The organism is Neorhizobium fuzhouense (assembly GCF_042611105.1).
GTDB lineage: Bacteria > Pseudomonadota > Alphaproteobacteria > Rhizobiales > Rhizobiaceae > Neorhizobium > Neorhizobium galegae_A.
The window spans coordinates 1-56,133 of sequence record NZ_JBHFFP010000009.1; the positions used below are offsets into that span (position 1 = coordinate 1).

56 protein-coding genes (1 of these 56 only partly in view) are annotated in these 56,133 nt (G+C 62.8%); 26 read left to right on the forward strand and 30 right to left on the reverse strand.

Annotation, left to right across the window (positions count from 1 at the left end; translation table 11 throughout):
- The 10 genes from ACEXP3_RS16115 to murA all read right to left on the reverse strand — a co-directional run.
- Nucleotides 1–93 (reverse strand): helix-turn-helix domain-containing protein (locus ACEXP3_RS16115; RefSeq protein WP_377298371.1); only part of this gene is annotated, 93 nt, incomplete at its 3' end.
- Nucleotides 94–213: 120 nt separating this feature from the next.
- Entirely contained in the window at nt 214–1,329 is a 1,116-nt protein-coding gene (locus ACEXP3_RS16120; protein WP_377298194.1) for an anhydro-N-acetylmuramic acid kinase, read from the reverse strand.
- A gap of 12 nt (nt 1,330–1,341) precedes the next feature.
- The gene (locus tag ACEXP3_RS16125) at nt 1,342–2,373 is read right to left on the reverse strand and encodes a serine hydrolase domain-containing protein (protein ID WP_377298195.1); all 1,032 of its coding nucleotides are present in this window, start codon (nt 2,371–2,373) and stop codon (nt 1,342–1,344) included.
- Entirely contained in the window at nt 2,351–4,135 is a 1,785-nt protein-coding gene (locus ACEXP3_RS16130; protein WP_377298196.1) for an ABC transporter ATP-binding protein, read from the reverse strand. Before ACEXP3_RS16130 ends, ACEXP3_RS16125 begins: the two co-directional genes overlap by 23 nt.
- Entirely contained in the window at nt 4,132–4,974 is an 843-nt protein-coding gene (locus ACEXP3_RS16135; RefSeq protein WP_377298197.1) for an ABC transporter permease, read from the reverse strand. The genes ACEXP3_RS16130 and ACEXP3_RS16135 overlap by 4 nt, the downstream gene beginning before the upstream one ends.
- Nucleotides 4,971–5,933 (reverse strand): ABC transporter permease, encoded by a 963-nt coding sequence (locus ACEXP3_RS16140; protein ID WP_377298198.1) that lies wholly within the window; start codon nt 5,931–5,933, stop codon nt 4,971–4,973. Before ACEXP3_RS16140 ends, ACEXP3_RS16135 begins: the two co-directional genes overlap by 4 nt.
- 22 nt (nt 5,934–5,955) lie before the next feature.
- Nucleotides 5,956–7,473 carry an ABC transporter substrate-binding protein gene (locus tag ACEXP3_RS16145; RefSeq protein ID WP_377298199.1) on the reverse strand — a complete coding sequence of 506 codons (1,518 nt, stop codon included), beginning with the start codon at nt 7,471–7,473 and terminating at the stop codon, nt 5,956–5,958.
- 74 nt (nt 7,474–7,547) lie between these two features.
- Nucleotides 7,548–8,480: an N-acetylmuramic acid 6-phosphate etherase gene (gene murQ, locus ACEXP3_RS16150; RefSeq protein WP_377298200.1), complete on the reverse strand. Its 933-nt coding sequence runs from the start codon at nt 8,478–8,480 to the stop codon at nt 7,548–7,550.
- A 123-nt stretch (nt 8,481–8,603) separates the two neighbouring features.
- The gene (locus tag ACEXP3_RS16155) at nt 8,604–9,482 is read right to left on the reverse strand and encodes a glucosamine kinase nucleotide-binding domain-containing protein (protein ID WP_377298201.1); all 879 of its coding nucleotides are present in this window, start codon (nt 9,480–9,482) and stop codon (nt 8,604–8,606) included.
- Entirely contained in the window at nt 9,479–10,735 is a 1,257-nt protein-coding gene (murA, locus tag ACEXP3_RS16160; RefSeq protein WP_377298202.1) for a UDP-N-acetylglucosamine 1-carboxyvinyltransferase, read from the reverse strand. Before murA ends, ACEXP3_RS16155 begins: the two co-directional genes overlap by 4 nt.
- Before the next feature lie 141 nt (nt 10,736–10,876).
- On the opposite strand from murA, the gene ACEXP3_RS16165 reads away from it, so the two are divergent.
- Nucleotides 10,877–11,728: a MurR/RpiR family transcriptional regulator gene (locus ACEXP3_RS16165; protein ID WP_210106490.1), complete on the forward strand. Its 852-nt coding sequence runs from the start codon at nt 10,877–10,879 to the stop codon at nt 11,726–11,728.
- An 8-nt stretch (nt 11,729–11,736) separates the two neighbouring features.
- Here the strand turns inward: ACEXP3_RS16165 and ACEXP3_RS16170 are convergent, their stop codons facing one another.
- From ACEXP3_RS16170 to ACEXP3_RS16195, 6 genes are all read right to left on the reverse strand, one after another.
- Complete coding sequence (locus ACEXP3_RS16170) at nt 11,737–12,585, reverse strand: carbohydrate ABC transporter permease (protein ID WP_377298203.1); 849 nt, start codon at nt 12,583–12,585, stop codon at nt 11,737–11,739.
- On the reverse strand, nt 12,582–13,502 hold the full coding sequence (locus tag ACEXP3_RS16175) for a carbohydrate ABC transporter permease (protein WP_377298204.1): 921 nt from the start codon (nt 13,500–13,502) through the stop codon (nt 12,582–12,584). Before ACEXP3_RS16175 ends, ACEXP3_RS16170 begins: the two co-directional genes overlap by 4 nt.
- Before the next feature lie 69 nt (nt 13,503–13,571).
- A complete protein-coding gene (locus tag ACEXP3_RS16180) occupies nt 13,572–14,813 on the reverse strand; it encodes an extracellular solute-binding protein (protein WP_377298205.1) in 1,242 nt (413 codons plus the stop codon).
- A gap of 44 nt (nt 14,814–14,857) precedes the next feature.
- Nucleotides 14,858–15,928, reverse strand: coding sequence for an ABC transporter ATP-binding protein (locus ACEXP3_RS16185; protein ID WP_377298206.1), 1,071 nt, complete (start codon nt 15,926–15,928; stop codon nt 14,858–14,860).
- Nucleotides 15,929–15,975: 47 nt separating this feature from the next.
- Nucleotides 15,976–16,608: an HAD family hydrolase gene (locus ACEXP3_RS16190; RefSeq protein WP_377298207.1), complete on the reverse strand. Its 633-nt coding sequence runs from the start codon at nt 16,606–16,608 to the stop codon at nt 15,976–15,978.
- 230 nt (nt 16,609–16,838) lie between these two features.
- A complete protein-coding gene (locus ACEXP3_RS16195; protein ID WP_210106485.1) occupies nt 16,839–17,537 on the reverse strand; it encodes a FadR/GntR family transcriptional regulator in 699 nt (232 codons plus the stop codon).
- Between the two features lie 155 nt (nt 17,538–17,692).
- On the opposite strand from ACEXP3_RS16195, the gene ACEXP3_RS16200 reads away from it, so the two are divergent.
- From ACEXP3_RS16200 to hydA, 5 genes are all read left to right on the forward strand, one after another.
- Entirely contained in the window at nt 17,693–18,490 is a 798-nt protein-coding gene (locus ACEXP3_RS16200; protein WP_210106484.1) for an ABC transporter substrate-binding protein, read from the forward strand.
- Between the two features lie 62 nt (nt 18,491–18,552).
- Complete coding sequence (locus ACEXP3_RS16205; RefSeq protein WP_377298208.1) at nt 18,553–19,224, forward strand: amino acid ABC transporter permease; 672 nt, start codon at nt 18,553–18,555, stop codon at nt 19,222–19,224.
- On the forward strand, nt 19,224–19,973 hold the full coding sequence (locus ACEXP3_RS16210; RefSeq protein WP_377298209.1) for an amino acid ABC transporter ATP-binding protein: 750 nt from the start codon (nt 19,224–19,226) through the stop codon (nt 19,971–19,973). The genes ACEXP3_RS16205 and ACEXP3_RS16210 overlap by 1 nt, the downstream gene beginning before the upstream one ends.
- 29 nt (nt 19,974–20,002) lie before the next feature.
- Complete coding sequence (locus ACEXP3_RS16215) at nt 20,003–21,268, forward strand: cysteine desulfurase-like protein (RefSeq protein WP_377298210.1); 1,266 nt, start codon at nt 20,003–20,005, stop codon at nt 21,266–21,268.
- A gap of 20 nt (nt 21,269–21,288) precedes the next feature.
- Entirely contained in the window at nt 21,289–22,695 is a 1,407-nt protein-coding gene (hydA, locus tag ACEXP3_RS16220; protein ID WP_377298211.1) for a dihydropyrimidinase, read from the forward strand.
- Between the two features lie 55 nt (nt 22,696–22,750).
- On the opposite strand, the gene ACEXP3_RS16225 is transcribed toward hydA, so the two are convergent.
- Genes ACEXP3_RS16225 through ACEXP3_RS16240 form a run of 4 tightly spaced genes read right to left on the reverse strand, consistent with a single transcriptional unit; the run spans nt 22,751 to nt 26,952 of the window.
- Nucleotides 22,751–23,917, reverse strand: coding sequence for a MalY/PatB family protein (locus ACEXP3_RS16225; protein ID WP_377298212.1), 1,167 nt, complete (start codon nt 23,915–23,917; stop codon nt 22,751–22,753).
- Between the two features lie 52 nt (nt 23,918–23,969).
- Nucleotides 23,970–24,896: a dihydrodipicolinate synthase family protein gene (locus tag ACEXP3_RS16230; protein ID WP_210106478.1), complete on the reverse strand. Its 927-nt coding sequence runs from the start codon at nt 24,894–24,896 to the stop codon at nt 23,970–23,972.
- 35 nt (nt 24,897–24,931) lie between these two features.
- The gene (locus ACEXP3_RS16235; RefSeq protein ID WP_377298213.1) at nt 24,932–26,293 is read right to left on the reverse strand and encodes a dihydroorotase; all 1,362 of its coding nucleotides are present in this window, start codon (nt 26,291–26,293) and stop codon (nt 24,932–24,934) included.
- Entirely contained in the window at nt 26,290–26,952 is a 663-nt protein-coding gene (locus tag ACEXP3_RS16240; protein ID WP_210106476.1) for an aspartate/glutamate racemase family protein, read from the reverse strand. Before ACEXP3_RS16240 ends, ACEXP3_RS16235 begins: the two co-directional genes overlap by 4 nt.
- Nucleotides 26,953–27,120: 168 nt before the next feature.
- Between ACEXP3_RS16240 and ACEXP3_RS16245 the strand changes: the two genes are divergently transcribed.
- The 9 genes from ACEXP3_RS16245 to ACEXP3_RS16285 all read left to right on the forward strand — a co-directional run bounded on the left by ACEXP3_RS16245 (nt 27,121) and on the right by ACEXP3_RS16285 (nt 37,235).
- Complete coding sequence (locus ACEXP3_RS16245; RefSeq protein ID WP_377298214.1) at nt 27,121–27,837, forward strand: GntR family transcriptional regulator; 717 nt, start codon at nt 27,121–27,123, stop codon at nt 27,835–27,837.
- Between the two features lie 34 nt (nt 27,838–27,871).
- Nucleotides 27,872–28,729: a sulfurtransferase gene (locus ACEXP3_RS16250; protein ID WP_377298215.1), complete on the forward strand. Its 858-nt coding sequence runs from the start codon at nt 27,872–27,874 to the stop codon at nt 28,727–28,729.
- 228 nt (nt 28,730–28,957) lie between these two features.
- Entirely contained in the window at nt 28,958–30,520 is a 1,563-nt protein-coding gene (locus tag ACEXP3_RS16255; RefSeq protein ID WP_377298216.1) for an ABC transporter substrate-binding protein, read from the forward strand.
- Nucleotides 30,521–30,589: 69 nt separating this feature from the next.
- Nucleotides 30,590–31,600: an ABC transporter permease gene (locus ACEXP3_RS16260; RefSeq protein WP_377298217.1), complete on the forward strand. Its 1,011-nt coding sequence runs from the start codon at nt 30,590–30,592 to the stop codon at nt 31,598–31,600.
- Nucleotides 31,601–31,602: 2 nt separating this feature from the next.
- Nucleotides 31,603–32,442: an ABC transporter permease gene (locus tag ACEXP3_RS16265; protein WP_377298218.1), complete on the forward strand. Its 840-nt coding sequence runs from the start codon at nt 31,603–31,605 to the stop codon at nt 32,440–32,442.
- Nucleotides 32,443–32,449: 7 nt separating this feature from the next.
- Nucleotides 32,450–33,844, forward strand: a complete 1,395-nt coding sequence (locus tag ACEXP3_RS16270; RefSeq protein ID WP_377298219.1) for an ABC transporter substrate-binding protein — start codon at nt 32,450–32,452, stop codon at nt 33,842–33,844.
- 15 nt (nt 33,845–33,859) lie between these two features.
- The gene (locus ACEXP3_RS16275; RefSeq protein ID WP_377298220.1) at nt 33,860–34,255 is read left to right on the forward strand and encodes a VOC family protein; all 396 of its coding nucleotides are present in this window, start codon (nt 33,860–33,862) and stop codon (nt 34,253–34,255) included.
- Between the two features lie 8 nt (nt 34,256–34,263).
- Entirely contained in the window at nt 34,264–36,339 is a 2,076-nt protein-coding gene (locus ACEXP3_RS16280; RefSeq protein WP_377298221.1) for an SUMF1/EgtB/PvdO family nonheme iron enzyme, read from the forward strand.
- Between the two features lie 107 nt (nt 36,340–36,446).
- The gene (locus tag ACEXP3_RS16285; protein WP_210106468.1) at nt 36,447–37,235 is read left to right on the forward strand and encodes a DeoR/GlpR family DNA-binding transcription regulator; all 789 of its coding nucleotides are present in this window, start codon (nt 36,447–36,449) and stop codon (nt 37,233–37,235) included.
- Nucleotides 37,236–37,379: 144 nt separating this feature from the next.
- On the opposite strand, the gene ACEXP3_RS16290 is transcribed toward ACEXP3_RS16285, so the two are convergent.
- From ACEXP3_RS16290 to ACEXP3_RS16305, 4 genes are read right to left on the reverse strand one after another with little or no spacing between them, the layout of a single operon-like run.
- A complete protein-coding gene (locus ACEXP3_RS16290) occupies nt 37,380–38,645 on the reverse strand; it encodes an ABC transporter substrate-binding protein (RefSeq protein ID WP_377298222.1) in 1,266 nt (421 codons plus the stop codon).
- A gap of 1 nt (nt 38,646) precedes the next feature.
- A complete protein-coding gene (locus ACEXP3_RS16295; RefSeq protein WP_377298223.1) occupies nt 38,647–39,693 on the reverse strand; it encodes an aldo/keto reductase in 1,047 nt (348 codons plus the stop codon).
- A gap of 4 nt (nt 39,694–39,697) precedes the next feature.
- Complete coding sequence (locus ACEXP3_RS16300; protein WP_142880562.1) at nt 39,698–40,042, reverse strand: TIGR04076 family protein; 345 nt, start codon at nt 40,040–40,042, stop codon at nt 39,698–39,700.
- On the reverse strand, nt 40,039–40,752 hold the full coding sequence (locus tag ACEXP3_RS16305; RefSeq protein ID WP_377298224.1) for a GntR family transcriptional regulator: 714 nt from the start codon (nt 40,750–40,752) through the stop codon (nt 40,039–40,041). The genes ACEXP3_RS16300 and ACEXP3_RS16305 overlap by 4 nt, the downstream gene beginning before the upstream one ends.
- A 100-nt stretch (nt 40,753–40,852) precedes the next feature.
- Here ACEXP3_RS16305 and ACEXP3_RS16310 point away from each other — a divergent pair, with 100 nt between their 5' ends.
- The 7 genes from ACEXP3_RS16310 to ACEXP3_RS16340 all read left to right on the forward strand — a co-directional run bounded on the left by ACEXP3_RS16310 (nt 40,853) and on the right by ACEXP3_RS16340 (nt 46,593).
- A complete protein-coding gene (locus ACEXP3_RS16310; protein WP_377298372.1) occupies nt 40,853–41,653 on the forward strand; it encodes an ABC transporter ATP-binding protein in 801 nt (266 codons plus the stop codon).
- Nucleotides 41,650–42,393, forward strand: a complete 744-nt coding sequence (locus ACEXP3_RS16315) for an ABC transporter ATP-binding protein (protein ID WP_377298225.1) — start codon at nt 41,650–41,652, stop codon at nt 42,391–42,393. The genes ACEXP3_RS16310 and ACEXP3_RS16315 overlap by 4 nt, the downstream gene beginning before the upstream one ends.
- Nucleotides 42,390–43,301 carry a branched-chain amino acid ABC transporter permease gene (locus tag ACEXP3_RS16320; RefSeq protein WP_142880559.1) on the forward strand — a complete coding sequence of 304 codons (912 nt, stop codon included), beginning with the start codon at nt 42,390–42,392 and terminating at the stop codon, nt 43,299–43,301. The genes ACEXP3_RS16315 and ACEXP3_RS16320 overlap by 4 nt, the downstream gene beginning before the upstream one ends.
- Nucleotides 43,298–44,281, forward strand: a complete 984-nt coding sequence (locus ACEXP3_RS16325; RefSeq protein WP_377298226.1) for a branched-chain amino acid ABC transporter permease — start codon at nt 43,298–43,300, stop codon at nt 44,279–44,281. The genes ACEXP3_RS16320 and ACEXP3_RS16325 overlap by 4 nt, the downstream gene beginning before the upstream one ends.
- A 5-nt stretch (nt 44,282–44,286) precedes the next feature.
- Nucleotides 44,287–45,753 (forward strand): aldo/keto reductase, encoded by a 1,467-nt coding sequence (locus tag ACEXP3_RS16330; RefSeq protein ID WP_377298227.1) that lies wholly within the window; start codon nt 44,287–44,289, stop codon nt 45,751–45,753.
- A gap of 96 nt (nt 45,754–45,849) precedes the next feature.
- Nucleotides 45,850–46,083, forward strand: coding sequence for a BrnA antitoxin family protein (locus ACEXP3_RS16335; RefSeq protein ID WP_377298228.1), 234 nt, complete (start codon nt 45,850–45,852; stop codon nt 46,081–46,083).
- A 96-nt stretch (nt 46,084–46,179) separates the two neighbouring features.
- A complete protein-coding gene (locus ACEXP3_RS16340; protein WP_377298229.1) occupies nt 46,180–46,593 on the forward strand; it encodes a GNAT family N-acetyltransferase in 414 nt (137 codons plus the stop codon).
- A 33-nt stretch (nt 46,594–46,626) separates the two neighbouring features.
- Here the strand turns inward: ACEXP3_RS16340 and ACEXP3_RS16345 are convergent, their stop codons facing one another.
- From ACEXP3_RS16345 to ACEXP3_RS16370, 6 genes are all read right to left on the reverse strand, one after another.
- Nucleotides 46,627–47,976: an alpha-glucosidase/alpha-galactosidase gene (locus tag ACEXP3_RS16345; protein ID WP_377298230.1), complete on the reverse strand. Its 1,350-nt coding sequence runs from the start codon at nt 47,974–47,976 to the stop codon at nt 46,627–46,629.
- Between the two features lie 469 nt (nt 47,977–48,445).
- Complete coding sequence (locus ACEXP3_RS16350; protein ID WP_377298231.1) at nt 48,446–49,393, reverse strand: MYG1 family protein; 948 nt, start codon at nt 49,391–49,393, stop codon at nt 48,446–48,448.
- A 111-nt stretch (nt 49,394–49,504) separates the two neighbouring features.
- Nucleotides 49,505–49,987 (reverse strand): transcription elongation factor GreA, encoded by a 483-nt coding sequence (gene greA, locus ACEXP3_RS16355; protein WP_377298232.1) that lies wholly within the window; start codon nt 49,985–49,987, stop codon nt 49,505–49,507.
- A 129-nt stretch (nt 49,988–50,116) separates the two neighbouring features.
- Nucleotides 50,117–51,229 (reverse strand): D-TA family PLP-dependent enzyme, encoded by a 1,113-nt coding sequence (locus ACEXP3_RS16360; RefSeq protein WP_377298233.1) that lies wholly within the window; start codon nt 51,227–51,229, stop codon nt 50,117–50,119.
- Between the two features lies 1 nt (nt 51,230).
- A complete protein-coding gene (locus tag ACEXP3_RS16365; RefSeq protein ID WP_377298234.1) occupies nt 51,231–52,700 on the reverse strand; it encodes a M81 family metallopeptidase in 1,470 nt (489 codons plus the stop codon).
- Nucleotides 52,701–52,764: 64 nt separating this feature from the next.
- The gene (locus tag ACEXP3_RS16370; RefSeq protein WP_377298235.1) at nt 52,765–53,250 is read right to left on the reverse strand and encodes a hypothetical protein; all 486 of its coding nucleotides are present in this window, start codon (nt 53,248–53,250) and stop codon (nt 52,765–52,767) included.
- A 110-nt stretch (nt 53,251–53,360) separates the two neighbouring features.
- Here ACEXP3_RS16370 and ACEXP3_RS16375 point away from each other — a divergent pair, with 110 nt between their 5' ends.
- The 4 genes in view from ACEXP3_RS16375 to ACEXP3_RS16390 are tightly spaced (at most 35 nt apart) and all read left to right on the forward strand, a layout consistent with a single transcriptional unit that may run on beyond the window.
- Nucleotides 53,361–53,747, forward strand: a complete 387-nt coding sequence (locus ACEXP3_RS16375) for a RidA family protein (protein ID WP_210106452.1) — start codon at nt 53,361–53,363, stop codon at nt 53,745–53,747.
- Nucleotides 53,748–53,768: 21 nt separating this feature from the next.
- Entirely contained in the window at nt 53,769–54,632 is an 864-nt protein-coding gene (locus ACEXP3_RS16380) for a MurR/RpiR family transcriptional regulator (protein ID WP_210106451.1), read from the forward strand.
- 2 nt (nt 54,633–54,634) lie between these two features.
- Nucleotides 54,635–55,411: an SDR family oxidoreductase gene (locus tag ACEXP3_RS16385; RefSeq protein ID WP_377298236.1), complete on the forward strand. Its 777-nt coding sequence runs from the start codon at nt 54,635–54,637 to the stop codon at nt 55,409–55,411.
- Between the two features lie 35 nt (nt 55,412–55,446).
- Nucleotides 55,447–56,133, forward strand: the beginning of a protein-coding gene (locus ACEXP3_RS16390) for a beta-N-acetylhexosaminidase (RefSeq protein WP_377298237.1). It continues 1,233 nt past the right edge of the window; 687 of the gene's 1,920 nt are visible here — the first part of the coding sequence; its start codon is at nt 55,447–55,449; its stop codon lies beyond the right edge, outside the window.

Below are 56,133 nucleotides of genomic sequence, written 5' to 3' on the forward strand. Positions count from 1 at the left end.
GCGCGCGATCTCAGCCTGACTGATCTTCTTCTCATGCATCCGTGCGATGATACGACGTTCATCCAAACTCAACTGCATAAAAGAGCGGGCCATTCCATCCTCCTGAAACCATGGCCATTATTGTCTTCGTTGCATTTGAAAATGGAATCTGCCCCCCCTACAACATCCTGCCCGATAAGACAGCTTATGGAACTACACGAGAGAAACCTGACGTTAGCCGGCCAGCCGGCCGCCGGTCATGGGGTGCGGTGCGCCGGTCGTGCTTGGGAAGCTGATCGGCAGGCCGCGCAGCACGCGAACGGCGAGGAAGGCGAAACATTCCGCCTCCACCGCATCGCCGCGCCAGCCGAGTGTTTCAGCCGGCAGGACGTCCACCCGGGCGCGCGCACCCAGCATTTCCATCAGCACCGGATTGTGCCGGCCGCCACCGCTGACGAACACTTTGGCGGGACGCTGCGGCAAGAGATCGAGCCCCCGGCCGACAGCGCTTGCCGTAAAGGCGGTGAGGGTTGCTGCGCCATCCGCGGCATTGAGGCCGTCGGCCATGGCCGCACCGAAATCGAAGCGGTCGAGTGATTTCGGATAGCCTGCGCGCAGATAAGGGTGTTCCAGGAGACGCTGAAGGCGCGCCTCGTCCACCTGGCCCTGCCGCGCCAGTTTACCGTCGCGGTCCATCTCGCCGAGGCCATGGGATTTGACGAAATCGTTGATCGGCGCATTGGCCGGTCCGGTATCGAAGGCAACCAGCCGGCCCTTGCCATCGCTCCAGGTGATATTGGCGACGCCGCCGAGATTGAGGATGGCGGCCTCCCCCTCCTCCCCCGCCCGCTTCAGCAGGGCGGCATGATAGACGGCGGCGAGCGGTGCGCCCTGCCCGCCGGTTGCCACGTCGGCGCTTCTGAAATCATAGGCCACCTTGACGCCGAGCAGGCTTGCCATCAGTGCGCCGTCACCCAGCTGGCGCGTGGCGCCGATGCGGCCGGGCTGTGGCGCCCGGTGCAGAACCGTCTGGCCGTGAAAACCGACGACACCGATCTCGTCCCTCGAAAGGCCGGCCTCTTCCACCAGCGACCGCACGGCATCCGACTGCGCCCGGGTCAGCGCCTCTTCGGCGGTCGCAAAAATTTCGGGCTCCGGCCCCTCGAAATTCCAGCGGCGGGCTTCCTTTAGCGTTTCCTCCAGGAGATCGCGCACCGCACGGTCGTAGGGGGCGAGCGTATAGAGCCCGAACTGCTCGATCGTCTCGCCGTCTGTCTTGAGGAGGGCGACGTCGATATTGCCGTCCAGCACGGTTCCCGTCATCAAGCCCACGGCCCAGATCGGCTGCATGTCTCTTCTCCCTCAGTCTATTGTGTTGACTGCATCGCCCACGTCGGCGCGCAAGGCAAAAATGCCGCTGTCGGCATGGCGGCTCGGATGAACACGGTTCGTCAACAGCGTCCAGGCGCGGCCGCGGTCGAAATCGATCCAGAGGCCGGTGCCGGTAAAGCCGGTATGCCCGATGACGGAGCTGTTGCAAAGGCTCCCGCCCGACCAGCCCTCATAGGGCCGTTCCCAGCCATGGGTGCGTTTATCCGATAGCGGCGTGCGCATGAGGCGCACATCCGGGTCGCCCGCCGCATCCTTTTCCAGAAGGTGCGCGGCAAAATCCAGGACCGCATCCACCGTCCCGAACAGGCCGGCATGGCCGGAGCCCTGCAGGGCCGCACAGTTTTCATCATGCACCTCGCCGCAGAGAACCCGTCCGCGCCACATGCAATGCTCGGTGGCGGCAGCCTTTTCGGGAGGGGCAGAAAAGGCAAAACCGGGGCCGGCCTCCATGGCACGGATGGTTTTTCCCTCGATCCGCTCCAGCGCGATGCCCAGCAGGATATAGTTGATGTCGGAATAGACCGGTGGACCCTTGCGCCATTCCCGCTGCAGCACGAAGGCGCGCAGGCGCTCGGGGTCGTCGCCGTAGGTGTAGATGGGCTCGACGGCGGGAAACGGCGTCTGGTGCCCGAGGCACTGGCGAAAGGTGACGGCACGCTCCCAGCAGTCCGGCGCATATTGGCGAAAATCCGGAATAACCGAAGTGACCGGCGCATCGAGATCGAGACGCCCCTCAGATGCAAGGGCCAGAATGCGGGGCACGGTGAAGGCGACTTTCGAGATGGACGCAAGATCGAACCAGGTGTCGACGGTCATGATCCGCCCGCCGCCAACCTTCTGGGCAAGGCCTGTGGAACGCGTCATGCGGCCATGCTGCAGGTCATGGATACCAAGCACGCCGCCTGGAATGCGTCCGCTCCCGATCGACTGGTCGAGAAGAGCAAACGCTGCCTCGAACGGCTGCTCGAGCGCTTCGGTCCTACCGGCGGGCTTCTGCGACATGGTTCTGGTCCTTATACGGGTCGCCTTCGATGCGCACCTGATGATCCTCGCCGCAGACCCGCCAATGGTCCTTCGGCGGCTCGTAGCCCGGTGGCCGAAGAAGCGTCGGAATGGTGGCGGTGTCCAGCTCAAAAATCTCGCGCCGGCGCTCCATGGTGGGAACGGCCGCAATCAGGCGGCGGGTATAGGCATGCTGCGGCGAGGACAGAACGGCCTGAGCGGCGCCGATTTCCACGATCCGGCCGGCGTAAAGCACGGCCACCCGGTGCGCGATGCGTTCCACCACCGCCATGTCGTGCGAGACGAAGAGATAGGCGAGCTTCATCTCGTTCTGCAGGTCGATCAGCAGATCGAGAACTTTTGCCTGTACGGAGACATCCAGCGCCGAAACCGCCTCATCCAGCACCAGAACGGCGGGATTGACCATCATCGCGCGGGCAATGCACAGGCGCTGCCGCTGGCCGCCGGAAAATTCGTGCGCATAGCGCCGGATGCTGTTGGCAGGTAATCCGACCCGTTCGAGAAGGGCGGCCATGCGGGCGCGCACGGCGGCATCCACCCGCTCGCCCGAGGCAAGCACCGGCTCGGCCAGCAGGCTTTCCACGTCAAGCCGCGGGTTGAGCGAGGCATAGGGGTTCTGGAACACCATCTGCACGGGTTTGCGCCGGTTGGCGGGGCGCTCGTCCAGCACCGAAAACGTGCCGCGGCTTGGCTTGACGAGGCCGAGAAGCGCCCGTGCCGTGGTGGATTTGCCCGATCCGCTTTCGCCGACGATGGCAAGCGTCTCGCCCGGCATGACGTCGAAATCGACGCTTTCCACCGCATGGATGGCGCCGATGGACCGGCGCAGCAGGCCGGCGGTGGCGGGAAAGCGCACCGTCATGCCTTCCACCTTGAGCGTCGGTGTCGTTTCCCCTTCGGGCGCGCGGCGGTGGTCGCGGCGCACATGGCGGCCGCCTGAAAAATGCGGCACGGCCTTCAAGAGATGCTGCGTATACGGATGGTCCGGATGGTCGAGAATGCGGTCGAGCGGCCCCTGCTCCACCACCTGTCCCTCCTTCATCACCATCACACGGTCGGCGATGCCGGCGACCAGACCCATGTCGTGGGTGATGAAGATCAGGCCCGTGCCGGTCTCGCGGCGCAGTTCGGCGAGAAGCGCCATGATCTGCGCCTGGACACTCACATCGAGCGCCGTGGTCGGCTCGTCGGCAATCAGCAGGCGCGGATTGGTGGCAAGCGCCATGGCGATCATCACACGCTGCAGCATGCCGCCGGAGAGCTGGTGGGGATAGTATTTGAGACGCCGTGCCGCATCAGGAATGCGCACGCGCTCGAGCGCTTCAAGTGTTGCAGCACGGGCCGCCGATCCAGAAAGACCGCGCTGCAGCTTGAAGGCTTCGGCAATCTGCTCGCCAATCGTCAGCACCGGGTTAAGCGACGTCATCGGCTCCTGGAAGATCATGCCGATCTCGCCGCCGCGGATCTTTTCCATACGCCGGTCGCTGGCCGTGGCGAGATCGATCACCGCGCCGCCGGCGGTCAAAAAGTCCATCCGTCCGCCGAGGATGCGCCCGCCGCCATAATCCACCAGCCGGTTGATCGAGAGCGCCGTCACCGATTTGCCCGAGCCGCTTTCGCCGACGATGGCGAGCGTTTCGCCGGCGGCCAGATCGAAATCCACCCCATGCACGACCGGGCGCAGCGCATCACCGCGGCCGAAGCCGACCTTGAGGCCCGAGACGGAGAGAAGCTTGCTCATGCCACAACCCTTCGCATGCGCGGATCGAGAATATCGCGCAGCGCATCGCCCAGAAGATTGAAACCGAGAATGCCGAGCATCACGGCAAGCGCCGGGAAGATCAGCAGCCAGGGCGCCATTTCCATGAGATTGACGCTGTCGGCCAGCATCAGGCCGAGCGAGGAGTTGGGCGGCTGGGTGCCAAGCCCGAGGAAGCTCAAGCCCGATTCCGTCAGCAGCGACCAGGCAAGCGCCAGCGTCACCTGGACGGTGAGCGGTGCGACGAGGTTCAGCATCAGATGGCGGGTGAGGATGTAAGAGGTGGAACTGCCGAAACTGCGTGCCGCATCGACGAAATCGCGCGTCTTGATGGAAAGCGCCGGACCGCGCACGACGCGGGTGAAGATGGGCGTGTAAACGAAGGCGATGGCGAGAATGCTCGTAAACGTGCCGGGGCCGACGACGGCAATGAACAGCAGCGCCAGAAGTATGGCCGGGAAGGCCAGAAGCACATCCATGAGACGCATCACCAGTCCATCCCAGAGATGGCCGAACCAGGCGGCGGTGAGGCCAAGCAGCGTGCCGATCACGGCTGCCAGCCCGACGGAGGAAAAGGCAACGAGAAAGGATTGGCCGATGCCGATCATCAGACGGCTCAGCACGTCGCGGCCGAACATGTCGGTGCCCATCCAGTGGGCAAGCGTCGGGCCCTGCAGGCGTTCGATGCGGAATTGTTTCAGCGGATCGTAAGGGGTTAATCCCGCCTGCGAGAGAAACGCCACGATGATATAGAGGAGCACGATGGCTGCGCCGATGCGCCCGCTCGGATGGCGCAGCAGGCTTTGAAAGAAGGCCTTCATGCGCGTCCTCCGAGCCGGATGCGCGGATCGAGCATCACATAGGTCAGATCGACCAGCAGGTTGACGATCATGAAATTCAGCGCCACGAACAGCACGCTTCCCTGCACCAGCGCATAATCGCGCTGGAGGATGGCATCGAGCACCAGCCGGCCAAGACCGGGCAGCGCAAAGATCTGCTCGACCAGCACGGCGCCACCCAGAAGATAGCCGAATTCGACCCCGCTCAGCGTCACGACCGGGATCAGCGCATTTGGAAGCGCATGGCGCCAGATCACCCGGGCCTTCGGGGCGCCTTTGGCTCGGGCGGTGCGCACATAATCATCCCCCAGCACATCAAGAACGGCAGAGCGGGAAATGCGGGTGACGGAGGCGGTAAACGACAGGCCGAGCGTCATGGCGGGAAGAATGAGCTGCGACAGGTTGCCGAGCGGATCTTCGAGGAACGACACGAACTGCCCCATCGCCGGCAGGATGCCGAAACCGGCCGACAGCGCGAAGATGATCAGGAGGCCGATGACGAAGCTCGGCGTGGATTGCCCGATCATGGCAAAGATGCGCACGGCAAGATCGGAACGTTTTTCGTTGCGGGTAGCGGCAAAGACGCCGAGCGGCAGCCCGATGCTGAGGGCAATCACCATGGCAAGGACGGCAAGCTCGAGCGTCAGCGGAAACCGCTCCAGGATGACGTCAAGAACCGGTTTTCCATAGGTGACGGAGACACCGAGATTGCCGGAAAAGACCCCGCCGATCCAGCGCCAGTACTGGCTGAACCAGCCTTGGTCGAGACCGAAATAAACCGCCAGCGACTGGCGCTGCTCGGGCGTCAAAAGTCCCGCTTCCGTGCCGAGCATCGCCGTGATGGAATCGCCCGGAACGAGGCGGATCGCCACGAAGACCAGAACGGAGACGCCGAACATCACCAGTGGAAAGGTGACGAGGCGCCGGATCAGGTAATTCATGCTCTTCCGCCCCGCGCGCGCATTACTTCAGCGTGATCTTCGAAATGCCGAAGAGCGAGCCGTCCGGGGTCGGCACGTAGCCTTGAACATTCTGCTGCTGGGCGGTGTAGCTATAGCCGGTATAGAGCCAGATCCACGGCGACACTTCGGCCAGATGCTTGTCGAAGGCGCCAAAAATTTCGCGGCGCTTGGCCGGATCCGTCTCGACGCGGCCCTTCTGCATCAGGCTGTCGAGGTCGTCATCGATGTAGTTGGCCACCTTCTGCAGGTTGCCGGCCTTGGTCCAGTAGCGGTTATACATGGAATAGGGGTCGGCGCGGCCGCCGTTCAGCGCCACCGCCATGTCGAAATCGCCCTTCAGCCAGGTGTCGACATAGACGTTCAGCTCCATCAGCTTGATGTCGAGCTTGATGCCGATTTCCTGCAGCTGCGACTGGATGACCTGCGCTTCGGAGGCGGCCGTCGGCGGCTCGCCGGTCGCTGCAATCACGGTTGCCGAAAATCCGCCCGCATAGCCGGCGTCCGCCATCAGTTTCTTGGCCTTTTCCACATCGCGGCTGTAGCAGAACAGCGTGGACGGGTCGGACCGGTAGCCCGGCATGGTGAGCGGGCCGGTCACTTCGCCTTCGCCGAGAAGTGCGGTGTCGAGAATGTCCTTGCGGTCGATGGCGCAGGAAATCGCCTGGCGCACCTTCAGCTCCGTCATCGGCTTGCGCGACGGGTTCAGCTGCAGAACATGGTAGGCCAGCACCGGCTTGCGGTTGAGCGTCAGGCCTGCAACCTTCGGCACAAGCGTTGCAACCAGCGGGTCGTTCAACAGCGCAAAGTCCACCTGCTTGGCCCTGAGCGCTGCCAGAATGGCATTCTCATCGGGCAGGACGCGGATTTCGATGCCGTCGACGCCGGGCTTTCCGCCCGCCCAGTCGCTGTTGGCCACGAGCGTTTCGCGCGCATTCGGCTCCCATTTTTCCAGCTTGAACGGGCCGGATCCGACTGCCTGCGTGCCGATCTTGCCGGCTGCGATTTCAGATGCCGGCACGATGGCGGCGTTGATGCTGCCCATGGCGGTCAGGAGCGGCACGTCGGGCTGCGACAGCTTGAAGACGATCGTGTGCTCGTCCGGCGTTTCCATGGCTTCGATGGACAGGTAGTTGGCGCGCGCGGCCGCCCCCGTTGCCTGGTCGAGAATGCGGGTGAAGGAGGCCTTGACGTCGGCCGCCGTCACCGGGGCGCCGTTGTGGAATTTGGCCTTGGGGTCGAGCTTGAAGGTCAGCGTCTTGGCGTCTTCGGAAAACGACCAGCTGGTGGCAATGGCCGGCACCGTCTTCAGATCCGCATCGAGGCGCACGAGCGGCTCATAGATCAGTTCCAGAAGGCGGATGGAGGAAAACGCCGTCTGCTTGTGCGGATCAAGGCCGGTCGCGTCCTGCGCCCAGGCCATCTTGAGCGTGGCGGCGAAAGATGGTGCGGCCGTGGCGACGAGAAGGGACGCGACGATTGCCGCCGAACCCAGCAGTTTGCGTGTAAAACCGTATGTCATGACCTTGATCCCTCTGTTTTCCGGTTCCCGGGCTTCTTGAGGCGGGTGACCGTGTGGTTGCATCGTCTACAGTGTCAAACCTTCATCTGTCGCGCAGCTTCAAGAGCGTTGCGCAAAAAGCCATCGCTTGCCGCAAGAATTGCCTGCCCGGCCTCGACGTCAAGGCCGGTCAGAAGCATCAGGATGGCGAGTTTCACATTATTGCCGCTGAGCTTCAGGTAGGTCTCGGCCACGTCCGGGGTGCAGCCGGTTGCCTCCGCAATGATGCCGATGGCCCGCACGTGAAGCTTCGTATTGCTGATCGTCAGATCCACCATCAGGTTTTCATAGGTCTTGCCCATGCGGATCATGGCGGCGGTCGTCAGCATGTTGAGCACCAGCTTCTGGGCCGTGCCGGATTTAAGCCGCGTCGAGCCGGTGACGACCTCGGGTCCGACGATCGGCGAGATCGGGATATCGACCATGCCGGCGATCGTCGACTTCGGGTTGCACGTGAGAGAGACAGTGACGCAGCCGACGGTTCCCGCATAATCGAGGGCGCCAATGACATAAGGCGTGCGGCCGCTGACGGCGATGCCGACCACCACGTCCCGCTCGTTGAGATCGATCTCCTCGAGATTGCGACGGCCTTCGTCAGGATCGTCTTCGGCGCCTTCCACAGCCTGCATGATGGCCTTCGGGCCGCCGGCGATGAGGCCCACCACCATGCCTTCCGGCACCGAAAACGTCGGGGGGCATTCGGAGGCGTCAAGAATGCCGAGCCGCGCGCTGGTGCCGGCGCCGACATAGATCAGCCTGCCGCCTTCGCGAAAGGCCCGCACGGTCTCATCCACGGCGCAGGCGATTTCGGGAATGACCTTGGCGACGGCATCCGCAACCTTGGCATCCTCCGCGTTCATCACCTCGAGAATTTCCCGGGTCGGCAGAAGATCGATCGCCATGGAATTGGGATTGCGGGCTTCCGAAACCAACGTCTTGAGTTCTGCGAGAAGATGCTCGTGCGACATGGGATACCACTCGTTGTTTCCCTATTGTTATGATCGTATATTCCGAATGTCAATTTATTTAGGAATATTTTATTCCTCTTGTCGCGGCAGTTTCCGGACGAGCGGGAGCGGATTCCGCCTGCTTCAGGGGCGTTGTGCGAGGATGATGGCGCCCGAGACGGCATCGCCATCCGGTGGCTTCAGGCGGCGGCGCACATCCGGCGAAAGCCATGGCTCGAGCGGGCCGGCAAGGCCGCCGAGAAGCGTCACCAGCGGTGCCCCATAGTCCACCATGCGCCGCACCAGCGCATCGATATGGGCGGCACCCGCCTGCACGATCTGGCGGGCTGCCGGATCGCCCTGATCGGCATGGCGCAGAACGAGCGGCGCGAAGGTCGCGTAGTCGGTGGCGGTCGCCTTGTCCATCCAGCCGATGAGCCGCGCCGGCTCCCCATCGAAGCGGGCCATCACCTCCGACAGGAGCGGCGTGCGCTCGCGCCGGCCGTCGAAGGCGCGCAAGGCGAGCCGGATCGATGTGAGGCCGAGATCCGCACCGCTGCCCTCGTCCGAAATGGGAAAGCCGTACCCGCCGGCGCGCTTTTCTTCGCCGCCAATGAAGGCAAGGCCAATCGAGCCGGTGCCGGCGATGACGATGGCACCATCCCGACCCGAATGGGCGCCGAGGCAGGCGGCTGCGCCATCGGAGATGAAGCGGACGGAGGCGAACGGATGGGCAAGGATCTGCAATTGCTCAAGCGAGCCGGCGCGACTGAGGCCCGCAATCCCGACCCCGGCATGGACCTGGGGCGCGTCGGAGGGGTCGAGACCCGCCTCTTCGGCCGCACCCTGCCAGGCGCGCAGGACGGATGCCCAGGCATTGTCCACGCCCATCCGCGTGGTGGCAGGACCCGACAGGCCCTGCCCCAAAATATTGCCGCTCGCATCCACGATCCGGGCTCGGCATCCCGTTCCCCCGCCATCGACGCCGACGAAAAGCGGCCCGCTGCCCTTTTCCACCGTCATTGCGAGATCCGTTCGATCTGCGCTCCGCATTGCGCAAGCTTTCGGTCCAGTTGTTCATAACCACGGTCAAGGTGATAGACCCGGTTGATCACCGTTTCTCCCTCCGCCACCAGCGCTGCCAGCACGAGGCTGACGGAGGCGCGAAGATCGGTCGCCATGACGGGTGCCCCCTTCAGCGGCTTGCCGCCGCGCACTACGGCAACGGGACCGTTGAGGGCTATATCGGCGCCAAGCCGGATCAGTTCCGGCACATGCATGAAACGGTTTTCGAAAATCGTCTCGCGAAACAGGCTGGCCCCCTCCGCCCGGCTTGCCATGGCCATGAACTGCGCCTGCAGGTCGGTCGGAAAGCCGGGATAGGGTTCGGTGGTGATATCGACCGGCCGCAGCCGTTCGGTTCCGTTGACCACCACGCCGCGATCCCCTGGCCAGACAGTGACGCCCATGGCCTCCAGCGCCTGAAACACGGACGCCAGATGCTCCATGCGGGCGTTCACCAGTTCGATACGCCCGCCGGTGATGGCGGCCGCCACGGCATAAGTTCCAGCCTCCACGCGGTCCGGAATTCCGTGGTGGGAAGCCGCGCGCCAGGTCGTTGCCCCCTGGACGAGCAGCCGGTGGGTTCCCGCCCCTTCGATCTGAGCCCCCATAGCCGTCAGGCAGGCGACGAGATCCACCACTTCCGGTTCACGCGCAGCGTTCAGAATTTCGGTTTCCCCGCGGGCAGCGGTTGCGGCCATCAGCGCGGTTTCGGTTGCGCCGACGGAGGGGCCGGACAGCACGATACGCGCACCGGACAATCCCGCCTTTGCATCCGCAACGATATAGCCGCCCTCGATGGCGACCTCGGCGCCAAGGGCGGCAAGCACCTTCAGGTGCATGTCGACCGGACGCGCGCCGATGGCGCATCCCCCCGGCAGCGAGACGCGCGCGGCACCGAACCGGGCAAGCAGCGGCGCAAGGACGAGGATCGAGGCACGCATCTTGCGCACCGTGTCGTAATCCACCGTGCGCGCCACGATGTCTGCCGCATCGATCCGCGTGCCGCGCATGTCGCGGCTCACCTCAGCGCCGTAGAGCCCGATGATGTTCAGCATGTTCTCGACATCCGACACCTTGGGCAGGTTGGTCAGTTCGAGCGGTTCCGGGCTTAACAAGGACGCGGCGATCTGCGGCAATGCGGCGTTCTTGGCACCCGCGATGGGCACGGCGCCATCCAGCCTGTTGCCACCGGTGATGCGAAGTTGATCCATGATATGCGTCCGTTCAACGCCGCACAGCGGCCGGATAAGGATGGTGACCTCAGACGGCACACCGGCTATAATATTCCAGATAATTTTCTGATTGAGAATAGCATATTCCGCCAAGCGCCAAAGAGTTAGAGGAAAGCCAGCATGTCCGTCTTGAAAGTGATCCGCGCCAAACTGGACTCGATGACGGACGGCGAGCGCGAAATCGGCCAGTTCATCATCGATGATCCCGAGCGCATGGTCCGGCTTTCCTCGGCAGAGCTTGCCGCTGCCACCGGGCGCAGCCAGTCGAGCGTCGTCAAGTTTTCGCAGAAGATCGGCTATGACGGCTATCAGCAGCTGAAGCTTGCCGTGACCCGCGCCAAGGCGCAGGAATGGCGCGTGCCGACCGGCATGATCCACGGCACGATCGACCAGGGCGACAGCTTTGTCACGATGCAGCAGAAGCTGGTGGCGAGCAAGGTTTCTGCCATGCAGCAGACCATGCAGGTCAATAGCGAGGAGACGGTGCAGAAGGCCGTCGATGCGCTGGTGGCGGCGCGGCGCATTCATCTGGCCGGCGTCGGCGCCTCCTCGCTTGTGGCGCGTGACTTTTCCTACAAGCTGCTGAAGCTCGGCCTGATGGCGCTGATCGACAGCGACACGCATATCCAGATTGCCAATGCCGCCTCGATGACCGGCGAGGATGTGCTGTTTGCCATTTCCCAATCGGGCGCGACGCTCGAAACGGTGCGGCTGGCGGAGGTGGCGAAGAAATGTGGTGCGACCATCATCACGCTCACCGGCCTTCACCAGAACCGCCTCAGCGAACTTGCCGATGTCGCACTCAGCACCGTTGCCGACGAAGAGCGGGTGCGGTCTTCGGCCATCACCTCGCGCGACGCGCAGTTTGCCGTGATGGACCTGATCTTCCTGCTTCTCATCCGCACCCTTCCCGGCGCAAACGACGCCATCCATGCCAGCGAAGCGGCCGTCGTCATGCTGAAATCCTCCTGAGGCCGGCGCTATTTGATGGCGCCGGCCGTCATGCCGTTCACGAACTGTCGCGACAGGGCGATGTAGAGAATGATGACCGGCAGCGCCGAGAGCGTCAGGCCGGAAAATAGCACGCCCCAATCCGTGCCGAACTCACCCATGAAGGTGGTGAGCCCCTGCGGCAGGGTTTTCAGGTCGTTCGACTGGATGAAGATCAGCGGGAAGAAGAAATCGTTCCAGATCGGCACGACGTTCTGGATGGCGGCAATGACCATGGCCGGGCGCACCAGCGGCAGCATGATCGCCCACATGATGCGCGCTTCGCTGGCGCCGTCCATGCGCGCTGCATCCTCCAGCTCGTTCGGCAGGCTGCGGATGAAGCCGGTGAGGATGAACACGGTCGTCGGAAGCCCGGTCGCCACATAGATGAAGATCAGGGCAAAGCGCGTATCGAGCAGCCCGAGATCCCGCATCTGGATGAAGAGCGGGATGACGGCCAGTTTGAGCGGCAGCGTGAGGCCCGCCAGGAAGAACAGCAGGATCAGGTTTGCGCCGCGGAATTCGTAGCGCGCCAGTGCATAGGCCGCCATGGTGCCGAGCACCAGGATCAGCGCAATCGACGAGCCGGTGACGATGAAGGAATTCATCAGGTAGCGGATGAAATCCGTTTCCGCCCATACCCGCACCAGATTGCCGACCTTGGTAAAATCGGGCAGCGAAAACGGCGACTGGAAAATCTGCGCATTCGTCTTGAAGGCAGACATAACCATGATGAGGATCGGTGCCAGCATGACGATACTGTTGCCGATGAGGATGATCTGGATCAGCCCGTCACGGCCAAACGCCATGAACGATCCATCGCGCGTTTGCCTGCTCACAGCTGGATCTCCCTCTTGCGCAGCCTGATCGTGATGACGGAGGAGACGATGGCGATGAACAGGAAGATCAGCACTGCAAGCGCGCTGCCCGGACCAAAATTCTCAGCCGAAGCCGACATGCTGCCGAAGGCCGTGCGGTAGAAATAAAGTCCGAGCACATCGGTTGCGCCATGGGGGGAGCCATCGATGCCGCCCATCACATAGGGCAGTTCGAACCAGTTGAAGGCCCCGACGAACAGCAGCGTGAAGACGACGGTGGCGGACGGTGCGACCAGCGGCCAGACGATCTTTGACATCTTGACCCATTCGCTTTCGGTTTCCATGCGCACCGCATCAAGGATTTCGGAGGGAATGCGCTGCATGCCGGCCAGAAACACCAGCGTCGGGAAGCCGACCATGTGCCAGGCATTGGCCACGATGATGGCCATCAGCGCGGTCGAATCCTGCCCGAGCCAGGGCTGGGCGAGAAAACCGAGCCCCATGGCGCGCAGCGATACGTTGACTGCACCGAACAGCGGATGCAGGAAGAGTTTCCACAACAGGCCGACGATGACGGTGGAGAGAACCACCGGCAGGAAGACGGCGACACGGTGGAAGCGCGCGCCCCACAGCTCGCGCCAGAGGCAATAGGCGAGCAGAAAGCCGACGCCATTCTGCAGCACCATCAGGGCAAAGAACACAAAAATGTTGTGGCTGAACGCATTGATGGTGCGCTCGGAAAACGGAAACTCGAAGAGAACGCGGTAGAAATTGTCGAACCAGATGAAGTCACCGCGCACCAGTCCCCTCCACTCGTAGAAGGCATAGGCGAAAGCCGACAGGATGGGATAGACGAGGAACAGCGACATGAAGGCAATCGGCGGCACGACCAGTGCGGCGATCCAAAGGTTGCGTCCTGTCAGTTTGCTGGACAGCATCGGTTTTCCTTCAAGAACTTGACCATCGGCAGGCAGGTGGGGCCGGACGTCTCCGCCCGGCCCTTCCCGTCACTTCTTCTTGAACGGCGCGTACCAGGCGGAAAGACCATCGGTCATCGACTTGCCGACCTCGGCGGGCGTTGCCTGGCCATTGAGCAGCTTCTGCACGCCGGCCTGGATGAGATTGGAGCCGGTCGGTTCGCCATAGCGGAAGTTGACGAGCGTCATATAGGCGATCGAGTGCTGGTTCAGCTCGGCGACCTTTGCCAGGAGCGGGCTTTCGAAGGTCACGCCCGGCACTGCCGAGACGTTGTTGAGATTATTGGCAAACGGTTGGCCGAAGGCCTTGCTTGCGACATAGTTGAGGAACTTCAGCACAGCCTCGGGATCCTTCGTCTTGGCATTGGCGCCAAAGCCGGAATCGTAGAACAGGCCGACAAGCTTTTCATCTTCCGCCTTCAGCCCGGGCGCGGCAAACACGCCAAGCTTCAGATCCTTGTTCTGCTTGGCAAAATTGGCGATCTCGAACGAGCCGCCGGCAAACATGCCGGCCATGCCGGACGTGAACAGCTGCTGGGCAGAGGCGTAATCAAGCCCGACAAAGCCCTCGGGGAAATAGGCGGAGATTTCCTTCAGCTTGCCAAGGGCCGTCACGAAGCGCGGATCGTTGAAGTCGGTTTTGCCAGCCATCAGATCGGCGTAGAAGGCCTTGCCCATGATGGAGGAGGTGAGCGCCGAGACGATGGTCTCGTTCTGCCAGGCCGTTGCCGTACCATTGGCAAAGGGCATGAGGCCTGCCGCCTTCAACTTTTCGCAGGCTGCAATCAGCTCATCCCAGCTTTTCGGCTCGCTGATGCCGTTCTTCTCGAAGATCTCCTTGTTGTAGACCACGAGCATGGTCTGGCTCGCCGCCGGGATGGCATAGAGCACCTTGTCGGAGCGCATGGTCTCCGATGCAAGGGCCGCCTCGGAAAAACCGCTGATGGCCGGCACTTTCGTCTTGTCGAGCGGCATCAGGTAGCCGGCGCCCGCCAGGCTCTCCATGCCGCCATAGGTGCGCGTCATCATCAGGTCCGGCCCCTTGCCACCGGCAAGCGCCGTCGACAGGACCGTGTTGTAGCTTGTGGCCTCAAACGCCTCGAACTTGATCGAGACGCCCTGATTGGCCTTGGAAAAATCGGCAAACAGCTTTTCATATTCCGCCTTGTCCTCCTGGCGCCAGGTCCAGAAGGTCAGATCGGCTGCAAAGGACATCGTGGGTCCAAGCAGGGTGGAAAGGGCAAGGGTTGCTCCCAGCAGTATGTTTTTCATCGGTTCCTCTTTTCTTGTGTTTTGTCGACAAGGCTTCAGTGACATCAGATGGCCAGCCGCTGCCCGGTGCTGCGGCTGAAATAATGGGCCTTTCCGGGCAGAACGTGAATGCGAACGGGCGTATCGGGCGACAGATGCGTTTCGGGACCGCAGCGGACGGAGATGGGAGGCTCGCCCGCCATGCTGACATAGACGAAGGCGCTGTCGCCCAGATATTCGGTGTAGACGACGCTTGCGGCAAAGCCCGTTCCCTCCGCACCGGGCGTCAGCGTCATGCCATCGGGGCGAACACCGAGCAGGATGTCTTTCTCCGTGCCCTGCGGCAGCCGGTCCGGCGCGACTTCGCCGATGCCGGGGGCGACAAGACGCTCACCCTGACGTTCGACCTCCAGCATGGCCATGCGGGGGGAGCCGATGAAGTTGGCGACAAAGGTGTTGGCCGGCGTTTCGTAAAGCTCGCGCGGCGTGCCGAACTGTTCGATGCGCCCGGCATTGATGACGACGATCCGGTCGGCAAGCGTCATCGCCTCCACCTGGTCATGGGTGACATAAATGGTGGTGCCGCCGATCTCGCGGTGCAGGCGGGCGATTTCCAGCCGCACCTCGGAGCGCAGCGCCGCATCGAGATTGGAGAGCGGCTCATCGAGCAGCAGAAGCTGCGGCTTGCGCACCAGCGCCCGGCCGATGGCGACGCGCTGGCGCTGGCCGCCGGAAAGTTCGCGCGGCTTGCGCTCAAGAAGCGGCTCCAGCCGCAGCATGCGCGCCGCTTCCGCGATCCGCGCCTCGACCTCGGCCTTGTCGAGCCCCATCAGCCGGGCGCCAAAGGCCATGTTCTCGTAGACATTCATGTGCGGATAAAGCGCGTAGGACTGGAACACCATGGCAATGCCGCGCCTTGACGGGGCAATCTGGTTCATCAGGCGATCGTTCAACCAGAACTCGCCCTCTGTGATCGGGTCGAGGCCGGCAATCAGCCGCAGAAGGGTGGATTTTCCGCAACCCGACGGACCGACGAAGACGATTAGTTCCCGGTCGTTCACCTCAAGATCGATGCCGTGCAGGACGTCGACGGCCTTGAAGCTTTTCTTGATACCGCGCAGGGACAATCGGGCCAATGTCGTTCAACTCCGCTATACGTCTGGTTGCCGGTCGATGCGCTGCATCAACAGTCGAGCAGCCGCTTGATGGTTGCGATGGTCTGGTCGGGTGTGACGTGATGAATGCTGTGCGGCCAGCCGAGAGCGAGCGCCGCCTCGATATTTTCCGCCGTGTCGTCGACGAAAACGATGTCCTGCCCGCCTACGTTCTCGTCCTGCGCCAGCTTTCGGTAGATGGCAGGGTCCGGCTTCTCCAGGCCCATCTCGTGCGAGAGATAGCAGGCATCGAAGAAATCGGCGCCGAGCATATGGTCGAGGATGTGGCGCCAGTGAATGGCCTGGGTATTGGAGAGGCACACGACCCGATGCTGTGCCCGAAGGGTCGGCACCAGCGCTGCCATCGGCTGCAGCACGCCTTTCAGTAAAGAGGTTTCGGCGCGGTACACATCATGATGCGACAGGCCGTAAAACTGTGCGGCACGATCGACATAGGCTGCGTCATCGATCCGGCCGAGACGAAAGTCCCTGTTCAGCTCTCGGATTGCTGCCGGCACCGGCAGGCCGGGATCCCATCGCTTGCTCGATGTCAGGATGGCGTTGCGGGCATCCGGGTCGAGATCGACAAACACGCCTCCCACATCGAAAACCAAAAGTTTCCGTCGCGGTGACGTTGCGGTCGCACTCTGCTCATCCTGCACAATGACCAGCCCTTCTCCCAGAGCGCGGCAACAGTATCCCGACGCTTGCTGAGAGAGTGTCAAATTGCAGAGGAATTTACAATTCCTAATTTTTCAACAATGCAGAATAAATTATTTTGTCCGGCAGGCCGCCAAGCGCCACATGCCGGCTGCAGGCCTGCTGCTCATTTCAAGCGGGATCGCGCTGTCTTCCGCTTCTTTCCCAAGGCTGCGACGCGTCTCCCGTTTCCTTACGGCAGAAGTCCGGCGCAGCGGGCGGTGTTGCGGATATGATTTTCCATCTCCTGGCGGGCGGCACCGGCGTCGTTTGCGCTCAAGGCGGCAATGATCCGGCGATGCTCGGCAATCGATTCGCTCATGCGCTTAGGGTCGGTGATCGGGATGGGCTGGCGTTGCGTTTCCGTCACCTGGTCCCGCACCGTCTGGTAGAGCGCCTTCAGCATGGCGTTGGAGCAGGCTGAGACGATGATGGCGTGAAACTCCAGGTCCGCCTCGACATTGGCCAGAAGATCCTGGCTGCTCCAGCATTCTTCCATCGTGCGGGTGGCGGTCTCCATCTTTTCCAGCTGCAGCTGCGTCAACCGTCCGGCCGAGAGACGGGCGATCTCGCCCTCCAGCAGGATGCGGGTCTGGAAGACGTCAAACACCGAATAGCTGTCGGAGTAGCGCCACGGCGCCATATGGCCCGAATTGCCGTTCATGCCGGAGGACGGGCTGGAAATGAAACTGCCCCGCCCCGCCTCGGTCTTGATGAGGCCGAGCGTTTCGAGCGTCAGCAAGGCCTCCCGGAGCGAGGCGCGGCTAATGCCGAATTTCTGCGCAAACTCCCGCTGCGAAGGCACTTTGTCGCCCGGCTTCAGCACGCCCTTCTGGATCATCGTCTGGATCTCGCGGGCCACCGATTGGGGAACGAGCGTCTTGTTGAGCATTGGGTCTCTTCTCCGGTCCCACATCTTGGCACGGCCAATCTATTTTTTTGCGGGCCACCTTGCCAAGCGCAAAGCCGCATGCTTTTTTGGCCTTACTGGTCTGACCAGTTGGACCAATACTGATGAAGTCGTGCTCAAAAAACAAGGGGAACCTCATGACGCGTGCATCTGCATTCAAGACCACTCTGTTCACCGCCCTGCTTGCAGCGCTTGGTGCCGCCGGCGCCCACGCGGCGGATCTGTCCGTCGGCGCCAATATCGGCAACGTTCCCTGGGAGTTCGAGGACGCCAGCGGCAAGGTGACGGGCTTCGAGGTCGATCTCGTCAAGGAAATCGCAAAGCGTCTCGGCAAGACGGTGGAATTCGTCAACACGCCGTTCAGCGGCCTGTTTCCCGCCGTCCAGTCCGGCCGAATCAACATGGCCGTGTCGTCCATCACCATCACGCCGAAGCGCCTGGAATCGGTTTCCTTTGCCCAGCCCTATTATGACAGCGACCAGTCTTTGACCGTGACGGCGAAATCCGGCATTTCGGGCCTCAAGGACATGGCCGGCAAGACAGTGGGCGTTGATACCGCCTCCACCGGCGATATCTGGGCGGAAGCCCACAAGGGCGAGTATAAGCTCGGCGACATCCGCCGCTTCGAGGGCCTGTCGCCCGCCATGCTCGATCTCGTTGCCGGCCGCATCGACGGCTACATTTCCGACATTCCGGCACTTCTCTATTACGTCAAGGACAAGCCGGAGCTGAAGGTTGTCGAGCGCATCCCGACGGGTGAGAAATACTCGATCATGTTCAACAAGGGCGATCCGCTCGCGACTGAAGTCAATGCGGTCATCACGACGCTGAAGAAGGAAGGCTACATCGCCAAGCTGCATGAGACCTGGTTCGGCGCCAAGGCCGAGGATACGACCTCGACCGTGACCGTGCTCGACATGCCGAAGGGCAAGTAAGGCTGAATGCAGTCTCCGGCGGGCAAAGCCCCGCCGGATCCGCCTCAGGGAGCCTTTGCGGCATGAACCTCCTCAATACCTTCTTCAACATGCGCGTGCTGATCGACAGCCTGCCGCAGCTTCTGCGCGGCCTGCTGGTGACGATCGAGATCGGCATTGTCAGCATCGTCGTCGGGCTGGCAGGCGGACTTTTTCTCGCCATCGCGCGGCTTTACGCACCCGCTGTCGTCCGGTTCCTGATCCGGGTCTACGTGGATATCTTCCGGTCCATCCCGCTGCTGGTCCTGCTGATCGTCGTCTATTACGCACTGCCCTTCGTCGGCATCCGGCTGTCGCCTTTCGTTTCGGCGGTCACGGCGCTGTCGCTGGTCTCGGCGGCCTATACGGCGGAAATTTTCCGGGCCGGCATCGAGGCGATCCCGTCAGGGCAGTTCGAGGCCTCCGCGGCGCTCGGTCTTTCCAACCGCCACACGATGGTCGATGTCGTCCTGCCGCAGGCGATCCGCATCGTCATTCCGCCGCTCACCAACAATTGCATCAATGTCTTGAAGGACACAGCACTTGCCTCAGTCGTTGCCATGCCGGACCTTCTGAAGCAGGCAACGCAGGCGCAGGCGCTTGCCGCCAATCCGACGCCGCTGATCGGCGCTGCCATCATTTATGTGCTGCTGCTGTGGCCTATGGTTGCCATCGTCGCGCGGCTGGAACGCCATTTTGCCAGGGGGAAACGCTGATGGGCACGCTCGGCTCCACGCTCATTTCCATCCGCCACCTCACCAAGGCCTATGGCGATTTCACCGTTCTGCACGGTATCGACCTCGATATTGCCGAGGGCGAAGTGGTCTGCGTCATCGGGCCGTCCGGCTCCGGCAAATCGACGCTCATCCGCTGCATCAATCATCTGGAGGCCTTTTCCGCAGGCAGCACCATCACTGTCGACGGCATTCCCGTCGGTCCGGGGCCGCAGCTTGCAAAGGTGCGTGCCGAAGTCGGCATGGTCTTCCAGTCCTTCAACCTGTTTCCGCACATGACCGTACTGCGCAACATCATGCTGGCGCCGCTCAGGGTCCGCAGGACGCCGGAGCCGGAGGCCGAGCGCAAGGCCCGCGAGCTCCTGGCGCGTGTTGGCATTGCCGAGCAGGCGGACAAATATCCGGGCCAGTTGTCGGGCGGCCAGCAGCAGCGCGTCGCCATCGCTCGCGCCCTTGCCATGGAGCCGAAGGTTCTTCTGTTTGACGAACCGACCTCTGCGCTCGACCCGGAAATGGTCGGAGAAGTGCTGGATGTCATGCGAAAGCTTGCCGGCACCGGCGTCACCATGGTGGTGGTCACCCATGAAATGGGCTTTGCCCGCCAGGTGGCGGACCGCGTGATCTTCATGGATGGCGGCCGCCTTGTCGAGGCGGCAACGCCAGGCGATATTTTCGACAGCCCCAGGGAGGAACGGACGCGAGGTTTCCTGCGCGCCGTCCTCAATCATTGAACAAGAAAAACACCGGGAGGACCACAAGGATGGCCGACACTTCGCCGCTGGATCTCGATTTCGTGCGCAGCCAGTTCCCAGGGCTTGGCCGCGGCTGGACCTTTTTCGACAATGCCGGCGGATCGCAGATCCTGAGCGGCGCGATCGACCGCATCAATCGCTTCCTGATTGAAAAGAACGTCCAGATCGGCGGAAGTTATGCAGTATCGCAGGATGCCGCTCGCGCGCTGATGGAAGCCCGCACCGCGGCCATGCATCTCGTCAATGCCGCCCGGCCGGAGGAAATCGTCTTCGGCAATTCCACAACGGCGCTCTTGCAGAATCTCGCGCGCGCCATGCAGAGCCAGCTTTCGCCAGGCGACGAGATCATCATCACCGTCAGCGACCACGAATCCAATATCGGCCCGTGGGACCGGCTGCAGGCAGCCGGCATCACGCTGAAGATCTGGCCGCTCAACAAGGAGACGCTGACGCTCGATCTTGACGATCTGGCTGGCCTGATGAGCGAGCGCACCAAGCTGGTCTGCGTCACGCATGTGTCGAACATCCTGGGTTCGATCAACCCGATCCGCCAGATCGCCGATTTCGTTCATGCGCGCGGTGCACGTCTTTGCGTCGATGCGGTCGCCTATGCGCCGCACCGCGCCGTCGACGTGCAGGCCTTCGATGCCGATTACTATGTGTTCAGCCTCTATAAGACCTATGGTCCGCATTACGCGCTGATGTACGGCAAATACGACCTGCTGCTGGAGCTCGATACGCTCTACCATTACTTCTACGGCAAGGACAAAGTGCCGGGCAAGCTGGAGCCGGGCAACCCAAATTATGAACTGGCCTATTCGACCTGCGGCATTGTCGACTATCTGGTGGCGCTCGGCGAAAAAGCGGGCGAAACCGGCACGGTGCGCCAGAAGATCGAGGCCGCGTTCGAGGCCATCACCGCCCAGGAAAACCTGCTGGCGGATCGGCTGCTCACCTACCTGCGCTCCCGCAACGACTGCCGCATCGTCGGCCAGCCGGTCAATCGCGACGGCATGCGCGTTCCCACCATCGCCTTCCGCTTCGACGGCCGCGATGCCGGCGACGTGTGCAAGGCAATGGATGGAGAACAGATCGCCATGCGCTTTGGGGATTTCCACTCGCGCCGGCTTGCCGAATATCTCGGCTTGACCGACCATGGCGGCATGCTGCGGGTGTCCATGGTGCATTACAACACGCTGGAGGAAGTCGACCGGTTTACAGCGGCGCTGGACAGGATCCTGTCGACCGATGCCGGACTTTCCAAAGCAAGCTGAGACAGAGGAGAACGGGGACCATGCGCTTTGATACGGTGATCCGCAACGGAACGGTCGTGACGGCAAGCGATACGTTCGTCAGTGACGTCGGCATTCGCGATGGCCGGATCTTGGCGCTGGCTGCCGACCTGACGGATGCCGATGAGATCATCGATGCGACCGGCCTATTCGTCCTGCCGGGCGGTATCGACAGCCATGTGCATCTCGACCAGCCCTCCGGCGATGGTATCGTCATGGCTGACGATTTCGACAGCGGCACGCGTTCGGCCGCCATCGGCGGCAATAGCACGGTTCTTGCCTTCTGCATGCAGGAGAAGGGGCAGTCGCTGCGCGAGGCGCTGAAGGTCTATCATGCCAAGGCAGACGGGCAATGCCATGTCGACGTCTCGTTCCACCTCGTCATCACCGATCCGACGCCAGAGGTGCTCGGCCAGGAATTGCCGGCGCTGGTGGAGGATGGCTATACCTCCCTCAAGGTCTTCATGACCTATGAGGGCCTTCGCCTGCGCGATGACGAGATCCTGGCCACGCTTGATACGGCGCGGCGCACCGGTGCTCTCGTGATGGTCCATTGCGAGAACGAGGATGCCATCCGCTACCTCATCGGGCGCCATGAGGAGGACGGCAAGCTTGCGCCGAAATTCCACGCCACCACCCGTCCGATCGCGGCCGAGCGGGAGGCCACCCATCGGGCGCTGTCGCTTGCCGAAATCGTCGATGTACCGATCGTCATCGTCCATGTCTCCAATCGCGAGGCCATGGAGGAAATCCGCCGTGCCCGCCAGCGCGGCCAGAAGATTGCCGGCGAGACCTGCCCGCAATATCTGATGCTGACGGCCGACGATCTGGATCTGGACGGCATGGACGGCGCAAAATTCGTCTGCTCGCCCCCGCCGCGCGACAAGGAAAGCCAGGATGCTTGCTGGGAAGGCCTTGAGCAGGGTGTCTTCGACCTCTTCTCCTCCGACCACTGCCCGTTCCGCTTCGATGATGTAAAAGGCAAGCTGAACGACAAGGGCAAGCGGCATTTCCGCTGGATCCCGAACGGCATTCCGGGCGTTGCGACGCGCCTGCCGATCCTTTTTTCCGAAGGCGTCATGAAGGGCCGGATCGACATCAACCAGTTCGTCGCCGTCACCTCCACCAACCACGCCAAGCTTTATGGCCTTTACCCGCGCAAGGGAACGATCGCGATCGGTTCGGATGCCGATATCGCCCTCTGGGACCCGAGCCGCCAGGTTACGCTTACCAATGACATGCTGCAGCACGGGGCCGATTATACGCCCTATGAGGGGCTGGCCCTGACCGGCTGGCCGGTGCGTCTTCTCCTGCGCGGAAAGACCATTGTCGAGAACGGCGCACTTGCGCCGGAGAAGGCAAGCCAGGGCGGTTATCTGTCGCGCGGCAAGTCATCGCTGGTGCGCTGACGCGGCAGCCATCTACCCGCCGCTTGCCTGTCTCCGGCCCGAACCGCCTTTCGCCTTAACGGGCGCTGGCGGCGAAGAAGGACAAAGCCCGCTCCATGCGGTCAAGCCCTTCTTCCAGAAGCGTGCGCGGGCAGCCGAAGTTGACGCGCAGGTGCTGGCCGTAGGCCGAACCGAAGTCTGCGCCGGCACTGAAGGCCACCCGGCCATGGGTGAGGAAGAAGCTCTGCGGGGCTTCGGGAAGGTCAAGGGCAGCGCAATCCAGCCAGGCAAGATAGGTGCTCTCAGCCGGCACAATCCGGATTGAGGGAAAACGCCGCGCAATTTCGGCCTGCAGGTAATCGCGGTTGCCCTGAAGATAGGTGAGGAGCGCATCGCGCCAGGGCCCTGCCGTGGCATAGGCCGCGCGGCTTGCCTCCAGTCCGAGCACGTTGACGCTGTCGACGAGCCCGAGCCGTGAGGCATTGAAGCGGGTGCGCAGAGCCGCATTGGTGACGATGGCAAACGCCGTCTTCAGTCCGGCGATATTGTAGGTCTTGCTGGCCGACATCAGCGTGATGGTGCGCTCGGCAATTTCCGGCGACAGCGAGGCGATCGGAATGTGACGGCGGCCGTCGAACAGCAGTTCGCAGTGGATTTCGTCGGCAATCACCAGAACGTCATGGCGAATGGCGGAGGCGGCGATCGCAGACAGGTCTTCACGGGTTAGCACCTTGCCGGTCGGGTTGTGCGGGTTGCAGAGGAGAAAGGCCCGGCTTCTTGCCATCGCGGCGTCGAACTGCTCCGCATCCATCTCATAACCCTTGTCGGTTGCGACAAGCGGCGCCTCGATGCTTTTGAGCCCCCAGTTGCGGTGGGCGGTGAGGATCGGATGATAGACCGGCGTCTGGATCAGCAGGCCATCGCCAGGCTTCGTTTCCGATTTCAGCGCCATGTTGAAACCGGGCTCGACCCCCGGCAGGAAAACGATATCGTCGGGCGAGATCGCCCAGCCGTATTTCGCCTGCATGTCATCGACGATCTGCTGGCGAAACGCATCCTGCGGCAGGCCGTAACCGAACACACCATGCTCGACACGGGCGCGCAGCGCCTCGATGACCGAAGGCGGGGCCGCAAAATCCATGTCGGCGACCCACATGGGCAGGACATCGGCCGGATAGGCCGCCCATTTCTTGGCATCGGTGCCCTTGCGGGGAATTACCGTATCGAAGTCGAAGGAAGTCATGGGGTCATCCCGTCCGGTCTAGGTCTGGCTGTGGGGGTAAAATGGCCCGGCATCAAGCCAGTTCGGCAAGCCGCCTGTCCAGCCGTGCCATCAGGTTATCCACTTCGGCTACCGCCTTCGCACCAAGGCTTGCGCCCGGGCGGCGCTGCGCCTGGCTTGCGATTGCGCCGCGCTTGGCCAGCACATATTTGCGCACGGCAAGGCCCAGGCCCGGCTGCTGCTCGAAACGAGCAAGCGGCAGATAGGCATCGAACAGATCCTGCGCGCGCGCCATGTCGCCGGCATTGGTGAGCCGCACCACATCCACCATCATTTCCGGATAGGCAAAGCCGGTCATGGCGCCGTCGGCGCCGCGCGCCATTTCTTCCGGCAAGAAGACGCCGCCATTGCCGCAGAGGATGGAAATGCGCCGGCGACCGGCCGCTTCGGCATCCCTGAGATCGCTGATCTTGTCGAGACCCGGCCAGTCCTCATGCTTCAGCATCACCATGCTCGGCAGTGCCTCGATGATGGCGCCGATGGTGCGGGTGGAAATCTGCACGCCGGTTGCGAGCGGAAAATCCTGCAGCACCAGCGGCACGTCCGGCCCGATCGTTGCCACGACGTTGCGGTAGTAGCCGAGAATCTGGTCGTCGGTGCGAAGGGCTGCGGTCGGTGCCACCATGACGCCGGCAGCGCCGAGATCCATCACGGCCTTCGTGAGTTCGCCGATGGCGGCAAGCCCGGGCGCCGAGACGCCCACCACGACCGGTTTTCCCGCCGCCCTGGCAATCACCTGACGGGTGACGTCGATGGATTCCTGCTGCGTCAGCTTGGGCGCTTCGCCCATCATGCCGAGAATGGTCAGTCCGTCAGCGCCCTTGTCCAGGTAGAAATCGACCATGCGGTCGACGCTTGCGGTATCAATGGCGCCGTTATCGTGAAACGGCGTGACGGCGATGATGTAGACGCCTTTGCTTTCGGCAGAAATGCGGGTCATGGCTTTTTCTCGACAATCAGGTGTTGCTACGAATTTCAGGAAAACCAGCGGCTGGCACCGCGGGCGGCATAGGTGCCGTCGCCGGCCTTATTGACCACCGAGTCGCCATCGAAGGCAAGCTTTCCGGAGAGGTAGGTGCGGGCGACCCTTACAGCGAAGGTGCGTCCGTCGAACGGGCTCCAGTTGAGATCGTCATGCGCCCTGGCGCTATCCCAGGGATAGGTTTCGCGCGTCAGGACAACGATATCGGCATCGGCTCCGACGGCCAGCACGCCCTTCTGCGGATAAAGGCCGAAGAAGCGCGCCGGACGCTCGCAAAGCTGCGAAACGGTGAGTTGCGGCGCATCGAGCCCCCGGTTTTCCGCGCCGGTATAAAAGGCCGGCAGCAGCGTTTCGAGGCCGGGCACGCCGGCGCCCGCCTCGAAGATGGACGGCGTGAACTTGTTGTCGATCGGCCAGCTGGAATGATCGGAGCTGACAAAGGCAACCCGGCCCGACAGCACTTCCTGCCAGAGCGGTTCGATCTCGCCGGGGCGGATCGGCGGGTTCACCTTCATACGGGCGCCGAGCGCATTGTCGGCGGCCGGATCAAACCACAGGTAATGCACGCAAAGCTCGCCCGTCGCGCGAAAGCCATCGGCATGGTAATGCTCAACCAGCTGGAAACCGCGCGACGACGTCAGGTGCACTATATGGGCATGTGCGCCGGCTGCGGCGCCGAGTTCCAGAAACTGCGCGGTGGCGGCCAGTTCTGCTGCCGGTGGCCGGCTTTCGGAATGGGCCTCGATGCCATCGCGGCCAGCAGCCTTTGCCCGTGCGATGCGCGCGCGCACGATTTCCTGGTCCTCATTGTGGACACCGAGAGGGATATCAGTCGGCGCTAAGGCCTCGAACAGGTCGAGCATCTGGTCGGCGCTGATGCGGGGAAAGCGCGTCGGGCTGCTTTCGAAGGTGGAGATCTTGAAGGCGACGACGCCGCCCTCGATGAGGTCCTGCACCTCGCTCATGTCCTGGCCGGGAATCACGGTCGCATAGAGCGCCACATGGGCGTGGGCATGTTCGTTGATGGCGGCGATCTTGTCCGTCAGCCGTTCGCGTGAGTTGAGCGGCGCCGGGTTGTCATAGGGCATGTCGACAATGGTGGTGACGCCGCCTGCAATCGCCGAGCGTGTGGTCGAGCCGATGCCTTTGAGGCCGCCATAGCTGCCGGCATGGGTCTGCCCGTCGACGACGCCGGGCATGACCAGGTCTTCGCCGGCATCGAATGTCTGAGCGGCGTCCGGCGCCTCGCCGGTGCCGATCGCCTCGATCCGGCCAGCCCGGATGGCAAGCCAGCCGTTTTCACAAAGGCCCTCGGGCAGAACCAGCGTGCCGCGGATGAGAAGATCGTAGCTCATGCAAGCGTCCTCGTATAATTCAGATCAACCGTGGTGCAGGCAAGCGCTGCGCCCGCCTGGACCGGATCGACGACCGGAAGCCCGAGCAGGGCCTCGATCTCGGGCCGATAGCCGCCGAGACCAGCACAGCCCAGAATGATCACATCTGCGCCATCCTCGTCGCGAAGCGCGCGCCCGACCCGCGCAATCTTTTCCGCAGCATCCGTCGCCATCAGTTGCACGACCGTCATGTCGATGGAACGGTCACCCGCCAGCCGCCGATCAAGGTCCAGATGTTTGAGATAGCGCAGGTGGCGCTCGATGGACGATGGCCCGAGAGACACGATGCCAAAGCGGCGGCCGAGACCGAGCGCTGACAGATAGGCTGCCTCGGCAATGCCGATCACCGGCCGCGTCGTTGCCTTGCGCACCGTATCGATACCGGGATCGGAAAAGCAGGCCACGACGAAGGCATCCGCATCTGAACCACGGATCTTCTCGATGAGATGCGGGATGACCTCCTGCACGTGATCGTCCGTCTCGATGCCCGGCGGCGACTTTGAAAGTTCGGTGCACATCACGTCATGACGGGAGGCGGCGCGCACCGGCGCCAGACAATCCTCCATCGAGCGTGTCACGGAAACCGAACTGTTGGGATTGATGACGAGAATCTGAGACAATGAAATACCCGTGGAATGACAGGGATTGCGGTCAGCAGCGACCGCCATTAATATACTACGTAATATCTCACAGATTCCGGCCTGTCAAAGCACGAAGCGCATCCCCGGTATAGCGGCAAACGCCGCGACCGCCTATATCGGCAACAGCCTCGCGAACGGAAATGAAGAATGACGGAGACTGCAGTGGACATGGATCAGGCTGGGACATCCCAGACGGCGCGGCGCGGCAAATCGCTGACCGAAATGGCCTATGCGAGCCTGCGCGAGCGGATCATCACCGGCGACATGCCGCCGGGGATGGAAGTGTCGGAGCCGGAACTGGCCGAGCAGCTGTCCGTCAGCAAGACGCCGGTCCGCGAAGCCTTGGCACGGCTTTGCGTCGAAGGCTTCATGGAAGCCTATCCGCGCCGCGGTTACCGCGTCACGCCGGTGACGGTGAAGGACATGAACGACCTGTTTGCCATCCGTGAAATGCTGGAGGGATCTGCTGCAGCGCTTGCGGCGGAACACCTGACGGCGGAAGAACTGGACGAACTGGACCGGCTGGCCGATGCCCATTACGAACTGGGAGAAAATGCCAGCGTGCGTAGTTTCGTGGAGGCCAATCAGGCGTTTCACGCCGCCATTGCGCGCGGCTCGCGCAATCCGCGCCTGCATGCTCTGGTCATCAGCCATCTGGAGGAATGCGCCCGGCTTTTCTACATGGGCGCGCGCATGCGCGACGTGAACCCGGAGACCAACCGCGATCACCACGAGATTATCGAGATGCTGCGCAAGCGCGACGCAGAGGCCGCCCGTGCCGCGATCGTACGCCACAACGAAAACACCCGCGTCGGCATCCTGACCGTGCTGATCTCCAACGGTCGCGCCGGCCTGACGCTTTAGTGACCTTTGTCAAACGAAACGGAAAACCCTGACAATGACCGACCCGATCCGCGAGCGCGTGCTTTTGACCCCGCAGCAGCTGCAGGCGATGCGGCTTGCGGGCCGGGATATCACCATTCTCGCCGTCCACTCGGTCAACCCTTACACGGGCCAGGATTATTTTACCGGAAAGCGCATCGAAGGTGCGATCGACACGCAGGCCTACAGTGATTTCCAGTCCCCCGCCTCGCCGACCGAGGGCCAGCGGCCGCTGCCGCGCATCGAGGATGTCGAGGCGAAGGCACGGGCGTGGGGCCTGCGCCACGACAGCACGATCGTGGTCTATGACGCCGACCGCAGCATGACGGCGGCGCGCGCCTGGTGGGTGCTGCGTTGGGCAGGGCTTGCCGATGTGCGCGTTCTGGATGGCGGTTTTCCCGCCTGGCTTGCCGCCGGCCTGCCGGTGAGTGACGCGGCCACCCAGCCGACCCCCTCCACCATCACGCTGAAAGGGGGGCACATGCCGCAGTTCGGGCCGGACGAGGCGCTGGAGCTTGCCCGCCACGGCGTGCTGCTCGATGCCCGTATCCGGCCAAACTATATCGGTGGTCTTGCCGCCCCCGGCCAGCCGCCGCGCGGGCATATTCCGGGCGCCCGGTCTGCCCCTGCCCCCGACAACGTGACCGATTACGGCAATTTCACCGAGAGTGACACGTTGCGCGCCATGTACGGTGTCTTGGGAGCCGACGGCACAAAGCCGGTCGGCGTCTATTGCGGCGCCGGCATGTCGGCGGCCCATTCGGTTCTGGCGCTCGCCGCCATTGGCATTGAGGCGGCGATGTATCCCGGCTCGTGGTCGCATTGGGTGACCGACCCCAACCGCCCAGTCGTGACGGGCGCAATGCCTGAATAAGTGGCGGATTGGTGCTGAAACTGCTTAATTAAAGTAATTTCTTTCCGCAGCAGAGTATAAAATAGGCAAAATGTGCTTCCTGTACAGGAAACGGGCATCTCGGCTTTACAGGCGGTGAAGCCATGATATATTTCGTGGAATATCACAGGGGAATGACAGAAACTTCCTCAGCCACCGGCCTTGCGGCAGATCCTCAAGGTTTACACAACAGGAAAGGATGCACCACGAATGACCGTCTGGAAGCAGTTTGCCACTCTCGGATTGATGGTGCCGCTCCTTGCGGGCGCGATCGACGCGAAGGCGCAGGATCAGTCGAAGACGCTGGTCGTGGCCGTGCCGTCCGATCCGGTGGCGCTCGAGCCCGGCACCAACAAGGCCGAGCCGATCGGCAGCGAAATCATCCTCAACGTGTTCGACACGCTGGTCGCCTGGACCGCGCCTGATTTCACCAAGGTGGAAGGCCGGCTTGCCGAAACCTGGACGGTGTCGGCCGATGGCAAGGAATTCGATTTCAAGCTGCGCCCCGGCGTCAAGTTCCATGACGGTACCGATTTCGATGCGGCCGCCGTCAAGTTCTCGCTGGAGCGCACCAAGAAGACCAATTCCTATGTGCAAGCGACCTTCGGTCTGATCTCCGACATTGCCGTTGTCTCGCCGACGGAAGTCAAGATCAGCCTGGCGCAGCCCTACCCGGCTTTCCTTTCCATTCTCGCCCAGCCGCAGGCCGCCATCGTCAGCCCGGCCGCCGTCCAGAAATTCGGCGACGGCTTTGCCAAGAACCCGGTCGGCACCGGTCCCTTCGTGTTCAAGAGCGCGCAGGCCGATACCAACGTCATCCTTGACGCGAACCCCACCTATTTCCGCGGTGCGCCAAAGCTGTCGCGCATCGTCTACCGCGTCATCCCGGATGCCTCGACGCGCCGGCTGGAGCTTGAAAACGGCGGCGTCGACATCGTGCAGCAGCAGGGCCAGCTGTCGGCCATTGCCGCCGAAGACATCGCTTCGCTGAAGAAGAACAAGGACGTGCAGGTTCTCGAAGCCTCTAGCCAGATCATCCGCCAGCTGGAATTCAACAATTCCAAGAAGGATGGGCCGTTTGCCGATGTGCGCGTGCGCAAGGCGATTGCCAGCGCCATCGATTACGACGGTCTTCTGGCCGGCGTCTTCGGCGGCACCGCCGAGCGCGTCTATGGTCCGCTGACCACCAACAGCTGGGCCTTCGATCCGAAGGTGAAGGAGCTTGCGCCGAAATATGATCCGGAGCTCGCCAAGAAGCTGCTGAAGGAAGCCGGTGTCGATCCGACCACGCTTTCGATCAAGCTCTACAGCTTCCAGGGTCCGCTCTGGGGTGCGGTTGCCACCTTCGTGCAGGCAAATCTTGCCGATATCGGCATCAATGCGACGATTGAGCAGACCGAGTTCCCGGCCCTGCGCGCGCTGCAGACCGCCGGTCAGTTCGACGTGGCGCTCGATGGCCGCCAGCCCTGGTACAACGATCCGGATGCGCATATCACCATCGGCTACCTGTCGTCGCTCGCCAATACGGCAATGACCTTCCGCATGCCGGAAGACAAGGATCTCGATGCGCTGATCCTGAAGGCCCAGCAGACGGCGGACATGGATGCCCGCAAGCAGCTCTATTTCACCGTGCAGGAAGAGATCATGAAGCGGGTGCCGGGCGCCTATCTGTTCAGTCCCAAGCTCATCGTCTACGCCCGCGCCAACGTGAAGGGCCTCGTCATCAACAGCGCCCCGCCGCTGAACGAATACTGGAGCGTGTCCAAGGGGTAAGACCACCAGACGCCAATGGAATGCGCCGCCACACGGCGGCGCATTCGCAACAGGAGTGGCTGCGAGCCCATGCTGAACTTTCTTCTGCGCCGGTTGATCGGCCTGATCCCGGTGCTGTCCATCGTGCTGGTCATCGCCTTTTCGCTGGTGCGCCTGATCCCCGGCGATCCGGCCGTGACGCTGCTCGGCCCCGGTGCAACCTCGGAGCAGATCGCAGCACTTCGCGCGCAGCTGCATCTCGACCGGCCGGTCGCTCTGCAATTTACCGATTATCTGGCAGGCCTCGCCCATGGCGACCTCGGCCTGTCGCTGAAAAGCGGCGAGCCGGTGCTTCGCGAAATTCTGGCACGCCTGCCCGCCACGATCGAACTGTCCGTGCTTGCGGTTCTCGTGGCCATCGTCATCGGCATACCGCTCGGCGTTCTCTCAGCCGTCAAGGCCAATACGCTCTTCGATCACATCCTGCGCGTCGTTTCGCTGATGGGCGTTTCCATGCCGGCCTTCCTGCTGGCACTGGTGCTGCAGCTGGTCTTTGCTACCCATCTCGGCTGGCTGCCGGTCTCGGGCAGGCTGGACGCCTATGTCAGCGTCGAACCGGTCACCGGCTTCATCATTCTTGATAGCCTGATTGCCGGAAACCCGGCCGCGGCGCTCAGCGGGATTGCCCATCTCGTGCTGCCGGTGACGGTTCTGGCGCTGTTTCTTGCCGCAACGCTTGCCCGTTTCGTGCGCAACACCATGCTCGAGGTGATGGGCGAGGATTTCATCCGCACCGCTACCGCCAAAGGGCTATATCGCCATCAGGTGGTGCTGAAGCATGGGCTCCTGAACTCGCTGATGCCGGCGCTCACCGTGATCGGGCTGAAATTCGCCGAAATGCTGGGTGGCGCGATCCTCACCGAAACCGTCTTCTCCTGGCCGGGCATCGGGCGCTACATGTTCGAGGCGATCAAGAACCGCGATTATCCGGTAATCCAGGGCACGACGCTCGTCTTTGCGCTGCTCTTCGTCACCACCTCGATCGTGGTCGATCTGCTCTATGGCGTGCTCGACCCCCGCATTCGCCGCAGGATGGACTGACCATGACAGAGACCCTGCTCTTCTTCCGGCACAACCGGCTGGCACTCGTCGGCGCGCTTATCCTTGCAGCACTGCTGCTGCTTGCTTTTGTCGGACCGTTCGTCAGTCCCTACACGCCGACCAAGCTTGACATCCTGCACAAGCTGGAAGGCCCAAGTGCCGCCCATTGGCTCGGCACCGATGCCTTCGGCCGCGATATCCTCACCCGCATCATGTATGGCGGGAGGGCGACGCTTGCCATCGGGCTTGGCGTCGTCGGACTTGCCTTTCTCATCGGTGTGTTTTTCGGCACGCTTGCCGGTTACATCGGCGGGTGGACGGATACGGTGATCATGCGCGTGGTCGATGCGATCCTCTCCTTTCCGGCGCTGGTTCTTGCCATTGCGCTGGCCGCTGCCTTCGGTCCCAGCCTGCAGAATGCGATGCTCGCCGTTGCCATCACGCTTGCCCCGCAATTTGCCCGCGTCGCGCGCGGCCAGGCACTTGCCATCTCGGTGAAACCTTATGTCGAGGCTGCCGTTTCGCTGGGGCTTTCGTCACGGCGCATTCTTTTTCGCTATATCTTCGCCAATGGCATCGGACCGCTTCTCGTCCAGTCGACGCTGGCGCTCGGCAGCGCCATCCTGCAGACGGCAAGCCTTGGTTTTCTCGGCCTTGGCGCGCAGCCGCCTCTGTCTGAATGGGGGGCCGATGTGGCGCTCAACCTGCAATATGCCAGAAGCGCCATCTTCGTGGTGCTGGCACCGGGCGGCGCCATCCTGCTTGCCGTCCTCTCCTTCAACCTGATCGGCGACAGCCTTGCCGACTGGTTCAATCCCCGCCGCCGCACGCAGATCAACTGAGGCCTCCATGGCAGCCGAAACCCTGACCATCGCGCTTGAAAAGGTGGATTTCCTGCCGCCGACGCGCGTGACGGATGATACCAGCGTGCTGACGCTGAAAAACCTCGTGTTCGAACCGCTGCTGAAATGGTGCGACGGTGACGTGCTGCCGGCGCTGTTTTCCGGCTGGACCCATGACGAGACCGGCTGCCACTGGCAGTTTTCGATCCGCGAGGGTGCCCGCTTCCACGACGGCAAGGCCTGTACCGCGGCGGATATCCTTGCCTTCATCGACGGCATCCTAGAGGCGGTCGACACGTTCGGGATGAAATGGTCCTATGCGCGCTATCTTGCCGATGCGACCCTGTCAGCCCCGGACGACGCCACGGTCAGTGTCCGCAATCCCACTCCGATTGCCGATATCCTCGACATCTTTTCCGAATTCTACATCTGCCGCATTGCGCCGGACGGCACGCCGACGCTGGGCACGGGCCCCTTCCGGGTAACGGATTTCGAGCCTTTACGCCGGGTGGCGCTGGAAAGGCTTGATGCCACCTCCACGCCGCAGAAGATCGTGGCACTGGCCGAGCCCTCCGCGGACAAGCGGTTTTCACTTCTCCAACAGGGACTGGCGGACGCCGTCCTCAATCTGGAGCGCATGGAGGAAAAGCCGGATTTCGATCCCGCCTTCGACTGGGGCCAGGCGCCGAACACGCTGTCGGTGATGTATTACCTCAACTGCTCGACCGGGCTCTTCCGTCACCCGCAAGCCCGCCTCGCCGTCAACCATGCCGTCGATCAGGATGCGATCGTGCGCGACATCTTTCACGGACTTGCGATCCCCTCGTCCTCCATCGTCAGCCCCTTTCATCTCGGCATGGCGTCTGCCGCGCTCGAACCGATCCCCTATGATCCGCCAAAGGCCCGCGCGCTTCTGGAAGAAATCGGCGCCATCGGCGCGCGCATCCGCTTGAGAAGCCCCACCTTCATGCCGGAAAAGGCCCCCGAGATCAGCGCTTACGTCGCCCGTTGTCTCGAAGCGGTCGGCCTTGTGGTGGATGTCGAGATCGAGAGGGACCGGCCGGAATACGCCCGCCAGATCGGGCGCAAGGAGATGGGCGACATGGCGATCTTCGATTCCTCGCCGCAGAGCACCTACCGCATCCTGAACGACAAGATTTCAAGCGCGACGAAGGCCGTCTGGTGGCAGGGATTCGACGATCCCCGCACCGAAGAGCTGATCGCTGAAGCCAACGCCGCCGTCCTGCCCGAAGCGCGCGAAAAGGTCTATGGCCAGTGCCTCTCGCATTTGAGGGACAACCCGCCCTGGCTCTACATCAACCACCCCATCGACGTGTTTGCCGCCCGCAAGGGCCTCGGCGGCCTGTCGATCGATCACAAGGGCACGCTTGTCGTCGCCTGACCGAAAGGAAAATCCATGACCAGCGAATTGACCAGAGATTATTCAATCACCTTTTTCTATTACGACGACATCCACGCGGTCGTCCCCTTTTATGAAGAGGTGCTGGGCTTTGAACTGGTGCTCGACCAGACCATGGCCCGCATTTACCGCATTGCCCCCAACAGCTATTTCGGCATTGTCGATGGCAATCGCGGCCATCTGAAGCACCAGCCGAAAAGTGCGGTGCTGCTCACCATCGTCAGCGAAGACGTTCAGGCTTGGCATGACAAGCTGTCTGCCGCACAAGTGCCCGGCCTTTCGGGCATGCTGCGCGGCACGTTCTGCGAGCACTTCTTCTTCGAGGATCCCGCCGGTTATGCTATCGAGATCCAGCGGTTTCACAATCCCGATGTCGCAAAGCTGTTCCGCTGAGGTCTGCCATGGATGATGCCCTTGATCGGCTGCGCTCCGACGCCATCGCCACGGCAGCCGGCACCGTCGTTTACGTGCTGCCGGAGGAAGGGCCTCACGGCCGGCCCGTCTCGCTGATCGAGGGCTTCATCCCGCTTCTCGTCAATTTCACCGATGAGGACAAGGCGGCCAAGGGCTTGCGTGTCTTTGCCGATGGGGCGCCGCCCCCTGTCCCGCAGCATTTCTCGGCTGTTGAAATGGTGCGCGACCATGCCCTCTTGCTGCTGACCGGCGAAAGCGGCGCCGGCAAGACGAGTTTTGCGCGCCACCTTGCCTGGCAGATCGCGGCTGGGGAGAACGCTGCGCGGATCATCGTGCGCAACGAGGCGGGCGACATGGCCGCGGAGGTTTTCGACAGCCGCAACCTCGTGCCGCTGGTGATCGAGGCCAAGGCCGGCTTTGCCCTGACGGCGCTGATCGATGATCGCCTGCCGGGTCTCTCCGACCTGTTGACCAGTGATGCGTGGCGTAACGGCAGTGCCTCGCTGCTGCTGATCGTCGACCGTATCGACGCTCTTCATGCGGCGGGACCGCAGATGATCGATGAGGTGCGACGGTTTCAGGCGGTAACCCCGCATCTGCGCGTTCTTCTCCTCGGGGATAGCCGGATCGTTCGCGACTGGTCCCTGCCCGCCGATCTGCCGCGCCATGAACTTTTGCCGCTGCTCCAAAGCCAGCGGCGGGCGGCGGCGCCGGAAATGCCCTTAACTGCGCTCTCGCCCATCACAGCCAATCCGGCCCTGTTCGGCGCCCGGCTTGAAATCCAGCCGCAGACGGAGCCCGAAACGGAAGAGGCTTTGGCCGATGCCTGGGCCTATGCTCTTTCCCGCCAACTCGGCGTCGCACCGCTGGCGGTGATCCGCGAGGCTTTGGCCGGCCTGACAGACCGTGCCTTCGAAAAGCATGACGGCATCGTCAAAAGACTGGCAACGGGCGGCCGACGGGTCTCGACGCTTCTTGCCGCTCACGAACTTTATCTCTACCCACCGGCAGAGGCCGTTGCGCTCTACCGGAGCAATCCGCTGGATGTCGAGCCACTGATGCAAGCCCTGGCGCGCCGGCTGCTTGCAAACGGACGCGAAGTTGCGCCGCTGCTTGAGCCGCTGATGGGCGGATCGGGCGACATGCCCTTCCAGGGTGCACTGCTCGCCACCGAGTTTCTGCCACAGGCGCCGGAGCTTCACCGGCATGCCTTGCCGCTTCTTCTCTCCATTGTCGAAGACGGCCGCCTCTCGGCCTATCGCCGAGAACGGGCAGCACGCGCTCTCTCCCGTCTCTCAGACCCGCGCGACCTGCAGGCGCTTGCCGATATCCCCGGCGGCGCCTTCACCTTCGGATCGGCAACCCATCCCAATTCCACCCCTGCCCATCCGGTCACGGTCGACGCCTTTCGCATCGGACGCTATCCCGTCGTCAATGCCGATTACGCCCGCTTTGTCGCAGAGACCGGCCGGCTGTGGCGAAGCCCCGAGGCAAATGACCCCGAGCGTCGCAATGCACCGGCAACCGACCTCACCTGGCATGATGCGAACGCCTACTGCGCCTGGCTGACACTGAAGTGGCGCGCCGAAGGGCGAATTTCCGCAGAGGACGTGGTGCGCCTTCCCACAGAACCCGAATGGGAACGGGCAGCCCGCGGCGACCAGCCGGATGCGGGCGACGAGACCATCGTCTATCCCTGGGGCATAGAATTTGAGCCCGATGCCTGCAATTCGGAAGAAGCCGGGTTCAACCGCACCGTGGCGGTCGGGCTGTTTCCGAAGGGCCGTTCTCCCTTCGGCGTCTACGACATGGCGGGCGAAGTTTGGGAATGGACGACGACGCTCTGGGGCGACGACATGACGACACCGTCCTTCCAGTATCCGTACCGTGACGACGGGCGGGAACACTTGAAGGCCGGCCCGAAAATCCGGCGGGTGTTGCGCGGCGGATGTTTTTCGAGCGGAAAGCTGAAAGCCTGCACCACCTATCGCGGCAGTCTGGAGCCGGACGGTTTCTGGCGCGGCAACGGCTTTCGCATCGCCGTGTCGCCGCGGCGGGCCTGAAGGATCGTCAAAGCATGATCGGCGGCGGCAGGCGCGGTTTGAAGGACCGCGTCTATTGCCGCTGTTTCGTTTTTCCGTAAGATCAGGCAAAAGCCACAGGGTGGAATATGTTGCTGTCTGCACGCCAGGTCGAGATCATGGCCCTTGCCAAGGAGCATGGGAGGGTGCTGGTCGACGAACTTGCGGCGCGCTTTGCCGTGACACCGCAGACCATCCGCAAGGACCTCAATGATCTTTGCGAAACCCGGGCGCTGAACCGCATCCATGGCGGTGCTGTTTTTCCCGGCGGCAACGAGAACGTGAAATACGAAGCGCGCCGCTCCATGGCGGCTGCCGAAAAGCAGGCGATCGGACGGGCTGCTGCGGCCATGATCCCGAACAATTCGTCGTTGTTCATCAATATCGGCACGACCACCGAGGCTGTCGGTGATGCGCTGGTCGACCACGGCAGCCTGATGGTCATCACCAACAATATCAACGTTGCCAATAATTTACGGGTCTTTCCGGCGATCGAGGTGGTGATTGCCGGCGGTGTCGTGCGGGGCTCGGACGGTGGCATTGTCGGAGAGGCTGCCGTCGATTTCATCCGCCAGTTCAAGGTCGATTATGCAGTGATCGGTGTCTCGGCCATCGATGAGGATGGTGCCCTTCTGGACTTCGATTTCCGCGAGGTGAAGGTTGCGCAGGCGATCATCGCCAATGCCCGCCATGTCATCCTTGTTTCGGATGCCTCGAAATTCGAACGCACCGCGCCCGTGCGCATCGGCCATATCTCGCAGGTTCACACCTTTATCTGCGATTATTGCCCATCAGAGAGTGTCCGGGCGCTGTGCGCCGCGCAGGATGTCGTCCTCATCGAGACGACGCAGCCGACCGAGTCTGCGAGCAGCGCTTAACTTTCGCTTCGCATTCATCCGGTTTCGCTTGATGGATGACCTTGCGATGCGCCCAAAGCAAGACCGGAGCGCCCTGACAGGCAGGTCGCTCCGGTTTTCAGATGAGGCCCGGCGTTTGGTTGCCGGGCCGGTCTTCAGTCCCTGTCAGGGCGCAAGCGACGCCTTGATCTTGGAGACCTCCTCGGCCTCCATCTGGCCGAGCGTGGTGACTTCGCCGTCCTTGATCTTCCACAGGCGGAAGGGGCCGGTGATGTCGCCATACTTGTCGAAGGAGACCGGGCCGATCACGCCTTCATACTTGACCGGCTTGCCGTCCTTGATGAGCTTCAGCGCCTTTTCGAACTCCGCCTTGCCGGCATGGATCGGCGTGCCGCCTTCCGCCACCACCTCGGAAATCGCGGTCTTGATGGCGGCCTTGTCCGCCTTGCCGGCCTTGGCGATGGCGAGCGCCACGATGGCACCGGCATCATAGGAGCGGTCGGCGGCCGGCGCGCCCGGCGAAATGCCGCCGGAGAACTTTTCGTAATTGGCGTTGAAATACTCGGTCGAAGCGGTCGGGCTGGTGCCGGACGAGGTACCATAGGCATCGTTCAGATACTGTGCGCCGACGCTTTCGATGAAGTCCTTGGAGTTCATGCCGTCATTCAGCAGGAATTTTGCAGCGCCACCGCCGGAAAGCCAGGCGCGGGCGATCGTTGCGCCATCGACCGGCGTGCTGACGAGGTAGAGCGCGTCCGGATCGCCCTTCATCGCGGCACTTGCTTCCGACGAATAGCTGGCCTGCTTTTCGTTGTAGGGCGTGGTGGAGGTGATCGTGCCGCCAAGCTTGGCATAGGCGGCGGTGAATTCCTTCACCATGTTGACGCCGAAATCGTTGTTGACGTGGATGATGGCGATCTTCTTCAGGCCCTGGTCGAGAGCGTATTTCGCCGCCGCTGTGCCCTGCAGCGCGTCCGACGTGATGGTGCGGAAGAACACGCCATTCGTCTTGCCGTCGCGGCCAAGCGCCGTCAACGTCGGCGAGGACGAGGCGGGCGATACCTGCACGACGCCCGCCGGCGCCGTCACCGAGGTGAGGATCGGGATCGACACCGACGAGATGATGCCGCCGATGATGACCGGCACCTTCTTGATGTTGACGAGCTGGGTGGCCTGATCGACGGCCACCGTGCCCTGGCTCTGGCTGTCGCGGGTGTCCATCACCAGCTTGCAGCCGCCGACGCCGCCGGCATCGTTGAAATCCTTGAAGGCCATTTCGACGGACTTGGCGCCCGCCTTGCCGTATTCGCCGGCAGGGCCGGTCAGTTCCATGACGACGCCGACGGTGATGTCGCAATCGGCGGAGAAGGCCGGGAGGGCCGAGACGGCAAGCCCTGCCAGCATGGTGGATGCAAGAACCAGTTTTTTCATGTCATTCCCCTTTGTTCAGATTGTATTTCATGATGCTGCCGTGACGTCCGTTGCGGTCGCGTTCAAGCGTGTAGACGTCACCCTCCAACTCCTTCGCCTCGGCCATCACGGCCTCGATATCGGAGAGATCCTTGTCCGACAGGGTGATGTCGGAAATGGCAAGATTGGATGCCAGATGATCGCGGTTGCGCGCGCCGACGATGACGGCGGCCACACCGGGACGCCGCAGCATGGCGGCGCTGGCGATGGTTGCGATATCGGTCTGGTGGCGGTCGGCGATGCGCCGCAGTGTGCCAAGCAGTGCCTGGAACAGGTCCCAGCCGCCGATATCGTCGATGATAAGCTTATACTTGGTGAGCGACCGGTTCTCGAGCGGATGCACAGGCTCGGCAATGCCCAGCCACTTGTCGCTGAGGAAGCCGCCAGCCACCGTGCCGTAGCAGAACAGCGCGAAATCATGCTGGGCGGCGAGCGATATCATGCGCTTTTCCGGCCGCCGGTCGAGCAGCGAATATTGCAGCTGCAGCGAGGCAAGCGGAATGCCGGCGGCGATGAGCGCTTCGATATGGTCGCTGTCGAAATTGGTGCCGCTGACCTTGTCGATCTTGCCGGCCTGCTGGAGCTCTTTCAGCCAGCCAGCCGTCTCCAGCCAGCCGTCGATGTCATAGGCCCACCAGTGGAACTGCACGAGGTCCAGCCGTTCGAGGTTCAGCCGCTTCAGCGAAGTGTCGATGACGCCTTCGACGTAAGCCTTGCTGATGGTGGGCAGTACCGTAAGGTCCGGCACGAACTTGGTATGGACGCGAATGCGGCGCAGCGCCTCTTCACCGCGAAGGTCGCGATAGGCAAGACGGAAGCGGCCGATCAACTCCTCGACGCCTGTATAGATATCGGCACAGTCGAAGGTGGTGATGCCGGCATCAGCGAAGGCCACCATGTCGTCCACGGCGACGGCCGGATCGACGGCGCCGTGCCCGCCGGCAAGCTGCCAGCCGCCGCGGATGACGCGGGAGATTTCATAGCCGGGGGCGAGCGTGATGCGTTGCATGGGATCAGTCTTCTCTCAAGGGAACGGCAGTGGTTTCGGCATGGCTGAAGCGGCGAAGCCCGGTGCGGCGAATGCGCAGCCGGGTTGCGCAGTTCGGATCGGGACAGGCGATATCCGCGTCCGTCGTCATCCAGTCATGCGGATGGGTGGGGCGCTGCTTGGCGGCCAGGAGCGGCAGCACGGAAGCGAGCGAATAGATCGAGATGCCCTGCCCCGGCGGCAGATACAGCATCTCGCCCTTCAGCTCGAAATGATCGCCGGGCTTGGCACCGCAATAAACGGGTCCGTCTTCCGGGACCACGACCTCGACATGCAGGTCGAAAAGTTCGAAGCTGTCATCCTTGCTCATGCCGCCTCCTCGCCGCTCGCCAGTCGCGCCCGAACGAGATCGAAGGAACGGCCGATATCGTTGGCGAGCGCCTGCATGGCCGTCTCCGCATCGCCGTTCTCGATCGCCTCGATCATCGCCCAGTGATGGTCGGTCGCGGCAAGGCCACCCTGTTCGTCATGGATCTGCGCGGCGGCCCGAACCACGGGACCCGATTGCAGCCACAGGCTTTCGACAATCGGAATCAGCACATGCGAACCGGCGGCGCGATAGATGTGGAAGTGGAAGCGCTGGTTGAACTGCGAGGTGACGGGGCCGATGTCCTGACCATGCTCTTCGAAGGCATGATCGCAATCGTGATTGATCTGTTTGAGGATTGCGATGTCCTCGGCGCTGAGATTGGGCAGGGCAAGCTGGACGAGGCGGCCTTCGATCAGCACGCGCGCACGCTCCAGATCGTCCAGCCGCTGGCGGGTGATCAGCGGCACGCGCACGGTGCGGTTCGGCATGGCCTCCAGCGCCTGTTCCGAGACGAGGCGGCCGAGCGCTTCACGCACCGGCATGGTGCTGGTCTGCAGCCGTTCGGCCAGATCAACGATCCGCAGCGGATCGCCGGCGGCAAAGCCGCCATTGATCAAGGTCTGGCGCAACTGGCCATAGACGCGATCCTGAACGGTTTCCCGTCCGACCGGCGTCAGCGCCTCGACGCTGTTCAAGTGTGTTTCCGTCATCCCTGCCTCATGCATCAGCCGTTCAATTTTCCGGTTGATTTTCTTTTAGGCTTAAAGTTTGATCAAACATCATACATCAAATCAAGACCCAATTTTCATGATGACCGCAAGCGCAATTCCACAAAGCTCTGCCCACCCTCCCCCGATGATCGAGGCGAGACGCCTGACCAAGCGGTTTTTCGGCATGACGGCGGTGGACGGCATGTCGCTGACGGTCGGGCGTCAGGAGATGGTGGGCCTGATCGGCCCGAACGGGGCCGGCAAGACGACGATGTTCAGCCTGATTGCCGGCAGCATGCAGCCGACCTCCGGCGAATTGTGGATCGCCGGCCGCGAAGTCTCCCGCGAGGCCCCGGAAAAGCGCATCGGCCATGGCTTGGCCCGTACTTTCCAGATTCCAAAGCCCTTTGCCGAAATGAGCGTGCTGGAGAACCTGCTGGTCGGCGGGCAGCGCCAGCAGGGCGAAGGCCTGATCGCCAACTTCTTGAAGCCGGCGGCGGTGCGTGCTGAGGAAAAGGCGCTGATCGAAAAGGCGCGCGGGCTTCTCGACTTCGTCACCCTCTCCCACCTCGAACATCAGCCGGCGCGGGTGCTGTCCGGCGGGCAGCGCAAGCTTCTGGAACTCGCCCGCGTGCTGATGGCCGATCCGGACGTGATCCTGCTCGATGAGCCGGCCGCCGGCGTCAATCCGGCGCTGCTGGAGGTCATCATCGAGCGCGTCATCGCGCTCAACAAGCAGGGTAAGTCGATCCTGCTGATCGAGCACAATATGGACATGGTGTCGCGCCTCTGCACCCGCGTCGTTGCCATGGCGCTCGGCAGGCTTCTGGCGGAAGGCACGCCTGCGGACGTTGCCTCCAACCCGGCGGTTATCGAAGCCTATCTCGGAGGCGGTGCATGACAGCCCCCATTCTTTCGACCCACGGACTTGTGGCCGGCTACGAGCCGGACCTGCCGATCGTGCGGGGCATCGATTTTTCCGTGTCGAGCGGCGAACTGGTGGTGCTGCTCGGTCCGAATGGTGCTGGCAAATCCACCTTCGTAAAGGCGATTGCCGGACTGGTGCCGATCCATGCCGGCACGATGATGCTGAACGGGCGCGACATCACGCATGTCAGCCCGCACCGCAAGGTGGCGGAGGGGCTGGCCTTCGTCCCGCAGACGGAAAACGTCTTCGCGACCATGACCATTCTGGAGAACCTGCAGATCGCGGTCGCGCATCTTTCGAAAGCAAAACGTGGCGCCGCCATCGAGGCGCTGTTTGCTCGCTTCCCGGATCTGGCAGCCCGGCCCTCGCGTCTGGCAGGCGCGCTGTCCGGCGGCCAGCGGCAGATGCTGGCGGTGGCGCGCGCGCTGGCGCTTGATCCACCGGTCATCATCCTCGACGAGCCCTCGGCCGGCCTTTCGCCCAAGATCGTCAGCGAGGTCTTCGACATGCTGAAGGCGATCAATGCCGCCGGCGTGACCGTGCTGCTGGTGGAGCAGAACGTGAAGGCAGCACTTGCGATTGCCAGCCGTGCCGTCATCCTTGCCGAAGGCCGCATTGCCCATGAAGGCCTGCCGGAAGAACTTGCCAGCGATCCGCTGGTCGGAAAGATCTATCTCGGCACCGCGCATGGCCATCAGGGGGCGCCCGCATGAACCCGCAATTCATCATGGACGGCCTGATTGCCGGTGCGATCATCGGCCTCGGTGCAGTCGGCGTGACGCTCACCTATTCCATCCTGCGCTTCTCGAATTTCGCCCATGGCGAACTGTTGTCCTGGGGCGCCTATCTGGCGCTCGCGGTTGCCGGTGCGCTCGGCTTCCTGTCGGCAGGCCTGACAAAGCCCATCGCGCCCTTCTCCTTCGGCTGGGCGCTGCCCATCTCGGCCGTGATCGCGATTGGGCTGACGGGCCTTCTGGCGCTGGCGGTGGATGCCCTTCTCTTCTCCAGCTTCCGGCGGCGCGGCAGCGCGATCATCATCATGGTGATGGCAAGTTTCGGCGCGTCGCTGGCACTACGCAGCCTCTTGGAATTCCTGTTTACCTCGAAGCCCGCCTATTTCACCAAGGCGCTGCAGATTGCCATGAAGCTCGGCGGCGGTCTTCGCGCCACGCCGGACCAGTTGCTGATGCTGGGGGTGGCGCTGGTCGCCGTCGTCACCGTGCATCTTTTGATGACGCGCACGGATATCGGCCGCGCCATGCGGGCGGTCAGTGAGAATCCGGCGCTAGCCAGCATTGCCGGCATCGATGTGCGCCGGGTGATCCGTACCGTCTGGTTCCTCGGTGCTGCTCTCGCCTGCGTCGCCGGCATCATGAGCGGGCTCCTGATCCAGATCCGCCCCTATCTCGGCCATGACCTGCTGCTGCCGCTGTTTGCCGCAGCCATCCTCGGCGGCATCGGTTCGGTGCCGGGCGCGATGCTGGCCGGCCTCATCATCGGGCTCTGCGAGGCGCTTGCCGTGCAGGCGGTGGGGGCGGAATGGCGCGCCGCCGTCTCCTTCGTCATCCTCATCGCCGTCCTCCTCGTGCGTCCGCGCGGCCTGTTCGGGAAAGCGTCATGACCCTCGATATCCTCGCCTATGCCGCCTTCTTCCTGTCGATGGCGCTGACCTATGCGATCATCTGCCTAGGCCTCAATGTGCAATGGGGCATGACCGGCCTGTTCAATGTCGGCATTGCCGCCTTTGTCGCGGTGGGCGCCTATACCTCGGCGCTTCTGACCACCCCACCGAGCCCGGACCGTTTCGGCGGTTTCGAACTGCCGATCTTCGTCGGCTGGCTGGGGGCGGCGGTGACCTCCGGCCTGCTCTCCTGGGCGGTCGGGGCGCTCACCATCCGGCTACGGTCCGATTACCTGGCAATCGCCACCTTCGGCATCGCGGTTACCGTACAGCTCTGCATGCTGAACCTGCAGCCATTGACCGGTGGCCCCTTCGGCATCGGCTTCATTCCGCGCCCTTTCGCCGATCTGCAGGACAATGCGCTTGCGTTCAGCCTCGCCAATTTCGCGGTCATGGCGATCGTGGTGCTCGCCCTTTATCTTGCGCTTGAACATCTGGCGAAAAGCCCGTGGGGCCGCGTGCTGCGGGCCATCCGCGAGGATGAAATGGCGGCGCAGGCGCTTGGCAAGCGGCCGATCCGCTTTCGCCTGCAGGCCTTTACGCTCGGCGGCGCCATCATGGGGCTTGCCGGTGCGGCACAGGCGCATTTCATCGGCTTCATCGCGCCGGACAATTACATGCCGATCCTCACATTCCAGGTCTGGGCCATGCTGATCGTTGGCGGGTCCGGCAACAATCGCGGCGCGATTGCCGGCGCCATTCTCGTCTGGGGGCTCTGGGCGCTGTCAGCGGCTGCCGTCTCCACCTTCGTGCCGGCAGAACAGCAGGCGCGCGCCGCCTCGCTGCAGATCGTCGCCATCGGCGTCGGCCTCTGCCTCATGCTTCTCTGGCGCCCGCGCGGCCTGTTCGGCGAGGTCAGTCCGCTGACCCGCCTGAAATCGCTGCGCAGCGCCCCATCCAAGGCCCCATTCAAGGAATGACCCTCATGCACGCCCGTCCCGAACGCACCCTTCTTGCCCCCGGTCTGGAGATCAGCCGTCTCGTCTGCGGCCTCTGGCAGGTGGCCGATATCGAGAAGGATGGCACGACCATCGATCCCGAACAGGGCGCCGATGCGCTGGAGGCCTATGCCCGCGCCGGCTTCGACACCTTCGACATGGCCGATCATTATGGCTCTGCCGAAATCATCACCGGACATCTGCTGAAGCGGTTTCCGGCAGGCAGTGGTAAGCCGCGCGCCTTCACCAAATGGTGCCCGGAACCCGGCGTGATGACCCGTGACATCGTGCGGCGCGGCGTGGAAGAGCGGTTGCAGCGCCTCGGCGTTGAAAAAATCGACCTCTTGCAGTTCCACTGGTGGACCTTCGAACATCCGGCCTGGCTCGATGCGCTCCACGAAATGCAGGCGATGAAGCAGGAAGGTTTGATCGGCGCGCTCGGCCTCACCAATGTCGATGCGGCGCATCTTTCGCTGGCGTTGGCCGATGGTATCGAGATCGCCAGCAACCAGGTCTCCTTCTCGCTGGTCGACCGCCGCGCCGCCGGCGCCCTGTCGGATCTCTGCGCCAAAAGCGGCGTGAAGCTTCTCGCCTATGGCACGCTCTGCGGCGGCTTTCTTTCCGAAAAGTGGCTCGGCCAGCCGGAGCCCGCCTCCATTGCCGACTGGAGCCGCTCGAAATACAAGCGCTTCATCGATACGGCCGGTGGCTGGGAGCCCTATCAGGCGATCCTGCGCGCCGCCTCCGAGATTGCGAGGAAGCATGGCGTCTCGCTGTCGAACGTCGCGAGCCGTTGGGTGCTGGAGCATCCGGCGGTGGCGGCCACCATCATCGGCGCGCGGCTTGGCGAAAGCGAGCATCGCGACGACAACCTCAACGTCTTCCGGTTCGCGCTGGATGCGGAGGATCACGCCCTGCTGGATGCGGCTTTTGCAGGCACGAAGCCGATCCCCGGCGATTGCGGCGACGAGTACCGCAAGCCGCCCTTCCTGACGGCCTCCGGCGATCTCAGCCATCATCTCGATGCCATCCCGTCCGTCTATCAGGCCGAGCCGGTGCCGGGTCGCCCGGGCCGCCTGCGGGTTTCCTCCGGCAGCATCTGGGAGCCGATCGCCGGCTACAGCCGTGCGGTCCGGATCGGCAACCGCGTGCTTGTCTCCGGAACAACGGCAACCCACGGAACCGACCGTTGCGTGGCGCCCGGCGATGCAGGCGCGCAGGCGACCTATATCCTCGACAAGATCGCCGCTTCGCTCAATCCGCTGGGCGCCAAGATGGAGGATGTTGTCCGTACCCGCATCTACCTGAAGGATGCCGAAAAATGGGAGCCGGTGTCGCGCGCGCATGGTCGCGTGTTCGGCACGGTGCTGCCGGCCAATACGCTGATCGAGGCCGGCAACCTGATCGGCGATTATGAGGTGGAGATCGAGGTGGAGGCCATCGTGGAGGCGTGATTGCCACCTCATTCCCTCTTCTTTCGCATGACGGCGCGGCCAAACTGCTATAACGGCGAAGAAGACCTGTTCGTCACACCGCAAGGACCCCATGCTATGGCACCTCCGCCCCGCCGCCCCGTCAATCCGAAGGATGCCGCCGAAGCCCTGTTCAAGCCGGTAAAGAAACCGGTCGCGCCGGCGGTCGAGCGCCCGCGCGTGCCGAATGCCAAGGAACTGGTGTCTTTGAAGATCGACAGCGACATTATCGCCTTTTATCAGGACGGCGGTCCCGGCTGGCAGGATCGCATCAACGACGCGCTGCGAGCGGCGATGATCTCCCAGATCTGACTGCAAATTTCCGCTGCGCCCTTGTGAGACGCACGGCGTCTCCTCCCGTCGGGCGGGCCGCTCACGCGGGGTCGTCAGTTATTGAGGACATATGTCATGCACATTCTCGTCACGGATAGCGCATCGGCCGAAGATGTCGCCGCCATTGGCAGCCAGCTCTCGGCATTCAACGAGCAGGATGTCGGGCCGGCCGATCGGCGCGCCTTGAGCGTGCTGGTGAAGGCGCCGGATGGCACGCTGGCGGCTGGCCTCAACGGCTATACGGCCTGGGGCTGGCTTTATGTGCAATGGCTCTGGGTCGGGGAAAGCCTGCGTGGGCAGGGACTGGCGGGCCAGATGCTGCAGGCCGCGGAAGACGAGGCGCGCGCACGCGGCTGCGGCGCCGCCTTTATTGACACCTTCAACCCCGCCGCCGAAAAAGCCTATCGGCGGCAGGGCTATGAGGTGTTCGGAGAGCTTGCAAATTTCCCCGCCGGCCGCCGCCGCACCTTCTTACAAAAGCGCCTGTAGAGCAGCTGCCCCCTAACCGTGCTGCCGTTTGCCTCAGGCTTGCGTCCACTCAGGCAGCCAGTCGCGGTGGGCCAGGAGCAGATCGTCCACCAGCGACCAGATCTGGTCGAGGTCAAGCTCGGCGGCCGTGTGCGGGTCCATCATCGCGGCATGGTAGATATGCTCGCGGTTTTCGGTGGTGAGCGCCCGCACCGTCAGTTCCTGCACGTTGATGTTCGTGCGCATCAGCGCCGTCAGCTGCGGCGGCAGTTCGCCGATATAGGTGGGCTGGATACCGTTATGGTTGACAAGGCACGGCACTTCGGCGGCACACTCGGCCGGCAGCGAGGTGATGCAGCCATTGTTGCGCAGGTTGCCGTAGATGACCGAAGGCTCGCCCGTCCACACCGAATTGATGATGGAGGAGGCATATTCCTTCGACTGGCTGACCTCGATCTTGTCGGCCGAGCGATAGGTTTCCGCCTGCCCCTTCCAGCGGGCGATCTGCTCGATGCAGCGTTTGGGATATTCATCGAGCGGAATGCCGAACTTTTCGATGAGATCCTCACGGCCTTCCTTGATGAAATAGGGCGTGTATTCGGCAAAATGCTCCGAGCTTTCCGTGACGAAATAGCCAAGCCGCGTCAGCATCTCGTAGCGCACCTTGTTGGGGCAGCGCGGGTTCCAGCCGGGCTTTGGCGCCCTGCCCTCGCGGTAGCCGCGCAGGAGGTCCGGATAAAGATTGCGATAGCTGCCGTCCTTCTGGCGATGCTCGAATTCGAGGAAGAAGGCCATGTGGTTGATGCCGGCGGAGCGGTAGCGGATCTCGTCGTAGGGAATGTCGAGATCGTGGGCGAGCTCCATCGCCGTGCCCTGCACCGAGTGGCAGAGACCGACCTGGCGGATGGAGGGATATTTTTCCGCAATCGCCCAGGTGTTGATCGCCATCGGGTTCACATATTGCAGCATGATGGCATTCGGGCAGACCGCCATCATGTCCTCGCAGATCTTCCAGAGGTGCGGCACGGTGCGAAGACCGCGCATGATGCCGCCGACGCCGAGCGTGTCGGCAATCGTCTGGCGCAGGCCGTATTTTTTCGGCACTTCGAAATCGGTCACCGTGCAGGGCTCGAAACCGCCGATCTGGAAGGCGACGACGACGAAATCCGCCCCTTCGAGCGCCTTGCGCTGGTTGGAAAACGTTTCTGCCGTCGCCTTCACCCCAAGCGTCGCAATCAGCTTGTTGACGACGATGGCGCTTTCCTCCAGCCGCTGCGGGTTGATGTCCATGAGCGCAATGCGCGCTTCAGACAGCGCCGGGCGCTGCAGTACGTCGCCGACGATGTTTTTCATGAACACCGTCGATCCCGCGCCGATGAAGGTGATTTTCGGTTGTCCTGCCATGTCTTCCTCCGGCATGTCCGCCCTCAGGCGATTTGAAAAGTTTCTGGAGGATCTCGCGATATCGGGTCGCCCGTCACCGAGGATAGCGTTTCTGACGCCGATCCGAACCGGTCACGTGGCCGGCAGATCGGCAGACTGGACATCATCAAAAGACGCGACGATATCCGCTACGAACCGGCCTAAAACCTCTGGAAAAACCGGGCCATGCGGACACCCCTTTCCGGATGTCTGCACAGAACCTCCCCCTCCAGCGGCGATTATGCCTTTATTTGAGAGCCGGGCCAGATGAGGATTATGCTTTCACGGGTAATTTTGTGCTGCAAGATTTGATCGACCGTGGTCCCGCCGTCCGCACGGATTCGCTGTCGGGCGGTCGCCACACGTTGCACAACCTGCGCAAGGTGTGAGGGGACGCCGGCCGTCAGACCCGGTTGCGGTCTGACGGGTAAAAGCAAGCCGCATGCAGATGTCAGGCGGCAGAAGGCGTCGTGCCGCTTTGCGCTAGCGCTTCTGCGACGGCCAGATCGGCCATGGCAAGGGCCGCTTGCCGGGTTTTTGCCGCGGCAATGAAACGGCCATTGTGACAGAAGCTTGCCCCGACGACGCCGCAGGCCTCCTCCAGCGCACTTCCGGTCAGGCCCGCCCAGGAAGCCGGCAGATCGGCGCGCAGCTCGAACCCCTCGTCCGTGCGGCGAATGCCGGTCAGGCACCAGTCCTTGTCGCGCGGATGGACGACGAAGAGCAGGTGATCGGCACCGGCCTTCACCACGGCCGGGCGGAACGGCATGCCGGACGGCAGTTCCAGAATGCGCCCCTCTCCCGCCTGTTCAATGGCCAATTGCACGATGGCTTCGGCACGAAGCTTTGCGGCCTGTCGGGCCATCGCCGCTTCCACGAAGCTGCGCGCAATGGCAAGGGCTGCCTGAAAGGCCCGCTCGTCGGCGTCTGGCGCCTTGTCGTCGAACACCGGCTTCAGGGTTTCGAGCAGTGCCGGCAGGGTGAGCGCGGAAAGCGGCCCGGCCGTCGAAGGATCAATCGCGCCATTGTCGAGGAGATCGACAGGCAGCACGAAATTTTTGTCGAAAGAGGCATGCACCGTGTCGAGATGCGGATCGGAAATACCGCAGGCGCTCAGATAATCGCGGCCAAAATGCTTCCAGATCAGCCCGAAGGAGCTGTAGGGCTTGCCATCCTCACGAAGCGGCGCGCCGCGCTGGTGATGGTCGAAAATGCCGGCGCCGGCATCATAGGCGCCGCCGACATCGTAGATGATGCGGTCGCTTTCGGGTGTGATCCATTCGGGTGCACGGCTGCGCACGAGGCGCGCCTCAGGAAAAAGCCGGGTGAGGATGACGCTCGACAGCAATTCGTCGGCATGGAAGCCACCCGAATGGGTGACAAGGAATTGAGGGTTCATGCCGCTTTGGCCTTCGGTTCGAAACGCAACGGGGGTGCAGGCGACCGGATAGCCATTGTTGGCGGGGATCTCAACCCTTCTGCCGCAACTTGAAGGAATGGGAGCCGCGGCTCAGGCGATCCGGGTAATCTCAAGCTCCTGTTCGCCGAGAAGCGCCACATCGCCCAGCCGCTTGCCGAGAAGCAGTTTTGCGACCGGTGAGACATAGGAGATGGATCCGGTGCCTGGATCGGCCTCGTCCTCACCGACGATGCGGTAGGTCTGGGCGCGGCCATCGTCGCGGCGGAAGCTGACGGTGCTGCCGAAGGCAACCGTTTCCGACGATGTGGGATCCGGCATCACCTGGGCGGTGTGGACGCGTTCGGCAAAATAGCGCAGGTCGCGTGCCGGGCCTGCCATCTGGCGTCGCCGTTCGTTGACGTCCTCGATCAGGCTTGCCGCGTCATGAGCGGTGCGCGCCTCCTGAAGCTTTTGCTCCAGTGCCTGCAATCCGCTTTGCGTGACAAGGTTGGGGTGGGGCGAGATCACGCGGTCCGGCAGCTGGGTTTCGGCCGCTGTTTCCGCACTCTCTTCCTTGACGAAGGCAACACTCACGCTTCAACTCCCGTTACGGACAGCCGCGGACGCAGCGTCAGGGGCCGCGACCACGCGGCCGGATCCCTCCCATATAGGGTGTCAGCGCCAAAGATGCACCCATGACCCGGTGAAACGGGACGGGGGCTTCTACCAGACGAGACCGCGGGCAGCCACTTCTTCCACGCGCGTCACTACGCCATTGCGGTGAAAGGTCATGGTGTTGAAGAGGTTGGAGATGACGCAGGTGTGGTTCGGCACGATGCGCACCTTTTCGCCGATCTCCGGCCGGATGCCGTCGACGCGCGACAGATCGACCACGCCGTGTTCCTCCGAAAGCCCGGTGATCACCGCATCCGGATATTCGACGATCAGGCCGTAATCGGAAAAGCCGAGGAGATCAGACGTCAGCGCCTTGGAGCCGGCGTCGAGCACGGCGCGATCCGGTGTCGGTCGCGACACGACGGTTGCCAGCACATGCATGGCGCAGTCATCCAGCGTGCAATGGCCGGCCCGCACCATCGAGCGGTCGTTGTAGATATAGGTGCCGGCGCGGTGCTCCGTGGCGGACGGCACCAGATGGGCGGAAAACAGGCTCGGCGTGCCGCCGTTCGAACGGATGGCGCAGTCGATGCCGTCAATGGCAAGATAGCCCATGGTGGCGATGAAGAAATATTCGACGGCCTCTTCGCCGTTCGCCTTCGGATAGGTCATCAGGCCGCCGAAGCGCAGGCTCTTGCTTGCCCAGATGCCGCGGGCAAGGGCCGCCGCTTCATCGGGCGTCTGCACGCCGCAGCGGCCGGCGCCGGTGTCGCATTCGACAAGAACGGTGAGCGGCTTGCGGCCGGTGAAATAGGCCGAAAGGCCGGTTACCGTCACGATGCTGTCGGCAACCACCTTGAGGCCCGAAATCCGCTCATTGAGGGCCGCAAGCCGCGCCAGCTTTTCCGGCCCCAGAATGTTGAAGGTGATGAGAATGTCTTGAAAGCCGGCATCCGCAAAGATCTCCGCCTCGGTGATCTTCTGGCAGTTGATGCCCGTCGCCCCCGCCTCAACCTGCTGGCGGGCAAGGGCCGGGATCTTGTGCGTCTTGATATGCGGGCGAAATTTCAGCGAATGGCTGTCCATGTAGGACTGGACGCGCAGGATGTTGGCGGCAAGCCTGTCCTCGTCGATCACCGGCAGCGGCGTGGAGAGAGATGACAGCGCATCGCCGGGCTTTGCCGTGGGAAGTTCAGGCGGAAATGTGCTGTCCAGGTCCATGTCAGGCGGCCTCCGTGCCATGCGGGTCGGCCATGATAGGCCAGATGTCGCGGCGCGCCCGCCGGTAAGGGTTGGTCGCCGGGTTGTTGGGATAAGGCGATCCGGCCGAGCAGTAAAGGATCTCGCTGGCAATGCGCGAGAAGGCCGCATAGAAATGGTTGGTGGATTTGATCACCAGCAGCTGCTTCTGTGTCGGATCGATACCGAGCGCCGTATAGAGCGAGGGATCATAGCTCTGGACCCTGACCGAGCTCAGGATCACGTCGATGCCCTCGAGATGGATATGGGCGGCATCGCCAAAGGGGGCGATACTGTCGCCAAACCGCATTTCGGCGTTGCGCACCAGTTTCACCACCTTCACGATGCCGTCGATCGGGTGGCCGGTACCGGGCGCGGATTTTGCCCCGAAACGCAGCGGAATCTCGGCGCCTTCGCCCGCTGCCATGCAGATCTGCACGGCAATCGGATCCCAGATCATGCCGACAGCGGCATTGGTGACGCTGCGCACCAGAAGCTCGCCGAGAACCACCGTTGCATCGCCCGCCGTGCCGCCGCCCGGATTATCCCACATGTCGGCAATCACCACCGGGCCCTTCTCGATTTGAAGCGCCCGTGTCACGGCCTCCTTCTCGTCCATCGAGGGCATCATGAAGGTGCCGCGCTTGGAAAACAGCTCAAGCCCCAGCGCGCGCGCCAGATGCTGGCCCTTTTCCGCCTTGCCATCGGTCACGGCAATGGTTTTCGTCCCCATTTCGGGCACGTCACCGGCCATGAAGCCATGGATGACGGACAGCGACAGCACGTCCGGGTCGTCTGCCTCGATCTGCTTGATCTTGTCGACGAAGGAGCGCATCGGCTCGCGCGAGGTCGGAAACACGTCGATCATCCGGCAATCGAATACCGACATGACTGGTTTTACGCGGCCCTCCAGCGTATCGACGGCGATACGCCACAGATCTTCGGCGCGATCGACGAAATCCGTATGGGGAAACTCCTTGAAGACGACGAAGAAATCAGCCGCCGCTACGCGTTTTTGCGTGAGGTGGCTGTGCGGATCAAGCTCGGCGCAAAGAAGTATATCCGGCCCGATGATGTCACGGATGAGCGTCAGAAAGTCGCCTTCCGGATCGAGATAACCGTCGGCAACCATGGCGCCATGCAGCCCGAGCACGACGGCATCGACGGGCATGGCCGCCTGCAACTGCGCCAGGATCTCGTCGCGCAGGCTCTCATAGGCCTGCCGGTTCAGGAGACCCGCCGGATCCGCCCAGGCCGCCGTGCCCTCGATCAGTGTCCAGCCTTTTTGCGCGCAGACCTTCCGCCCGACGGTGATCGGTGCGGTGCAGAGCGTCGGCGTTTCCGGGTGTTCTCCAGGAGGCGCATAAAGCGATTCTTCGAACGCCCGGCGATCGACGCAGATCGGCGAAAAGGTGTTGGTTTCCGTGGCAAGGGCGGCCGTAAAGATGCGCACAGGGTTTGCTTTCTGGTGTCAACACGAGGGAACTTGGTCAGCGGGACCGGACTGAATGAGAAGATCAGCCCATCGGGTTGGGCAGATAACCGGTAAAGCCGGATATTTTCCAGGCTCCCTCGTGACGGCGGCAGTAATAGAGCGTCTGCCAGCGCATCACGTCGAGGGTGCCGTCGGCCTTTCGGATGCCGCCATCGAATTTCTTGCGCACCAGGGCCGTGTCGCCAGAGACTTCGATCTCTTCCAGCGTGGTGGTGGTGAAGATGGCAACGCGCGGATCTTCGCCATAGGACTGCTGCGCAAAATCTGCCGCCTGGCGCAGCCATTCCTCGCGGTAGGCGGCAAGGGTCGGAAAGGCCAGACGCCAGTTGTCGGGATTGCCGTCGCGATTGCCGGAAATGCCGATAAAACCCTCTTCGACAAAATCATCCGCGACCATCGACCAGTCGGCGGCGAGAAAAGCGTCGATATCGCGCGGCACCAGCATCTGCCAGATGGCGTGGCGGGCTTCGTCTTCAGGCGGAAAGGGATTCTGGAAGGGATCGCGCATCGGGGCCTCTTGTCTAAATTCTTTTCATGACATGCGAAAAACTCTGGTCAAAATCCGAGGATTATGGTCCAGTGTCAACAATCGAAGAAAATAATTTGCATGAGGGCCGTATGACCATCACCCGTTACGGTGCAGAAAAAGCCGGCGCCGGCGGTCAGAGACTGCCATTTGCGCGCGCCGTGGAAGCCGATGGCTGGCTGCACGTCTCCGGCCAGGTGGCCATGGAGGATGGCGAGATCATCTCCGGCGGCATTGTAGAGCAGAGCCACAAGGCGATCCAGAACCTCATCGCCATTCTGCACGAAGCAGGCTATGGCGTCGAGCATGTCGTGCGCTGCGGCGTGTGGATCGACGATCCACGCGATTTCTGGAGTTTCAACAAGATCTACCAGGGCTATTTCGGCGAGCACCCGCCGGCGCGCGCCTGTGTTCAGGCCTCCATGATGGTCGATTGCAAGGTCGAGATCGACTGTATCGCCTACAAGCCGAAATCCTGATTTCGGATCCGGGGAGGTCGCATGGATATTTTCGAGACGATACAGGAAGACCGCGACCAGTTCTCGCCGTCCGAACAGCGTATCGCCGATATCCTGCTCGATCATTTCGACTTTGCCGTCAACGCCTCGATCATCGAGCTGGCCGAGCGGGCGGAAGTGTCGCCGCCCACGGTCACCCGCTTCTGTCGCCGGCTCGGCTGCCAGAGCTTTTCCGAATTCAAGGTGCGGCTGGCGAAAACCGCCTTCATCGGCGTGCGCTACCTCAATCCGGGCGCCAAGAGCACGGAACCGGCGGATGTCGCCGAGGATGTGTTTACCAAGGCGCAGAACGCGCTCTTCATGATGCATCGGGCGCTGGACGCTGCCCTCCTGGATCGCGTGGCCGAAAAGCTGTCGCGGGCGCAGATGATCTATGCTTTCGGCTCCGGCGGCAATTCCTCCATGGTGGCGAGCGAGCTGCAGAACCGCCTGTTTCGCCTCGGTTCGCGGGTGACGGCCAGCAATGACCACAATATGCAGCTGATGCTGACGGCCGCCGCCCAGCCTGAGGACGTTATCATCGGCTCCTCCTTTTCCGGCCGCAATGCCGAATTGGTGCGCTGCTTTACCCTTGCGCGCGAAAACGGCATCGGCACGATTGCGCTCACCCAGAGCAACAGCCCCGTTGCCGCCGCAGCCGAGCTGGTGATCGGGATCGACCTGCCGGAGGGCGAGAATATCTTTCGCCCCACCTCCACCCGCTTTGCCTTCCTTGCCGTCATCGACGTGATCGCCAGCCTCGTTGCCTATCGCAACCGAAAGCGCTCCACCGTCACCCTTCGCCACATCAAGCAGCAGCTGGTCGAGCACCGCGACGGTGACGACCGGCAGATCCTCGGAGACTAGTCATGCCTGCATCCGTCGCCATCGTCACCGGGGCCGCGGGCGATATCGGCCGGGCCATTGCACGGCGCCTGTCGGGAAGCCATGACGTGGTGGCGCTGGTGGATATCGATGAAGGCGCGCTGGCGGCGGCGGCCGCGGAACTCGGCGGCGCACCAAGCTTTGTCGCGATTGCCTGCGATGTCACGGATGAAGACAGCGTGCGCCGCATGGCAGCAAAGGTCGAAGAGCTTGGCCGTGCGACGACGCTCGTCAACAATGCCGGCGCAGCGCGTGCCGTTTCGCTTGGCGATACGACGGCTGATATCTGGCGGCAGGACAGCGCGCTCAACCTCGAAGCGGCGTTTCTCACCTTTCGCGCGCTGGAAGAGCCGTTGAAGGCCTCGCAAGGCTCGCTGATCAACATCGCGTCGGTGAACGGCATGGCCGTCTTCGGCCACCCGGCATATAGCGCCGCCAAGGCCGGCCTCATCCATTTCACCAAGCTTGTCGCCGTCGAATACGGCAAATTCGGCATCCGCGCCAATGCAGTCGCACCCGGAACCGTGCGCACGCAGGCCTGGGAGGCTCGCGCCGCCGCCAATCCGCAGGTCTTCGAGGAAGCCAAGCGCTGGTATGCGCTGCGCCGCATTGCGACCGCCGAAGACGTGGCCAATGCCGTCCACTTTCTGTCAAGCGACCAGGCATCCGCCATTACCGGCGTGTGCCTTCCCGTCGATTGCGGGCTGACCGCCGGCCAGGCGGAAATGGCCCGCACCTTTTCGCAATCTGACAATTACTGACCCGTTCGACCACCATAAGCATAAGGGGAACCACCATGGCCGACGCACACTTTCGTCTCGAGAACAGCTGGGCTCCGATCGAAGGGGATGACGGCGGCGGCTTCGTCTTCACCCTCGTCAATCTCTCGGATGCGCCGATTTCCGGCTTCACGCTCGCCTATACCTCGCTCACCCGCGTCAAGGATCAGCCGGCGTGCGGCAATGCCCGTTTCCTGCGGCGCAATGCCAATTTCCATCAGTTCGCGCCGCTGGACGGCTTCGTGCTTGAGCCGGGTGCCGCCTGGCAGTTTTCGGTCAAAGGCCTCTGGCGCCCTGCGCGCCACCGCACCGATGGCGCAAAATCCGCCTATCTGACGCTTGCCGACGGCACCCATGTGGATGTCGCCGTGGACGACCTGATGCTGGCCGGCCGTCACAGCGAACCGGCACCACGACTTCTGCCGGAAGGCAAGGTGACGGAACCCTTCGCCCTGCTGCCCTACCCGGCCGAGGCACAGCTTCAGGCGGGCGAAACCTTTCCCGTAGCGTTTTATCCCGCAGACGGCACGAGCCTGGACGACCAGAAGGCCATGCAGGCCGTCGGCGCGCTGTATCGCCGCCTGTTTTCGGTCGGTCATGCGCCGTTTGCGCTGGGCAGCGTGCATGAGGGCAGGGCGCTGAAGTTTGTCGCCGACACCACACTCCCCAAGGAAACCTACCGCCTCGACTTCGGCTCCGACATT

Coding starts and splice junctions, on each gene's coding strand:
- ACEXP3_RS16125 (WP_377298195.1), bottom strand. CDS start 2,373: ATGTCGCAGAAGCCCGCCGGTAGGACCGAAGCGCTCGAGCAGCCGTTC.
- ACEXP3_RS16295 (WP_377298223.1), bottom strand. CDS start 39,693: ATGCAACGCATCACGCTCGCCCCCGGCTATGAAATCTCCCGCGTCATC.
- ACEXP3_RS16380 (WP_210106451.1), top strand. CDS start 53,769: ATGGATATTTTCGAGACGATACAGGAAGACCGCGACCAGTTCTCGCCG.
- ACEXP3_RS16320 (WP_142880559.1), top strand. CDS start 42,390: ATGAACCCGCAATTCATCATGGACGGCCTGATTGCCGGTGCGATCATC.
- murA (WP_377298202.1), bottom strand. CDS start 10,735: ATGGATCAACTTCGCATCACCGGTGGCAACAGGCTGGATGGCGCCGTG.
- ACEXP3_RS16140 (WP_377298198.1), bottom strand. CDS start 5,933: ATGAATTACCTGATCCGGCGCCTCGTCACCTTTCCACTGGTGATGTTC.
- ACEXP3_RS16275 (WP_377298220.1), top strand. CDS start 33,860: ATGACCAGCGAATTGACCAGAGATTATTCAATCACCTTTTTCTATTAC.
- ACEXP3_RS16315 (WP_377298225.1), top strand. CDS start 41,650: ATGACAGCCCCCATTCTTTCGACCCACGGACTTGTGGCCGGCTACGAG.
- ACEXP3_RS16285 (WP_210106468.1), top strand. CDS start 36,447: ATGTTGCTGTCTGCACGCCAGGTCGAGATCATGGCCCTTGCCAAGGAG.
- ACEXP3_RS16210 (WP_377298209.1), top strand. CDS start 19,224: ATGGGCACGCTCGGCTCCACGCTCATTTCCATCCGCCACCTCACCAAG.
- ACEXP3_RS16205 (WP_377298208.1), top strand. CDS start 18,553: ATGAACCTCCTCAATACCTTCTTCAACATGCGCGTGCTGATCGACAGC.
- ACEXP3_RS16200 (WP_210106484.1), top strand. CDS start 17,693: ATGACGCGTGCATCTGCATTCAAGACCACTCTGTTCACCGCCCTGCTT.
- ACEXP3_RS16260 (WP_377298217.1), top strand. CDS start 30,590: ATGCTGAACTTTCTTCTGCGCCGGTTGATCGGCCTGATCCCGGTGCTG.
- ACEXP3_RS16305 (WP_377298224.1), bottom strand. CDS start 40,752: ATGACGGAAACACACTTGAACAGCGTCGAGGCGCTGACGCCGGTCGGA.
- ACEXP3_RS16195 (WP_210106485.1), bottom strand. CDS start 17,537: ATGCTCAACAAGACGCTCGTTCCCCAATCGGTGGCCCGCGAGATCCAG.
- ACEXP3_RS16130 (WP_377298196.1), bottom strand. CDS start 4,135: ATGAGCAAGCTTCTCTCCGTCTCGGGCCTCAAGGTCGGCTTCGGCCGC.
- ACEXP3_RS16310 (WP_377298372.1), top strand. CDS start 40,853: ATGACCGCAAGCGCAATTCCACAAAGCTCTGCCCACCCTCCCCCGATG.
- ACEXP3_RS16265 (WP_377298218.1), top strand. CDS start 31,603: ATGACAGAGACCCTGCTCTTCTTCCGGCACAACCGGCTGGCACTCGTC.
- ACEXP3_RS16340 (WP_377298229.1), top strand. CDS start 46,180: ATGCACATTCTCGTCACGGATAGCGCATCGGCCGAAGATGTCGCCGCC.
- ACEXP3_RS16135 (WP_377298197.1), bottom strand. CDS start 4,974: ATGAAGGCCTTCTTTCAAAGCCTGCTGCGCCATCCGAGCGGGCGCATC.
- ACEXP3_RS16235 (WP_377298213.1), bottom strand. CDS start 26,293: ATGAGCTACGATCTTCTCATCCGCGGCACGCTGGTTCTGCCCGAGGGC.
- ACEXP3_RS16215 (WP_377298210.1), top strand. CDS start 20,003: ATGGCCGACACTTCGCCGCTGGATCTCGATTTCGTGCGCAGCCAGTTC.
- ACEXP3_RS16370 (WP_377298235.1), bottom strand. CDS start 53,250: ATGCGCGATCCCTTCCAGAATCCCTTTCCGCCTGAAGACGAAGCCCGC.
- ACEXP3_RS16250 (WP_377298215.1), top strand. CDS start 27,872: ATGACCGACCCGATCCGCGAGCGCGTGCTTTTGACCCCGCAGCAGCTG.
- ACEXP3_RS16385 (WP_377298236.1), top strand. CDS start 54,635: ATGCCTGCATCCGTCGCCATCGTCACCGGGGCCGCGGGCGATATCGGC.
- ACEXP3_RS16360 (WP_377298233.1), bottom strand. CDS start 51,229: ATGGACCTGGACAGCACATTTCCGCCTGAACTTCCCACGGCAAAGCCC.
- ACEXP3_RS16180 (WP_377298205.1), bottom strand. CDS start 14,813: ATGAAAAACATACTGCTGGGAGCAACCCTTGCCCTTTCCACCCTGCTT.
- ACEXP3_RS16120 (WP_377298194.1), bottom strand. CDS start 1,329: ATGCAGCCGATCTGGGCCGTGGGCTTGATGACGGGAACCGTGCTGGAC.
- ACEXP3_RS16375 (WP_210106452.1), top strand. CDS start 53,361: ATGACCATCACCCGTTACGGTGCAGAAAAAGCCGGCGCCGGCGGTCAG.
- ACEXP3_RS16145 (WP_377298199.1), bottom strand. CDS start 7,473: ATGACATACGGTTTTACACGCAAACTGCTGGGTTCGGCGGCAATCGTC.
- ACEXP3_RS16290 (WP_377298222.1), bottom strand. CDS start 38,645: ATGAAAAAACTGGTTCTTGCATCCACCATGCTGGCAGGGCTTGCCGTC.
- hydA (WP_377298211.1), top strand. CDS start 21,289: ATGCGCTTTGATACGGTGATCCGCAACGGAACGGTCGTGACGGCAAGC.
- ACEXP3_RS16345 (WP_377298230.1), bottom strand. CDS start 47,976: ATGGCAGGACAACCGAAAATCACCTTCATCGGCGCGGGATCGACGGTG.
- ACEXP3_RS16330 (WP_377298227.1), top strand. CDS start 44,287: ATGCACGCCCGTCCCGAACGCACCCTTCTTGCCCCCGGTCTGGAGATC.
- ACEXP3_RS16225 (WP_377298212.1), bottom strand. CDS start 23,917: ATGACTTCCTTCGACTTCGATACGGTAATTCCCCGCAAGGGCACCGAT.
- ACEXP3_RS16155 (WP_377298201.1), bottom strand. CDS start 9,482: ATGACGGTGGAAAAGGGCAGCGGGCCGCTTTTCGTCGGCGTCGATGGC.
- ACEXP3_RS16175 (WP_377298204.1), bottom strand. CDS start 13,502: ATGCTGTCCAGCAAACTGACAGGACGCAACCTTTGGATCGCCGCACTG.
- ACEXP3_RS16230 (WP_210106478.1), bottom strand. CDS start 24,896: ATGACCCGCATTTCTGCCGAAAGCAAAGGCGTCTACATCATCGCCGTC.
- murQ (WP_377298200.1), bottom strand. CDS start 8,480: ATGTCGCACGAGCATCTTCTCGCAGAACTCAAGACGTTGGTTTCGGAA.
- ACEXP3_RS16325 (WP_377298226.1), top strand. CDS start 43,298: ATGACCCTCGATATCCTCGCCTATGCCGCCTTCTTCCTGTCGATGGCG.
- ACEXP3_RS16255 (WP_377298216.1), top strand. CDS start 28,958: ATGACCGTCTGGAAGCAGTTTGCCACTCTCGGATTGATGGTGCCGCTC.
- ACEXP3_RS16165 (WP_210106490.1), top strand. CDS start 10,877: ATGTCCGTCTTGAAAGTGATCCGCGCCAAACTGGACTCGATGACGGAC.
- ACEXP3_RS16335 (WP_377298228.1), top strand. CDS start 45,850: ATGGCACCTCCGCCCCGCCGCCCCGTCAATCCGAAGGATGCCGCCGAA.
- ACEXP3_RS16280 (WP_377298221.1), top strand. CDS start 34,264: ATGGATGATGCCCTTGATCGGCTGCGCTCCGACGCCATCGCCACGGCA.
- ACEXP3_RS16350 (WP_377298231.1), bottom strand. CDS start 49,393: ATGAACCCTCAATTCCTTGTCACCCATTCGGGTGGCTTCCATGCCGAC.
- ACEXP3_RS16245 (WP_377298214.1), top strand. CDS start 27,121: ATGACGGAGACTGCAGTGGACATGGATCAGGCTGGGACATCCCAGACG.
- ACEXP3_RS16270 (WP_377298219.1), top strand. CDS start 32,450: ATGGCAGCCGAAACCCTGACCATCGCGCTTGAAAAGGTGGATTTCCTG.
- ACEXP3_RS16300 (WP_142880562.1), bottom strand. CDS start 40,042: ATGAGCAAGGATGACAGCTTCGAACTTTTCGACCTGCATGTCGAGGTC.